This window comes from Alphaproteobacteria bacterium (genome assembly GCA_037146715.1).
GTDB lineage: Bacteria > Pseudomonadota > Alphaproteobacteria > UBA7879 > UBA5542 > JBAWWO01.
Map to the genome: position 1 here is coordinate 1 of JBAWWO010000004.1, position 57,671 is coordinate 57,671.

48 protein-coding genes and 1 pseudogene (1 of these 49 running past the window's edge) are annotated in these 57,671 nt (G+C 43.5%); 18 read left to right on the top strand and 31 right to left on the bottom strand.

Annotated elements, in window-relative coordinates; translation table 11 throughout:
• Both WCG05_02245 and WCG05_02250 read left to right on the top strand, forming a co-directional pair.
• The coding region (locus WCG05_02245) for a hypothetical protein (protein MEI8320817.1) at window positions 1–651 on the top strand (651 nt) is incomplete at its 5' end.
• 210 nt (window positions 652–861) lie between these two features.
• Complete coding sequence (locus tag WCG05_02250) at window positions 862–1,509, top strand: hypothetical protein (protein MEI8320818.1); 648 nt, start codon at window positions 862–864, stop codon at window positions 1,507–1,509.
• 280 nt (window positions 1,510–1,789) lie between these two features.
• Here the strand turns inward: WCG05_02250 and argS are convergent, their stop codons facing one another.
• Entirely contained in the window at window positions 1,790–3,541 is a 1,752-nt protein-coding gene (gene argS, locus WCG05_02255) for an arginine--tRNA ligase (protein MEI8320819.1), read from the bottom strand.
• A gap of 155 nt (window positions 3,542–3,696) precedes the next feature.
• Window positions 3,697–4,311 (bottom strand): 30S ribosomal protein S4, encoded by a 615-nt coding sequence (gene rpsD, locus WCG05_02260; GenBank protein ID MEI8320820.1) that lies wholly within the window; start codon window positions 4,309–4,311, stop codon window positions 3,697–3,699.
• 190 nt (window positions 4,312–4,501) lie between these two features.
• On the opposite strand from rpsD, the gene WCG05_02265 reads away from it, so the two are divergent.
• The 6 genes from WCG05_02265 to dnaE all read left to right on the top strand — a co-directional run bounded on the left by WCG05_02265 (window position 4,502) and on the right by dnaE (window position 12,409).
• Window positions 4,502–5,788 carry an amino acid permease gene (locus WCG05_02265; GenBank protein ID MEI8320821.1) on the top strand — a complete coding sequence of 429 codons (1,287 nt, stop codon included), beginning with the start codon at window positions 4,502–4,504 and terminating at the stop codon, window positions 5,786–5,788.
• A gap of 74 nt (window positions 5,789–5,862) precedes the next feature.
• Entirely contained in the window at window positions 5,863–6,120 is a 258-nt protein-coding gene (locus WCG05_02270; GenBank protein ID MEI8320822.1) for a hypothetical protein, read from the top strand.
• A gap of 125 nt (window positions 6,121–6,245) precedes the next feature.
• On the top strand, window positions 6,246–6,824 hold the full coding sequence (locus WCG05_02275; protein MEI8320823.1) for an F-box-like domain-containing protein: 579 nt from the start codon (window positions 6,246–6,248) through the stop codon (window positions 6,822–6,824).
• A gap of 199 nt (window positions 6,825–7,023) precedes the next feature.
• Complete coding sequence (locus WCG05_02280; GenBank protein MEI8320824.1) at window positions 7,024–8,268, top strand: lipoprotein-releasing ABC transporter permease subunit; 1,245 nt, start codon at window positions 7,024–7,026, stop codon at window positions 8,266–8,268.
• Complete coding sequence (locus tag WCG05_02285; GenBank protein ID MEI8320825.1) at window positions 8,261–8,956, top strand: ABC transporter ATP-binding protein; 696 nt, start codon at window positions 8,261–8,263, stop codon at window positions 8,954–8,956. The genes WCG05_02280 and WCG05_02285 overlap by 8 nt, the downstream gene beginning before the upstream one ends.
• 9 nt (window positions 8,957–8,965) lie before the next feature.
• On the top strand, window positions 8,966–12,409 hold the full coding sequence (dnaE, locus tag WCG05_02290) for a DNA polymerase III subunit alpha (GenBank protein MEI8320826.1): 3,444 nt from the start codon (window positions 8,966–8,968) through the stop codon (window positions 12,407–12,409).
• Between the two features lie 76 nt (window positions 12,410–12,485).
• Here the strand turns inward: dnaE and WCG05_02295 are convergent, their stop codons facing one another.
• Window positions 12,486–15,134, bottom strand: coding sequence for a valine--tRNA ligase (locus tag WCG05_02295; GenBank protein ID MEI8320827.1), 2,649 nt, complete (start codon window positions 15,132–15,134; stop codon window positions 12,486–12,488).
• Between the two features lie 135 nt (window positions 15,135–15,269).
• Between WCG05_02295 and WCG05_02300 the strand changes: the two genes are divergently transcribed.
• Entirely contained in the window at window positions 15,270–15,503 is a 234-nt protein-coding gene (locus WCG05_02300) for a DUF1653 domain-containing protein (protein ID MEI8320828.1), read from the top strand.
• Between the two features lie 33 nt (window positions 15,504–15,536).
• Here WCG05_02300 and WCG05_02305 read toward each other — a convergent pair whose 3' ends face one another.
• From WCG05_02305 to WCG05_02325, 5 genes are all read right to left on the bottom strand, one after another.
• The gene (locus WCG05_02305) at window positions 15,537–16,946 is read right to left on the bottom strand and encodes an efflux transporter outer membrane subunit (protein ID MEI8320829.1); all 1,410 of its coding nucleotides are present in this window, start codon (window positions 16,944–16,946) and stop codon (window positions 15,537–15,539) included.
• Window positions 16,943–17,899: an efflux RND transporter periplasmic adaptor subunit gene (locus WCG05_02310; protein ID MEI8320830.1), complete on the bottom strand. Its 957-nt coding sequence runs from the start codon at window positions 17,897–17,899 to the stop codon at window positions 16,943–16,945. Before WCG05_02310 ends, WCG05_02305 begins: the two co-directional genes overlap by 4 nt.
• Window positions 17,900–18,649: an ABC transporter ATP-binding protein gene (locus WCG05_02315; protein ID MEI8320831.1), complete on the bottom strand. Its 750-nt coding sequence runs from the start codon at window positions 18,647–18,649 to the stop codon at window positions 17,900–17,902. It lies immediately after the preceding gene.
• A gap of 2 nt (window positions 18,650–18,651) precedes the next feature.
• A complete protein-coding gene (locus tag WCG05_02320; protein MEI8320832.1) occupies window positions 18,652–19,815 on the bottom strand; it encodes an ABC transporter permease in 1,164 nt (387 codons plus the stop codon).
• 100 nt (window positions 19,816–19,915) lie between these two features.
• Window positions 19,916–21,070, bottom strand: a complete 1,155-nt coding sequence (locus tag WCG05_02325) for an ATP-binding protein (GenBank protein ID MEI8320833.1) — start codon at window positions 21,068–21,070, stop codon at window positions 19,916–19,918.
• A gap of 120 nt (window positions 21,071–21,190) precedes the next feature.
• Here WCG05_02325 and mutS point away from each other — a divergent pair, with 120 nt between their 5' ends.
• Genes mutS through asnB form a run of 5 tightly spaced genes read left to right on the top strand, consistent with a single transcriptional unit; the run spans window position 21,191 to window position 28,286 of the window.
• Window positions 21,191–23,815, top strand: coding sequence for a DNA mismatch repair protein MutS (mutS, locus tag WCG05_02330; protein ID MEI8320834.1), 2,625 nt, complete (start codon window positions 21,191–21,193; stop codon window positions 23,813–23,815).
• A complete protein-coding gene (locus WCG05_02335) occupies window positions 23,815–24,732 on the top strand; it encodes a DMT family transporter (protein MEI8320835.1) in 918 nt (305 codons plus the stop codon). The genes mutS and WCG05_02335 overlap by 1 nt, the downstream gene beginning before the upstream one ends.
• Complete coding sequence (rsmD, locus tag WCG05_02340) at window positions 24,732–25,292, top strand: 16S rRNA (guanine(966)-N(2))-methyltransferase RsmD (GenBank protein ID MEI8320836.1); 561 nt, start codon at window positions 24,732–24,734, stop codon at window positions 25,290–25,292. Before WCG05_02335 ends, rsmD begins: the two co-directional genes overlap by 1 nt.
• Window positions 25,289–26,392, top strand: a complete 1,104-nt coding sequence (locus tag WCG05_02345) for a glycosyltransferase (protein MEI8320837.1) — start codon at window positions 25,289–25,291, stop codon at window positions 26,390–26,392. The genes rsmD and WCG05_02345 overlap by 4 nt, the downstream gene beginning before the upstream one ends.
• Window position 26,393: 1 nt before the next feature.
• On the top strand, window positions 26,394–28,286 hold the full coding sequence (gene asnB / locus WCG05_02350) for an asparagine synthase (glutamine-hydrolyzing) (GenBank protein ID MEI8320838.1): 1,893 nt from the start codon (window positions 26,394–26,396) through the stop codon (window positions 28,284–28,286).
• 58 nt (window positions 28,287–28,344) lie between these two features.
• On the opposite strand, the gene WCG05_02355 is transcribed toward asnB, so the two are convergent.
• From WCG05_02355 to WCG05_02380, 6 genes are all read right to left on the bottom strand, one after another.
• On the bottom strand, window positions 28,345–29,400 hold the full coding sequence (locus WCG05_02355) for a hypothetical protein (GenBank protein ID MEI8320839.1): 1,056 nt from the start codon (window positions 29,398–29,400) through the stop codon (window positions 28,345–28,347).
• Window positions 29,400–30,620, bottom strand: a complete 1,221-nt coding sequence (locus WCG05_02360) for a type II secretion system F family protein (protein MEI8320840.1) — start codon at window positions 30,618–30,620, stop codon at window positions 29,400–29,402. The genes WCG05_02355 and WCG05_02360 overlap by 1 nt, the downstream gene beginning before the upstream one ends.
• The gene (locus tag WCG05_02365) at window positions 30,604–32,280 is read right to left on the bottom strand and encodes a GspE/PulE family protein (GenBank protein ID MEI8320841.1); all 1,677 of its coding nucleotides are present in this window, start codon (window positions 32,278–32,280) and stop codon (window positions 30,604–30,606) included. Before WCG05_02365 ends, WCG05_02360 begins: the two co-directional genes overlap by 17 nt.
• Window positions 32,270–32,755 (bottom strand): A24 family peptidase, encoded by a 486-nt coding sequence (locus WCG05_02370; protein MEI8320842.1) that lies wholly within the window; start codon window positions 32,753–32,755, stop codon window positions 32,270–32,272. The genes WCG05_02365 and WCG05_02370 overlap by 11 nt, the downstream gene beginning before the upstream one ends.
• A 133-nt stretch (window positions 32,756–32,888) precedes the next feature.
• Window positions 32,889–33,602 (bottom strand): hypothetical protein, encoded by a 714-nt coding sequence (locus WCG05_02375; GenBank protein MEI8320843.1) that lies wholly within the window; start codon window positions 33,600–33,602, stop codon window positions 32,889–32,891.
• Between the two features lie 241 nt (window positions 33,603–33,843).
• On the bottom strand, window positions 33,844–34,614 hold the full coding sequence (locus tag WCG05_02380; GenBank protein MEI8320844.1) for a cell cycle transcriptional regulator TrcR: 771 nt from the start codon (window positions 34,612–34,614) through the stop codon (window positions 33,844–33,846).
• A gap of 173 nt (window positions 34,615–34,787) precedes the next feature.
• On the opposite strand from WCG05_02380, the gene glmU reads away from it, so the two are divergent.
• Complete coding sequence (gene glmU, locus WCG05_02385; protein MEI8320845.1) at window positions 34,788–36,116, top strand: bifunctional UDP-N-acetylglucosamine diphosphorylase/glucosamine-1-phosphate N-acetyltransferase GlmU; 1,329 nt, start codon at window positions 34,788–34,790, stop codon at window positions 36,114–36,116.
• Between the two features lie 9 nt (window positions 36,117–36,125).
• On the top strand, window positions 36,126–37,946 hold the full coding sequence (glmS, locus tag WCG05_02390; protein MEI8320846.1) for a glutamine--fructose-6-phosphate transaminase (isomerizing): 1,821 nt from the start codon (window positions 36,126–36,128) through the stop codon (window positions 37,944–37,946).
• A gap of 3 nt (window positions 37,947–37,949) precedes the next feature.
• On the opposite strand, the gene WCG05_02395 is transcribed toward glmS, so the two are convergent.
• The 10 genes from WCG05_02395 to WCG05_02440 form a co-directional block, all read right to left on the bottom strand.
• Window positions 37,950–38,606 (bottom strand): GNAT family N-acetyltransferase, encoded by a 657-nt coding sequence (locus tag WCG05_02395; GenBank protein ID MEI8320847.1) that lies wholly within the window; start codon window positions 38,604–38,606, stop codon window positions 37,950–37,952.
• A complete protein-coding gene (locus tag WCG05_02400) occupies window positions 38,599–39,510 on the bottom strand; it encodes a glycosyltransferase (GenBank protein ID MEI8320848.1) in 912 nt (303 codons plus the stop codon). Before WCG05_02400 ends, WCG05_02395 begins: the two co-directional genes overlap by 8 nt.
• Window positions 39,497–40,912, bottom strand: coding sequence for a hypothetical protein (locus WCG05_02405; protein MEI8320849.1), 1,416 nt, complete (start codon window positions 40,910–40,912; stop codon window positions 39,497–39,499). The genes WCG05_02400 and WCG05_02405 overlap by 14 nt, the downstream gene beginning before the upstream one ends.
• Complete coding sequence (bamE, locus tag WCG05_02410; GenBank protein MEI8320850.1) at window positions 40,912–41,352, bottom strand: outer membrane protein assembly factor BamE; 441 nt, start codon at window positions 41,350–41,352, stop codon at window positions 40,912–40,914. Before bamE ends, WCG05_02405 begins: the two co-directional genes overlap by 1 nt.
• Window positions 41,353–41,371: 19 nt before the next feature.
• Complete coding sequence (ugpC, locus tag WCG05_02415) at window positions 41,372–42,487, bottom strand: sn-glycerol-3-phosphate ABC transporter ATP-binding protein UgpC (GenBank protein ID MEI8320851.1); 1,116 nt, start codon at window positions 42,485–42,487, stop codon at window positions 41,372–41,374.
• A gap of 12 nt (window positions 42,488–42,499) precedes the next feature.
• On the bottom strand, window positions 42,500–43,327 hold the full coding sequence (locus tag WCG05_02420) for a carbohydrate ABC transporter permease (GenBank protein MEI8320852.1): 828 nt from the start codon (window positions 43,325–43,327) through the stop codon (window positions 42,500–42,502).
• 1 nt (window position 43,328) lies between these two features.
• Complete coding sequence (locus WCG05_02425) at window positions 43,329–44,276, bottom strand: sugar ABC transporter permease (GenBank protein MEI8320853.1); 948 nt, start codon at window positions 44,274–44,276, stop codon at window positions 43,329–43,331.
• Between the two features lie 122 nt (window positions 44,277–44,398).
• Window positions 44,399–45,346 carry an acetyl-CoA carboxylase carboxyltransferase subunit alpha gene (locus tag WCG05_02430; GenBank protein MEI8320854.1) on the bottom strand — a complete coding sequence of 316 codons (948 nt, stop codon included), beginning with the start codon at window positions 45,344–45,346 and terminating at the stop codon, window positions 44,399–44,401.
• Window positions 45,343–46,557, bottom strand: coding sequence for an O-antigen ligase family protein (locus WCG05_02435; GenBank protein MEI8320855.1), 1,215 nt, complete (start codon window positions 46,555–46,557; stop codon window positions 45,343–45,345). The genes WCG05_02430 and WCG05_02435 overlap by 4 nt, the downstream gene beginning before the upstream one ends.
• 123 nt (window positions 46,558–46,680) lie before the next feature.
• Window positions 46,681–47,763, bottom strand: coding sequence for a hypothetical protein (locus tag WCG05_02440; protein ID MEI8320856.1), 1,083 nt, complete (start codon window positions 47,761–47,763; stop codon window positions 46,681–46,683).
• A 150-nt stretch (window positions 47,764–47,913) separates the two neighbouring features.
• On the opposite strand from WCG05_02440, the gene WCG05_02445 reads away from it, so the two are divergent.
• Window positions 47,914–49,236: an ABC transporter substrate-binding protein gene (locus tag WCG05_02445; protein MEI8320857.1), complete on the top strand. Its 1,323-nt coding sequence runs from the start codon at window positions 47,914–47,916 to the stop codon at window positions 49,234–49,236.
• A gap of 121 nt (window positions 49,237–49,357) precedes the next feature.
• Window positions 49,358–49,652: pseudogene (locus WCG05_02450) on the top strand (GIY-YIG nuclease family protein).
• A 273-nt stretch (window positions 49,653–49,925) separates the two neighbouring features.
• On the opposite strand, the gene WCG05_02455 reads toward WCG05_02450, so the two are convergent.
• The 7 genes from WCG05_02455 to ruvB form a co-directional block, all read right to left on the bottom strand.
• Window positions 49,926–53,309 (bottom strand): filamentous hemagglutinin N-terminal domain-containing protein, encoded by a 3,384-nt coding sequence (locus WCG05_02455; protein ID MEI8320858.1) that lies wholly within the window; start codon window positions 53,307–53,309, stop codon window positions 49,926–49,928.
• Between the two features lie 192 nt (window positions 53,310–53,501).
• Window positions 53,502–54,863: a Tol-Pal system beta propeller repeat protein TolB gene (gene tolB / locus WCG05_02460; protein ID MEI8320859.1), complete on the bottom strand. Its 1,362-nt coding sequence runs from the start codon at window positions 54,861–54,863 to the stop codon at window positions 53,502–53,504.
• Window positions 54,863–55,690, bottom strand: a complete 828-nt coding sequence (locus WCG05_02465) for a hypothetical protein (protein ID MEI8320860.1) — start codon at window positions 55,688–55,690, stop codon at window positions 54,863–54,865. The genes tolB and WCG05_02465 overlap by 1 nt, the downstream gene beginning before the upstream one ends.
• Entirely contained in the window at window positions 55,680–56,105 is a 426-nt protein-coding gene (locus WCG05_02470) for a biopolymer transporter ExbD (GenBank protein ID MEI8320861.1), read from the bottom strand. The genes WCG05_02465 and WCG05_02470 overlap by 11 nt, the downstream gene beginning before the upstream one ends.
• 7 nt (window positions 56,106–56,112) lie before the next feature.
• The gene (locus tag WCG05_02475; GenBank protein MEI8320862.1) at window positions 56,113–56,823 is read right to left on the bottom strand and encodes a MotA/TolQ/ExbB proton channel family protein; all 711 of its coding nucleotides are present in this window, start codon (window positions 56,821–56,823) and stop codon (window positions 56,113–56,115) included.
• Window positions 56,816–57,229, bottom strand: a complete 414-nt coding sequence (gene ybgC / locus WCG05_02480; protein ID MEI8320863.1) for a tol-pal system-associated acyl-CoA thioesterase — start codon at window positions 57,227–57,229, stop codon at window positions 56,816–56,818. The genes WCG05_02475 and ybgC overlap by 8 nt, the downstream gene beginning before the upstream one ends.
• Window positions 57,222–57,671, bottom strand: partial view of a Holliday junction branch migration DNA helicase RuvB gene (ruvB, locus tag WCG05_02485; GenBank protein MEI8320864.1) — the final stretch only. The gene runs 582 nt beyond the window's last position; the window shows 450 of its 1,032 coding nt (coding positions 583–1,032); its start codon lies beyond the right edge, outside the window — the gene reads right to left on this strand; its stop codon occupies window positions 57,222–57,224. Before ruvB ends, ybgC begins: the two co-directional genes overlap by 8 nt.

Below are 57,671 nucleotides of genomic sequence, written 5' to 3' on the forward strand. Positions count from 1 at the left end.
CCAACACCTGTTGTAGAGCAACCTGCTGTTGTTGTTGAGACTCCTGCGCCAGTAGGTGCTGATCCAGAGCCTGTTGCAGAAACAGCTATTCCACTGCAAGAGCAAGAAGCACAAAAATTGGCTGAGGCGCTTTCTCAAGCAATGCGTGAGAAAGCATTAGAGAGTGCTAGAGAGGAGCAATTACACCCTGCTGCAAAGCCAGTAACAGCAGAAAGGCCAAAATTTGTCCCACAAGCGACGACGAAGCCAGTCAAGGCACTTAGCCAGCCTGTAAAACCAGGGGTTCCACAACCAATTCCTGCCGCAAAACCCGCTAGCACTATTGCTGTAAAACCAGCGCCAACACAGCCCGTCGCAAAACCTGTTGCAGCACCTATTGCAGCAGAGGCAAAACCTGGGCTTAGGCAAGCCGCCACAGCCCTTCAAAGTATTGACCCTGCATTTGTTCAAGACTTTTTGAGTGTAGCTGACAAAGCGATATCTGAGCCCGCGCAAAAAGCAAAAAATCAAATAGATGCGATTACAGTGGCTAAAGATACTTTCTCTAAAAATCCGAATGCAATCACTTATAATATGCTTCGGGGAGCACTTATAAAAGCTGGGTTTGGTCTTTCTTCAAAATTCCCGCCCACCTTGCCAAAAGCAAAATAAATATTACCGATTATGGTTTCCCCGGCCTTGGGCTGGGGAGCCATTCAAATACATCCCTCTAAAACAGCTAAAAAAGAATGATTCATAGCTAGATTACTTTACGGGTAACAACCGAGTCCTTTTATAAGGAATCGGCTATATACCTACTTGTTTAGATAAAATTATTCGTTTATCATGATGAAATATAATGATACCGGGAGGGTACTAACAATGATTCGATTTTTCTTATTTTTAGCTATTTTTTCTTTTTGTTTTATTCAGATGGCCCTTGCGGCACCTCAACCCAACCCTTCTGCAAGTATGGGTGGTGATGATTTTCCCGGTGGAGACGATGACTCAATGGATATGGATGGTGGCGATAACTTTGATGATGAGGTAGGACCACCCCCCCCAAAGGGAGCACCAGCGCCAGCAAATGCGGGGCCCGCAGGATCAATGATGCCTCCATCACAAGGCGGTGATCCTTATGGGGCTCCATCAGCAGCCGCACCAGGAAATGATCCCTACGCCTATGCGCCCCCTCCTGCTGATAGTTCTATGCAACAACCCCCTATGAACAATGATTTTGGTCCCATGCCACCCCAAGGGCAGATGGATCCTTTAGGGCCTATGCCCCCCATGCCACAAGATGATAGATCTGTCCCAACGCCCCCAAGTTCCTATACGTCACCCGATCAATATGGTCCACCACCACCTCAAGGGGGGCCTAATAATATGCCGCCTATGCCGCAAGATGTGGGTGCGGGAATGTCTCCTGATCAATATGGTGCTCCCCCATCCTATGGACCCAAAAGTACCTTGAATGATGGAAATTTTTCCTGGAGTAATATTGACCTGCATAATCTGATTCCTAGGTAGTCTAGCTCGTTCCTTTGAGCTGAGTACTTCGTCATTCGTCGTTAGTGTAGATCAAGCTACACGTGCGCTTCTCATTCCTCGTATCAGTTAAATTAACTTCGCTATACTGAACGAGCACTTTGCAAACTGTGGGATCTGGGTGTCCCCCAGTGATTTCCTCGGGCTTGACCCGAGGACCCACGCCTTACTTATTGGGGTGCATTTTCGCACCCCATGTATCCTCGCCCCGGGGACCTAAGATTCCAAAGTTTCGCGATGATTACCTCTAAAAGATGCTTTGTTACATATGATCTGGGCAGTCGATGCCCAAAACGCTTAGTACTTTTTCTAAGGTGTTTTGTGTTTGTTGGGCTATTAAAAGCCGAAGGGCTTTCGTTTCGGGATCATTTTTATCTGACAAGATGGGGCAGGCCTGGTAAAAACGACTGAAGCATTGGGCCAGTTCAAAAGCATAATCGCATAACATATTGAGCGCCCGTTTTTCAAAGGCTTTTTCCATAATTTCCTGAAATCTTAGAATCCACAGGATCAGTTCTTTTTCCTGGGGTTCTAGCTCTACTGCTCCTTTAAAAGAAAATGTTCCTGCCTTTAACAAAATCGATTTAATGCGTACCACAGCATAAAGCAAATAGGGGCCTGTTTTACCCTCAAAATTCATAAATTTCGCCACATCAAACTGATAGTTTTGTGACATATTGTGCTGTAAATCCGCAAACTTCAGGGCGGCGATGCCTATTTTTTGTGCGGTATCGTTGGTTATTGTTTCCGAGGCAGTTTCTAAATGAGCCTCTTTAGTTCGGCTTTTTGCTTCCTCTACAAGAGTATGGATCAGTTCTTCCAGGCGCATAGCCCCGCCTGCACGGGTTTTGAAGGGTTTGTTGTCGGGCCCGTTCATGGTTCCAAATCCTAAAAACTCAAACTGAGCCGTGTAGCCAGCTTTACGTGCTGCCCGAAAAACTTGCTCAAAATGCAGGGATTGTCGCCCATCCACCACATACAAAATATCATCCGCCTTGAATGTTTCTACCCGTTCCCGAATGGTGGCTAAATCCGTTGTGGCGTATAAAATACCCCCGTCCGATTTTTCCAGCAAAACAGGGGGTACTTCTTTTTTATCAGTGGGCTCCGACACATTGATTACAAAAGCGCCCTGGCTTTTTTCCAAAATGTTTTTGTGTTTTAAATCTTCCAACAGGCTGGGGATTTGGTCCTGATAGCGGCTTTCCCCAAACCATTGTTCAAAAGAAACCCCAAGCTTTTCAAATTGCGTTTTCATATCTACGACTGAAACATCCACGAAATGTTTCCAAAGGGCCCTATACCCGGGGCGCCCCTGTTGTAGTTCAAATGTGGCTTGGCGTGCTTTTGTGGCTAGCATTTCATCCTCGGCACAGCGGGCAGAAATCTGGGGATAAATGCGCTGTAAATCTTCCAGCGTTACGGGCGATTCTTTAGGGTAAGGCCCCGTGAAACCAGTATCAAAATATACGACCTTGGGGTCCGTCTCTTCAAGGGCAATAATCAGCATCCCCATCTGTGTTCCCCAGTCACCCAGATGGATATCCCCCGTCACATCGTGCCCCATAAAACGGAACAAATTTTTAAGGGATTGCCCAATAATGCTAGATCTTAAATGGCCCACATGCATGGGTTTAGCTACATTAGGTCCCCCATAATCAATGAAGACCTTATGTTTTTTAGCGGGAGAAAGATGCTCAGGAACAGAAAATTCTTGGAAAGATTTTAAAAGGTAGGATGGTTTAATTTTATAATTAATGAAGCCAGGGCCTGCCACAGAAAATTCAATATCCGTGGTCAATTGGGTCAGGTGCCCAATAATTTCTTGGGCTAATTCTTGGGGATTTCGTTGCAGTTTCTTACCCAAAATCAGGGATCCATTGCATTGGTAATCAGCCAGATCTGGCCTGTCCGCCATTTTGACTTCTGCAAAAGCGATATCCAGACCCGCTTTTTGAAAAGCAGCCTGCGTTATATTTCGCAAAAAATCGTTAAGAGTTCTGAAGGGTTTCATGCTGTTTCAATGATAGTACAAAACTAAAAAAAGTAAAACGAATGATCTTCTGAGAAATTAAAGAGTACGAGCGAAACCAGGGTCCAGGGCTCCGACATGTACATTTAGTACATTAGAAGCCCAAGATCCCGCAGTTTTGCGAAGTAATCGTTAATTTATCGTGAATAGAATTCGATAACTAAGTTTGGTTCCATCTGAACAGGGTAAGGAACTTCCATTAATTTAGGAGCTCTTAAAAACTTACCAGTCAGTTTCTTATGGTCTACTTCAAGGTAGGTGGGAACTTCACGCTCTGAAGACTGAATTGCCTCAAGAACAATTGGAATTTCCTTTGAGCGATCGCGTATTTCAATCACATCCCCATCCTTTACAGAATAGGAAGGAATATTAACGCGCTTGCCATTTACCCTAATGTGGCCATGGTTCACAAACTGTCGTGCAGAAAACACCGTAGGCACGAAGCGCAGACGATAGATAACTGAGTCTAGACGGCGCTCTAGGAGTTCAATTAAAGTTTCGCCCGTGTCCCCGCGACGGCGCTCTGCTTCCTGAAACAGATTACGGAATTGGCGTTCACCAATGTTACCATAATACTTTTTCAGTTTTTGCTTTGCGCTAAGCTGAACACCATAGTCGGTTAATTTTTTACGTGCTGCACCATGTTGGCCGGGCGCGTAACTTCTTGTGTTAACCGGACTTTTGGGACGTCCCCAGAGGTTTACCCCCAGGCGACGGTTACATTTATATTTTGCTTGTATACGTTTTGTCATAGGATTATCCTAAAATTATTCATAGATTTCAGTACATTAGTAAAAAATCTAACAACGATTAATACATGCGCCGTTCTCATTTATTCAAATGAATACAGCCTTTTAACCTTATTTCAGATCAAATGTCAAACAATTGTTAAAAATTTCTGGATTTTCTTTTAGGGGCTGCTATAGTGTGGTGGTTATGAAAATGGCTAAAAAACTAGGATTCTGGACTCTTTTATCCCTGGTCATGGGCAACATGATTGGGGGCGGTATTTTTATGCTGCCTGCGTCCCTTGCTGCCTATGGTAGTTTAAGCTTGATTGGCTGGGGGGTTACCACCGTTGGCGCCTTGTTTTTGGCCCTTGTCTTTGCTCGGTTAAGTTATCGGTTTCCCATTGATGGGGGGCCCTATGCCTATTGCCGGGCGGCCCTGGGAAACTTTATGGGCTTTCAAGTGGCCTGGATTTATTGGATTTCCATGTGGGTGGGCAGTGCGGCGACTGTTACCGCAACGGTCAGTTATATTTCTGTCTTTTTTCCCGAGCTCACCACCAACCCTCTGCTATCCTTAGCAGCCAGCACGACTATTATTTGGGGTCTAACCCTTTTGAATATTTTCAGTCTTAAGGCCTCAAGCGTTGTTCAAGTGTTAACAACTATCTTGAAAATTCTGCCCTTAATTCTTTTAGTGGTATTTGGTCTACCCAGAATAAGCATCGCCAACTTTCAGCCCTTTAACCCCAGTGGGGAACCTTTCTTTTCTGCCCTATTAAGCGCCTCTATTATAACCATGTGGACGTTCATTGGTATTGAAAGTGCCACGGTCCCTGCCAAAAAGGTTCATAACCCTGCCCACACCATTCCTCGGGCAACTTTATGGGGCACGGGCCTGGTCGCTGTTTTTTATATTATTCTTTCGATCTTTATGATTGGGGTCATTCCCAATGCTGAACTTAAAGTTAGCACCGCTCCCTTTGCCATGGCGGCCAGTGTTATTTGGGGCCCCTGGGGCAGCAGTCTTATTGCCTTGATCGTTATCATTGCCTCATTAGGGTGTTTGAATGGGTGGGTTTTGATTGAAGCCCAAGTTCCAGCTTCTGCGGCACAGGACGGATTATTCCCCAAAAAATTTGCCCAAACCAATAAAGACGGCTTGCCTGTTTTTTCCATGATTTTTACCGCGTGTTTAACAAACAGTCTTGTTTTGTTGAATTATCATAAAAATTTCGTCGCGGCTTTTAGTTTTATGATTATTTTAGCCACCGTTGCAGTTTTGATTACTTATTTATTTTCCGTTATTTCTGAAGTTGTTTTAATTTTAAAAGAAAAAAAGAAATTATCTAAAATAATTCTTGTGAAGAATTTCCTTGTAGTTGTCTTGGCTTCCAGCTATATAGTTTTGGCTCTGGTAGGTGCTGGAGCAGAGATTTTGCTTTGGGGAATTTTATTATTCTGTTTAAGTATTCCTTTTTACTTTTATAAAAGAAGTTGAAATAATCATGAACTTTCACCTTGAAAACCCATCTTTCGATTCCTACATGTTGTGTAAGGAAAGGAAATTTTTGGATGAGAAGAAAAGATCTCATGAGTGTTATAACCACAGAGGACGCAAGCGTCATCACACCCGAGGAGTATGAACATTTGTCTTTTTTCCTAGAAACAACCACTGAAACAATCAAAAAAATTACTGTCTGCATGCAACAGCTTGATATGGAAGTTCTGCGTTTGAAGTACGAACTAAAGGCTGCCATCAATGAGCATGCCAACTTTCGCCATAAGTTAGACGAATTCGAATCCCACACTAAGAAAACCCCTAAGAATTAAGCTGACTCCACATTACAGTGCTTTCTTCAGGCTTGCCCCGAGGATCTTTCTTTTTCTTTACTCCCTTGCAATATAATTCTACGCATCCTATATGTATTCCAGAGTGATCTTTTTAGGAGATTAAAATGCGTACAAAATTTTTATATACTATTCTTTTTAGCTTGGCTTTAAGTCAGCAGGCTCACTCTGCTACAGGTGATCTGCCGGATGAACCTAGAGCTGCATCCCCTCAATTGGGCGCCCTTGCTGACCCCACGTCAGAACTAATAAAGGTCAAAGGTTCTCGAAAACTTGATGAAACCATCCCTTTCTTTACTCAGCTTCCCTTAGAACTTACTCTAAAAGTTCTAAGTTTTTTGTCCAAAAAAGATTTTGCTCAACTCCGACTGACTTCAAGTGGGTGGGGAGCCTACTTAAAAGCAACTCAATTCTCTAAAATAAAGAGGCTACACTTCTTGAGCAATAAAATTGGCAATGCTGGGGTGATTGCCCTTGCTCCCTATCTTTCCCAAATGACCAACTTGCAGAGTCTAGACTTAAGGGGGAATTATATTGGTGATGATGGGGTGATTGCCCTTGCTCCAAATCTTTCCCGAATGCCCAACTTGCAGAGTCTAATCTTAGAGAGCAATCAAATTGGTGCTGCTTGCAGAGCAGAAATACTTACGCGACTAACACGGCCGGGGCTTCAAATAAAGTTCTAAAAAATATTTTGTAGTCTCCCTCTTCTGCTTTCCTCGGCCTTGAGCCGAGGACCCGCCCCTTTCTTATAGTGTGCCGCACTCCGTGGTCCCTCGGTCGAAGCCCGAGGGAACCAAGGGGGGGGGCAGCTTTGCAATGATGGCACTATTAAGCACCTAAGTTTTTCTTGCATAGAAAGTATTAATTTGCCAATATCTTCCTATGAATTTACCCCTGATAAAATTTGTGGCTGGGCGCTATTTGTGGCCTAAAAAATCGGATGGTTTTTTGAAAATCATCACGCTTTTTTCCTTTATTGGTATTACGTTGGGGGTGGCCACCCTTATTATCGTTATGTCCGTTATGAACGGATTCCGGATTGAACTTTCTAAAAAAATTCTTGATTTTAACAGCCATCTTTCCGTTTATGATTTGCCCTTAAAAGACTCTCCTGATTTTGTCAAAACCATTAACAATTTGCCAGAAGTCACTGCGGCCTTTCCGGTGATTGAGGGGCAGGCCGTGTTGATGGGGAGGGGGCAATCTCTGGGTGTTATGGCCCGCGCGCTGCCTTTTTCTGATCTGAAAGACAAAAGTTTCATTTACAAAAAACTAACCTTTGGTAGTTTTGAGGGCTTTGATTCAGCGGAGCCCTCCCTTGTTATTGGAAAAAAATTAGCCCAACGACTTGGGGTCTATCCGGGGGATAGCATCACTCTGATTTCGCCTAAAGGAAATTCCACCCCCTTTGGGACTATGCCCCGGTTTGAACAATTTAAGATTGTGGGCATTTTCGAAGTGGGTATGCACGAATATGATTCAAACGTGGTATTCATACCCTATGAACAGGCCCGGGATTTTTTCAGGGTTGATGACAAGTGGGGGCACTTAGAAATTTACCTGAAAAATCCCTACAACACAGATTCAGTAACGGAAAAAATTCAGCAACTAGTGCCTGAACCCCTGCGGTTTTTAAGTTGGGCCCAGGCCCACGCCAGTTTCTTTGAAGTCATTCAAATCGAAAGTAACGTTATGTTCATTATTTTAAGTATGATCATTCTGATTGCAGCTTTTAACATTATTTCGGGATTGGTTATTTTGGTGAAAGATAAATCAACAGATATCGCCATCATCAAAACCATGGGGGGGCCTGCGAAGGATGTGATGTATACTTTTTCCCTGGTGGGCAGCTCTATTGGCATCCTAGGGACATTTTTTGGATATTTGTTAGGGCTTTTGGTGTCTCATAATCTAGAATCCATTCGGCAAGGATTACAATCTTTGTTGGGCATTCAACTGTTTAATTCGGAATTTTATTTCCTGACAAAGTTGCCTTCTGTCGTTATGGCGGGGGACGTGGCCATGATTGTTTCTCTGTCCGTTATTTTATCGTTTTTGGCGACCTTGTATCCTGCTTATCGGGCGTCTAAACTAAACCCTATTGAGGTGCTGCGTCAAAATGGGTAAAAATCTTTTAACCATTAACAATCTGAAAAAAACCTACACCCAACCGGGGGGTGACCTGACAGTTTTGGATGATGTTTCTTTTTCCCTGAACAAGGGGGAAATTGTGGCGCTGATGGGACCTTCGGGCTCAGGCAAATCAACCTTGCTCCATTTGGTGGGGTTGCTGGACGCCTCAAGCAGTGGCGCTATTACCTACGATGGGCAGGATTATGAGTCTCTTTCAACCCCCCAAAAAGATGCCTTCCGGTCTCGCAATCTAGGATTCATTTACCAAAAGCATTATTTACTGCCCGAATTCACGGCTGAGGAAAACGTACTGATTCCCCTGCTGATTCAAAAAATGCCTAAAGCACAGGCCCACGCAAAGGCCCAAGTTCTGCTGAAAAAAGTGGGTTTAGAGAACCGCTTAGCCCACAGACCCTGGGAATTATCTGGGGGTGAACAACAGCGGGTTGCCATCGCCCGGGCTTTGGTGCATAGTCCGTCCCTGTTACTGGCAGACGAACCCACGGGTAATCTGGATGAACAGAATGGGAATACATTTTTTTCCCTATTGCTTGAGCTTGTTAAAGAACTAAATCTGACGGCGTTGATTGCAACCCATGATCAGGGGCTGGCCAAACGAATGGATAGAATTCTCTACTTACACGAGGGTGCCCTTAGAAAGTCTCCCTTGAAACAAGGATAAATAGTTTAAATGGACACCAAAATCACCACTCCTTTTGTTCACCTGCGGGTCCATTCAGCCTATTCCCTGGCAGAAGGTGCCATCAAGATCCCCGAAATTATTGAGCTTTGTCAAAAGAATCAAATGAATCGGGTTGCCATCACGGACACCAGCAATATGTTTGGCGCTCTGGAATTCTCCCTGGCCTGTGCCCAAGAAAAAATACAGGCTTTGATGGGGATGGAGGTCAAACTCCATCTATCAAAAGAAGACAACCCTTTCAAATTGCCTCCCATCGTCTTACTGGCCCAAAATGAACAGGGATACAAAAACCTGCTGAAAATAATCAGTCACGCCTATGAAGATCTTCCCAGCCGTCAGGTTCCCTATGTGACCATGGAGGATCTGCGTCACCATCACGAGGGGCTTGTTGTCCTGTCAGGGGGCGCGGAAGGTCCCTTGGGCCAACTTATTTTAGACCGCAAAAAAGATCTGGCGAAAAAGATCATGCTAGATTTGCAGCAGATTTTTCAGAGCCGTTTTTACATGGAAATTGGCCGCCATGGCCAGGAAAACGAATTGAAAACGGAAGATATTTTTATCGACTGGGCCTATGAATTCAACATCCCTTTGGTTGCCACCAACAATGTGTTCTTTTCGGATTCTTCCATGCATGAAGCCCATGACGCGCTCTTGTGCATTGCTGAGGGAACCTATGTTTCAGAGCCTAATCGCCGTCGGGTAACGCCCCATCATTATTTCAAATCTGATGCAGAAATGAAGGCTCTGTTTGCGGACTTGCCTGAAGCCATTGCAAACACCTACCTTATTGCCCAAAGCTGCCAGTTCATGCCCACATCTTGCAAGCCGGTTTTGCCTACTTTTTCCACTGAGTCGGGCCGATCAGAGGAAGAAGAACTGCGCGTACAGGCAAAGGAAGGTCTAGAAAAAAGACTTTCTCTTATGCCTGAACCCCCAAGCCCCGAACTACGGCAGAAGTATTTTGATCGCCTGGCATTAGAGCTGGAAACCATCATCAAGATGGGGTTTCCCGGATATTTTCTGATCGTTGCAGATTTCATTCAGTGGGCAAAAAAGAACAACATTCCTGTGGGGCCTGGTCGTGGATCAGGGGCGGGGTCCGTTGTATCTTGGTCTTTGACCATTACGGATTTAGATCCCATTCGATTCGGTTTGTTTTTTGAGCGCTTCTTGAATCCAGAGCGTGTTTCCATGCCTGACTTTGACGTGGATTTTTGCCAGGATCGCCGCGATGAAGTCATTCAATACGTTCAGAAGCGGTATGGAAAAGAGCGTGTTGCCCATATTATTACCTTTGGAAAATTGCAAGCTCGCGCTGTACTGCGCGATGTGGGCCGTGTCCTTCAAATTCCCTATCCCCAGGTCGATAAAATTTCCAAGCTTGTTCCCCAAAACCCAGCCAACCCCTGTACCCTTGAAGAAGCGATTCATCAAGAACCTTTGTTGCAGGAAATGATAAAAACGGACCCTATGGTCGCAAAACTTGCGAATATGGGACAAAAGCTGGAAGGCCTTTATCGACATGCCTCAACCCATGCGGCGGGGTTAATCATTGGCGACAAACCCCTTGAAGAAACGGTTCCCTTGTATCGGGATGCTAAGTCTGACATTTTGGCCACCCAATTTAGCATGAAATATGTGGAATTGGCAGGCCTTGTAAAGTTTGACTTTTTGGGACTCAAAACTCTAACAGTTTTGAAGAAATCTGTAGACATGGCCATAAGTCAGGGGAAAGAAGTTAACCTTTCCACCATTCCCTTGGATGACAAAAAAACATTTGACCTTTTAAATCGAGTTGAAACTGTGGGTATATTTCAGCTGGAAGGTCAGGGTATGCGCGATGTGGTGCGCCGCCTGCGGATTGATTGCTTTGAAGAAATTATCACTTTGGGTGCTATCTATCGGCCGGGTCCTATGGACGATATTCCCCGCTATATTGCCTGTAAGCATGGAGATCAAGAAGTGCACTATGCTCATCCTTGTATGGAACCTATTCTAAAAGAAACCTATGGGGTCATGGTGTATCAAGAACAAGTCATGCAAATTGCTCAGGTCTTTGCTGGATATACCATAGGAGGCGCTGACCTATTACGACGGGCCATGGGCAAAAAGATCAAGTCTGAAATGGATGCTCAACGGAAAATTTTCATTGAAGGGGCCATTGGTAAGGGCATTAATAAAGGACTTGCTACCCAGGTGTTCGATCAAATTGCTAAGTTTGCCAGCTATGCTTTTCCAAAGGCTCACGCAGCGCCTTATGGCCTGGTCACCTATCAAACGGCCTATATGAAAGCCAATTTCCCCCATGAGTTCATGGCAGCTACTATGACTTATGATAAGCAGAACACCGATAAGCTGGCCATTTACAAGCAAGAACTTTCCCTAATGGGTATTCAGCTGTTGCCCCCGGATGTGAATCAGTCTCAAGAAAATTTTTCTGTTGAGATAAATCTAATAACGGGTGAGAAGAGTGTGCGATACGCTCTTGCTGCCGTTAAGAATGTGGGGGAGGCTTCTATGGCGGCCCTGGTAGCAGAACGGGAAAAAAATGGCACCTTTAAGTCCCTGGAAGATTTCTTGACTCGACTCACAACAAAAGTGCTGAACAAACGCCAACTGGAAAGCCTTATTAATTCAGGGGCGCTGGATAGCTTGCATCCCATTCGTCGCAACCTATTTGAGTCCGTTGAGGTTTTTTTGCGATACGCGGGGGACGTGCTTTCAGCCCAAGAAAATACCCAGGCCCAATTGTTCGGCTCAACCGTCTTTGCAAAGCCTGCTCTGGAGTTGCCCTCAACTCCTGAATGGAGCGTACTGGAAAAATTAAAACAGGAATCAGAAGCGTTAGGTTTCTACTTATCTTCCCATCCCCTAGAATCCTATGGGGAAAAAATCCTGAAAAAACTAAAGGTTATCAAAAGTGATGCTATCGATAAATTTGAAGGTGTCCAGACTATGTTGATCGGCATGCCTTCTTTCTTTAAACAACGGACCTCGAAGACTGGCCGCAAGTTCGCGTTCCTGGGGCTTTCTGACGACAAGGGCCCTTATGAGGTCACCGTATTTGCCGAGCAAATTGCTCGGGCTAGAGATCTAGTTGAAGTTGGAGATCCTTTGCTTATTTCTGTTTCTATTCGAACAGATGATCAGGGACTAAAACGAATGACAGTCACCAATTTAAACTCTCTAGAAGAAGCTGTCAAAAACATAGAAAATAAGATTTCCGTACATTTGAAAAGCCGGGATGCCATCCAAACTCTTAAATCTTTTTTGGACTCTAAAACGGGGGGGCGCACCAAAATTTCCCTGTCTCTGCCTGCCAGCGACTTTCCTGGTGTGGTGATGGAGCTTCCTCATTTTTATAAAATAACCCCAACCGATCTGGCTACCCTGTCCGCTATGGAGCATGTTGAGGTTCGCGAAGAGGGGTGAGCCTCGCTACCGTCATCCCGAGGAGGTCGCAAGACCGACGTGGGGATCCAGCTTCCTTTTTTTGCTTTCCTAGGTTTTAACTCAAGCTTTTGATTTTTTCAAAGGCAGAAAGGGTTTTACTATATAAAGAATCAAGATTTTCGAGACGATTGTTCAGCTCGTCAATAATAGCCTCTGGCGCTTTTTGCCGGAATTCTGGATTAGCCAAACGAACTTTAATCCCATTTTTCTCTTGGTTTATTTTTTCCATTTCCTTTTGTAGCCGCCTAAATTCGGCGGAAACGTCAATGACCCCCTCCATCAACACATCGCAGGTTGTTTTTTGAACAATCAGCTGAATTTTTTTTGTTGTTTCGGCAGGTGTGAAGTGAATCTCTTTCAATCGCCCTAATCGCTCAATCAGATCCTTGTTTTCAAGAATAACCTCCTGTTGGTTTTTAGGACCTTCGGCCCAATAAACCTCTAACAAATAGGCAGGAGAAATCCCCAGTTCAGCCCGCATGCTCCGCAGAGACGAAATGAAATCAATCACGAACAAAACATCCTTTTCAGCGGATCCAAATTTGGCCTTTACAGGGGTCGGCCACGAGGCCTTAATCAGCAATCCTTCGCCCTCTAAGGCCTCCCAAACTTCCTCTGTTATAAAGGGCATCAAAGGGTGCATCAAATGGCCGAACTGACCTAAGACCCACGCGAGGGTATGTTTTGTTTCTTTCTTGGCCTTTGCGTCATCCCCATTCAAAATGGGTTTTGTGAATTCAACATACCAATCACAGAAAGTCCCCCACAAAAAGTGGTAAAGCCCTTGGGCCATTTCATGAAAGGTATAGGTTTCCAGGTGCTCTGTGGTCTCTTCAATCAGCTTATTAACTTCTGTCACAATCCACTGGTTCACCGGGTGCGCACAGGCGCTGGGAACGTAGGGGGCATCTAAGAAGCAATCATTCATTTGGGCATAGCGAACGGCATTCCAAATCTTCGTGACAAAGTTTCGGTTGGCTGCCACTTTTTCTTCAGACATGCGCACATCGCGCCCTGGTACAGCCATAGATCCCAGAGTAAAGCGCAGGGCATCGGCCCCGTATTGGTCAATCAGGTGTAGGGGGTCAATCACATTTCCCTTAGACTTTGACATCTTTTGCCCCTTGGCATCGCGAATTAGGGCATGAATATAGACGGTTTTGAAGGGCACTTTTTCAGTGAAATAAAGACCCATCATCATCATGCGGGCAACCCAAAAGAAGATAATATCAAAGCCTGTAACCAATACGTCGGTCGGGTAATGGCGGTTAAAAACTGGATTGTCTTCAGGCCACCCCAGGGTCACAAAGGGCCACAATCCTGAAGAAAACCATGTATCTAAAACATCTGGATCTTGCACAAGGTCCACTTGTTTCCCGTAATGGGTTTTGGCCAGAGACAAAGCCTCTTCAAAGTTTTCCGCCACAAAAATTTTACCGTCCGGTCCATACCAAGCGGGGATGGGATGCCCCCACCAAAGTTGCCTGGAAATGCACCAGGGCTGAATATTTTCAAGCCAGTCAAAATAAACCTTGGTCCAGTTTTCAGGGAAGAATTTAGTGTGTCCCTTACGTACGGCTTCTAACGCGGGGACCGCCAATTTATGTGCATTCACATACCATTGATCTGTCAGGCGGGGCTCAATCACAACACCAGATCTGTCTCCAAACGGTACCGTATGGATGATGTTTTCTTCCTTTTCCAACAGTTCCAATTCTTTTAAAGCATCAACTAGTTTTTCCCGCGCAGCCTGGCAATTCAGCCCTCGGTATTCTTCAGGTGCATTTTTATTTAGCAACCCATATTCATCCAACAATTCAATGGATTCCAGATGGTGGCGCTTTCCCACTTCAAAGTCATTAAAATCGTGGGCGGGGGTTATTTTAACGGCTCCCGTACCCTTTTCTGGGTCACAATAGGAATCCGCAATAACCTTGATGGGGCGATTGCTAATGGGGATCAAAACCGTTTCCCCAACCCAACTCTTATAGCGCTCATCCTTTGGATTTACGGCAACAGCCGTATCTGCAAAGCAAGTTTCTGGGCGGGTGGTTGCAACAACAATATGGCCTTCTTTTCCCTGGCAGGGATATTTGATGTAATAAAGTTTTCCCTTTAGTTCTTTTTGTTCCACTTCTAAATCTGAAATGGCTGTTTGGTATTTTGTATCCCAGTTAACCAGTTTTTTGTCTTTGTAAATAAGATTGTCCCGATACAAATCAACGAAAGCTTTGGTGACGCAGGCGCTGGCGTGCTTGTCCATGGTAAAGCGTTCCCGTGACCAATCGGCACTGGCGCCTAGACGCTGCAGTTGTTTTACGATGGCCCCACCTGAATGATTTTTCCATTCCCATATTTTTTCTAGAAAGGCTTCTTTTCCAAGATCTTGGCGCTTTATGCCCTTTTCTTCAAGCTGACGCTCTACTACCATCTGGGTCGCAATACCTGCGTGATCCGTACCTGCTTGCCACAATACATCTTTGCCGCGCATACGTTCGAACCGAATCAAAACATCTTGCAGGGTAAAGGTAAGGGCGTGCCCCAAGTGCAGGTTCCCTGTCACATTAGCGGGGGGCATGGTGATGGTAAAAGTATTATCTGCGTCAGAGGTTAGTTGAAAGCACTTATCATCCGTCCAGGCTTTATAGATTTTTTTTTCTATAGCGGCGGGATTATAAACAGTCTCTAAAAGCTTTTTCGTCATGGGGTGAATTTTTACATGACTTTAAGAACTTTTCAAAGCGTAAAATGGTTTTTAAAAGATAATAAGGGGTAGTATTATCATTCGGATTTGTTAGAATCAATTTTTTGAAGTCGTTAAGTTGTAGAAAGGTATTTCATGAAGCTAGGTGTTTATCAGCACTATAAAGGCAATTTATATCAAGTGATAGGCTTAGCACGGCATTCGGAAACCTTAGAGGCAATGGTTGTGTACCAGGCGCTCTATGAGGGCTTTGGCCTTTGGGTGCGTCCAGCAGGCATGTTTTTAGAAATAATTTCCTTTGAAGGAAAAGAGGTTCCCAGATTCAAATTTGTATCTGAGGGCTTAGGGCAGTTGCCTAAGGTGGACTGATAGCATCACAGGGTACTATCAGCCTATCAACACTTACAAAACCTGCCACCCACCCCCAAGGGCCTTGTATAAATTAATAATATCTAAAGCCAAGTTACTTGCGCTTCCAAGAACATCTAGTTTTTTGCTTAGGAAATCTGCTTCGGCCTGTAGGGTTGGCATCACTGGATCAAGTCCTGCATCAAATCGGGATTGATTTAGATTAAGCACCTGTTGCAAAGCCTTCTTTGATTTTTCTAGATCTGCTATTTTCTTCAGTTCGTTGGCATAATTAACAAGGGCATTTTCCACCTCGGCCAGGGCATTCAAAATGGTCTGGCGATAGAGTAACGTCGCATTATTTTTTAAGGCTTCTGTGGCCAAAATCTGATCGCGTACCCGACCAAAATCAAAAATATCCCAGGTAAGACCGGGTCCCACAGAATAAGTTAAGCTATCAGATGAAATCAGGTTTGAGGAATTTAAGGATTGATACCCAATAGATCCGGTTAGATTAAAAGATGGGTAAAGACCACCTTCTGCGACCCCAATACGAGCAGTAGCGCCAGCCAAAGTCATTTCAGCTTGTTGAATATCTGGGCGGCGTTCTAATAAATCTGAGGGCAGTCCCGAAAATACAGCAGCGTCCATTCTAGGTATTTTTCCAATTGGATTTAATAGCTCATAAAGAGCGGTAGGTTCTTGAGATGTTAAAGCGCTTAGAGCATGCATATAGTTTTTGATTGCAGCCTTCAGAGGATACTTCATGGCTTTGTAGGTTTCCCAGACGCTTTTTGAACTTTCCACGTCAATTTGGTTGATTAATCCACTTTTCTTTAGGTCCCGTCTTAGGTCATAAATAGCTTTATATTTTTCACATAGGTGACGGGTTATCTTTAGTTGATTTTGTGCGGTTCTAAGTCTTACATATGTTTGGGCTACATTCGATACAAGACTTAAAAAGACTCCATAGGAAGTTGCAATTTGAGCGTTCAAATCAGCAAGGGCTGCTTCTTTAGCGCGAGCAAGTTTTCCAAATAAATCCAGCTCCCAAGAAACTGAGGGGGCAACTGTATAAAGGTTATATTTTCTTTGATTGCGAACAAGATAGTAATTTTCGCTACCCTCATTGGCAGAGGCATTAGCCCCTAAGGTAAAGAGAGGAAACAAATTAGCCTCAGCCCTTTTAAGGAGTGCTTGGTTTTGAATAATCAGGGCTTGTGCCCCTTTTAAATCAAGGTTTTGCTTAGCCACTTGATCGATCAGCTGGTTTAGAATTGGATCATTAAAATTTTCCCACCATTTGACGGTTTGGGTGGCATCTTTTTGTTCCTCCAAAAGATTCGACCAGGTTTTAGGAACTTCTTGGGTGGGTCTTTTATAATCGGGCCCTATGGTGCAGGTGGTTAAAAGTAAAAAAAGAAGACTTGTGACGGTGTGCTTAATTTGTGGAAGCGGTATCACTTAGGGACCTCGATATAAACATCAAGCTGCTGTCCTATGTAGGATGCAAAATCTTTTGGATCATAGGTATAGACGACCTGTAAAACCCGCACGTCAATTTTTTCTTGGGGGGATCCGGTCAGCTGACTTTTGGGCACAACATAGGGTTCAAAATGGTCATATTCCACAGGAATTTTGCGGGAAGTATTTCCTCTTAAGTAAGCAGTAGCTCGAGCCCCTGGCTTAAATTTCCAAGCATCATTTTCATCGATTTCAATGCGAATCTGATATTTTGATACCCCACCAAACAGAACAGGCGGGGTGGATAGGGTATTTGAATCTGTTACGAACTCGCCTTCATTAATATTAACTTGCAGTACTTCTCCATCTGCGGGCGCCCTCACGGTTAATAGTTCTAAATTAAGCTCTGATGACTTTAAATCAGCTTCAGCGCTTTTGATTGAAGATTCAGCTACCTGAACAGCTGCTTCTGCCAGGAGCATATTATCCCGCCGGGTGATAATGTCCTCTTGACTGACGGCTCCTTTGTTCTGAACTTTTTGAATCAGGTTATAGAGGTGTTTTTTGTTTTTCAAGTCTACCTGGGTCTGGTTCAGACTAGATTTAGCCAGCCTAAGGGCTGCTTTTTTAATTTCTAAATCTGCCTGGGCTTGTCTTTGGTCCAGGATAAATAGGGGGTCTCCTTTTTGTACAAAGTCCCCTTGGTTGACGATAATTTTATTAACCACGCCTGACCCGAAAGTGCCAATATCCGTGTTGCTGCCATAGGCTTCAATAATGCCAGATGCTGCGATGTAATTGTCATAGGGGGCAAAGGCTGGGGCCATGATGGGCTGGGCAACGGGGGGGCGTTCCCGGTCTTTCATGACCATGTAGCCGCCTCCTAAAGCTCCAAAGATAGCCAGAACTATCAAGATTTTTTCAATACTGATATATTTTTTCAATAGGCCCATTTACCGGTTTTTCCCTGTTAATAATTCTTCCTCTTCACTTTTTAGGGCATCCTTATACGAGTTTACCACTTTCTTGACTATACCATCTTCCATCATCGCAATGCGATCTGCAAATGGAAAAATACGAATGTCATGGGTCACCACAATCAAAGTGCGGCCTTTTTGCAATACTATTTTCTTCATAAGGTCTAAAATTTTTTGTCCCGTTTCCCCGTCTAGGGAGCTTGTGGGCTCATCACATACAATCAGCTGAGGATCATGAATCAGGGCCCGGGCAATGGCAACGCGCTGCTGCTGCCCACCCGATAGATCATTGGGAAGCGTATCAACTTTGTCTTCCAGCCCAACATCCTTTAAAAGTTCTTTTGCTTGGTGAACAGCTTCATGGCGACTTATTCCATTAATGATCAGGGGAACGGCTACATTTTCTGCTGAGGTGAGAGAAGGAATTAAATTAAAAGCCTGAAAAACAAACCCAATGTTTTTCGCTCGAAAGCTGTTTTTTTCTGCGTCGGTTAGGTTGCCCATAACATTGCCCAAGACGGCGCAGTTGCCTTCGTTATAATTCAAAATGCCGGCGATAATTGAAATCAATGTTGTCTTGCCACAGCCAGAAGGGCCAACCAACATCAGCAGCTCTCCTTTATACGCCTCTAAGGTAATCCCACGCAGCGCTTGAACTTTTGTAGGCTCATTTTCGGCTCCATAGGTTTTTTTAAGATTTGTGCAACTGACAATACTTTCAGACATATCTATCCTTTAAATACAATGGCAGCTTCAAGTTTAATCACTTTTCGGATGCTCAGCAAAGCACTAAGGGCTGTAATCAACAGAACGCCGCAAAAGCTAAAAACCAACAGTTGCCAAGGGAATCGGAAGGCGATGGCGGCTGTTTTTCCCAAGAAAGACCAAAATAAATAGGTTCCCCCAAGTCCCAATCCATATCCTAAACTGCCCACCAAACCGGCTTGTACCAAAATCATTTTTAATAAAGTTCTGTTTGTGGTTCCCATGGCTTTTAGCACCCCAAAATATTTTAAATTTTCGAGCGTAAAACTATAAAAGGTTTGGGCTGAAATGACAGCGCCCACTAAAAACCCCATCAACACAGAAAACCCAAAGTTGATGGGAATGCCTGTATATTTTAGATAGTAACTTACTGTTAGGTCTTTAAATCCCTGGGCTGTGTGTGCCCCCATTTTTGTTTCTGATTTGATGCGATTTTTGACAGCTTCAACATCAGCGCCTTTTTTAACTTTTACCAAAATGAACGACAGTAAATCCCGTTGGGGTGGCGCAAAGCTTAAAGCCCGGGAATATGTCGTAAACACAATGGGTTGGGATTGAAAAGTTTTGGTTGTCTGGGCAATGCCCACAACCTTGGCGCGAGTATCATTAATTTCGATTACATCCCCCACAGCCAGGGAAATTTTTTTGCCTCCTGGATAGGCAGGTGGGTGCGCAAGTTTATCTTCAGCGCCTTCCTGGTTAACGATGATGGCGTTCTGTTGTCGCAGGTCTGCCAACTTTCCAGAAAGCATCACAGCGGGGCCTCCAATCATGGTTGAATCGTCAATGCCAATCACGTTACAAGACTGAAAGTTGCCGTCGGGTAAGCGGGCTTGGATCAAGCCCTTGTACAAGGGTTTTGCCCATTCAACCCCCGGAATGCTAGCCACCCGATACTGCATGGTGCTAGGCATGCCCTTGCTATCATCCAGAAATTTGACCATAGGATCCATCACCCAAATATCTGCAATACCAATATCAGAAATAAAACTGAACGTGCGGGTCATAATACCAAAGAAAATGCCCGGCTGCTGGGTCATGATAAGAGAGGCAAATGAGATACCCAAAAGAATTCCCAAGAATTTCCCCCGGTCCCCCATCAACATTTTTATGCAAATATAAATCATGATTTTTTTATATTATACCAAGTCAGAAAAATAATCGAGATTTTCTCAAGCCCATTGATCCCTCAATGCAAAATGCACCATGAAATTTCAAATTGGCAATTTAAATTTTCAGGGTGAATTTTGTTAAAGGGCACACTTCGATGCGGTCTTTTAAGAAATAGGATGTGGTGCCTGGATAAATTATTTGCAGGGAATCTAGCTTTAAGTCCTCCATGGCGATATCCATAGAAGGGGTCAATTTCGGGGCGTCGGATAATTTAAATTCAAATCCTTTTCGTTTTCCATCTTTCAAAATAAGCAAATCCAATTCGGCTTTGTTGTGAGATGCCCAAAAATAGCAATTATGGCCATCGTCTTGGTGAAATTTAATGATTTCTTCCATGGCAAAACCCTCCCAGGAGGCACCGCTCTTAGGATGAGTAAATATTTCATTATAATTCTTAATGCCAAAAACATAGTGCAAAAGGCCACTATCTCGATAATAGATTTTAGGACTTTTCACTTGTCGTTTTTTTAGATTCTCAAACCATGGTTTTAACTGACGAATCATAAAGGATCCGCTCAAATAGGATAAATATTTGATAATTGTCGGCTGACTTACGCCCAAGGCATTGGCTAATTCTGAGGCATTTAAAGTCTGCCCATGATAGTGGGCAAGCATAAACCATAATTTTCTAAGGGTTTCTGGCTGGAAAGAAAATCCCAAATTGGCGAGATCCTGTTCTACGTAGGTGCGCATGTAGCCTTCTCGCCAATCGTAACTTTCGTTGCTTTCTAAAAGATAGCTTTTGGGGAATCCTCCTTGGGTCCATAACCTCTGCCAGTTATCAACCTCATTGATGGAAAAAGGGGTGATTTCGATGTATGAAATACGGCCTGCTAAAGTTTCTGAAGATTGTTGAATCAATTCTTTTGCAGCGCTGCCTAATATTAAAAACTTTTGATCAAGCTGTTCATCATACAGGTATCGCAAATAGGTAAAAAGATCGGGCCTACGCTGAATTTCATCTATGACAATCAGTCCCTTAAGACGGGGAAGCACTAAGTCTGGCGTCTGCAGAGCTTCAAGATCCGATGGCTTTTCCAAATCAAAATACCCAGGATCTTGCCGCGTTTTGCCTTCTTTTCCCCATAAATGTCGTGCGAGTGTTGTTTTGCCACATTGGCGGGGGCCAATAAGACAAACGATTCGGTTAACATGAAACGCTTTTTCAATGCGGGCTAATAACTCTGAGCGATTTAATTGTTTCATCATAACTGCATTCTACCATGAAAATTCAAATTGGCAATTTGAATTTTCATGGTAGAATGAAAGGCTTTCTATCCAGCAAATAAATTCTTTTAAGAATGTTATAAATGGAATAGATTAGGATCCATGATGAATTCGACTAACATTTCACCGCTTGTGGCGCCGACAGAAAATACGGCCAGCATGACCCCCATGTTGCAGCAATATCATGAGGTCAAAAAGCAATATCCGGGGGCTCTTTTACTCTTCCGGCTGGGTGATTTTTACGAACTTTTTTTTGAGGATGCAGTAATGGCTGCAAAGGCCTTGACTATTACCCTGACCCGACGGGCGCAAAAGGGGGAAGATGTGCCCATGTGCGGTATTCCTTTTCATGCGTCGGAAGCCTATATCGCCCGCCTGATCAACCAGGGGTTCAAAGTGGCTATTTGCGAACAAATGGAAACGCCTGAAGAGGCCAAAAAGCGTGGCCACAAGGCCATTGTTAGGCGAGACGTTATTCGGGTGATTACGCCCGGAACTTTAACGGAAGATGCTTTGCTGGAAGGACGCCATAACAATTTCTTGCTAGCCATGAAAGAACAGAAAAATGCGATCGGTATTGCCTGTGTTGATATTTCAACGGGGGAATTCATTTTGCAATCTGTTCCCCTGCCCATGCTAGAGTCGGCGCTATATAGGCTGGACCCAAAAGAAATTTTGGTGAGCCAAAATTTGCTGAAACACCCGGATCTTTATGAGGTTTTTAAGGTTTATAAAAATAAAATCACCCCCCAACCCGATGTGCGATTTGATCTGAAAAATGGACAAAAACGGCTTGAAACTTTTTTTGACACAAAGGCTTTGGAAGTTTTTGGTAATTTCACGGACCTGGAGATTATGGCCGGTGGAGCCATTTTAGAATATGTTGAACTGACGCAAAAATCTTCGTTCCCTCGGTTACAAGCCCCCCAAAAAATGCACCAACATTCTTTTTTGCATATTGATGCGGCAACCAGAAGAAATTTGGAATTAGAATGCACCCAAATGGGGGAAAGATCTGGCAGTTTGCTGTCTACGATTGATAAAACTCTAACGGCGGCGGGGGGCAGGCTTTTGGCTAGAAGTCTGGCCTTTCCCTTTATCGATAAGGCAAAAATTGATCATCGATTAAATCAGGTAGAGTGGTTTCTTGAAAGGCCCTTCCTTCGGGATTCTTTAAAAGATTTACTGAAAAAAATGCCAGATGGAGAGCGCATTCTAACCCGTCTTTCTATGGGTCGGTCAGGTCCACGAGATCTGGGGGCCATTCGTACTATGTTGGAAATTGCCAGTAAGATTCGGGAAATTTTACTACCTTTCCAAGATAAAATGGATGGCCGTTTGTCAGAGCACCCAACGCTGCTAGCTAAATTGTCTAACGCCTTGGGAGAAAGCCTGCCTGTTTTGGCCAGAGAAGGAAACTTTGTTGCCCCCGGTTATATGCAGGAACTGGACGCATTACGTGATCTTAAGGATGGAAGTCAGCAGACTATGGCTGCCTTGCAAACTCGGTATATTCAAGAAACGGGGATAGGGTCTTTAAAGATTAAATATAATAATATTTTAGGGTATTACATTGATATCACCAGTATTCATAAGGACCGGGTGCCAGATACGTTTTTCCATCGCCAAACTTTGATTAACAGTATGCGTTTTAGTACGGCAGAACTTTCCGAACTGCAGGAAAAAGTAAACTCAGCCGCTGAAAAAGTACTGGCTTTGGAGTTGACTATTTTTGAAGATTTGGTGCGCGACATTCAGCAACAGCAACAAGATCTGATGCAGATGTGTCAAACCCTGGCGACCGTAGACTTAATTCTTTCCTTTGCAACCTTGGCCCAGGAATATAACTATAAAAAACCCAGGATTTTGGAAAGGGAAATCTTGCTGATTAAAGGGGGGCGCCACCCGGTTGTTGAACAATTTTTGAAAAGGCAAAATGAAGAATTTATCGCCAATGACTGTGATTTGAATTCTGAAAATTATCTGTGGCTTTTAACGGGTCCGAACATGGCAGGCAAAAGCACATACCTTCGACAGAATGCTTTGATTGTGATTTTGGCCCAGATGGGGTGCTATGTGCCAGCGGATGAAGCCCATATTGGCATTGTTGACAAGGTGTTTAGCCGGGTTGGGGCCTCTGACGATTTGGCGCGGGGTCGATCAACCTTTATGGTGGAAATGGTTGAAACGGGCACCATTTTGAATCAAGCAACTTCTAAGTCTTTAGTGATCTTAGATGAAATTGGCCGAGGGACCTCAACCTATGACGGACTCTCTTTAGCTTGGGCTACTATGGAATATCTGCATGAAAAACAAAAATGCAGAACTTTGTTTGCGACCCATTATCATGAGTTAACTGTTCTGGCAGAGTCTTTAAAACATCTTAGCTGCTATACCATTAAAATAAAAGAATGGGAGGATAAAGTTATTTTTATGCATACTATTATCCCAGGGTGTGCTGATAAGTCTTATGGTATTCATGTGGCGGAACTTGCAGGGCTTCCTAAGGCCGTTATCGCTCGGGCGAAAAGTGTTTTGGCGGCACTTGAAGATTCAAAAGACTTTCAAAAAAAATCAGTCAACATACACGCTATGCCTTTATTTGATCACATAGAACCCACACAAAAAGAATCAAAACTAGAAGAAAAACTAAAGACTATTCAAGTGGACGATCTTTCCCCCAAGGACGCCCTGAATTTGATTTATGAGTTGAAGGATTTAATTTAATGCACGAATATTTACGTTCAAAGTCCATGAAAACTCAGGCCATATTTTGGATTCTAATCTGCAAATTTTCTTTTGTGGTTATGATGGTAATCGTGAAGGCTCAGTCTTCTTACCCAACACTACAATTAAATTTTCTGCGGAGTCTTTTGGTGATGGTTGCGGTAGCACCCTTGCTGCTAAGGCATGGGATGAAAGGGTTTCAAACCAAAAAACCTGGCAATCAGCTTTATCGGGTTGTTTTTGGAATGGCCGCCATGATTTGTATGTTTTATGCGTACCGTGTGTTGACTTTGTCAAAGGCTAGTGCTCTTGAGTTTTCTTATGGGTTAGTTCTGCCTGTGATGGCCATGTTTTTCTTGAAAGAAAAAATTCAAACCAATCGCTGGTTTTCGTTAATTTTGGGATACGTTGGGGTTTGGCTGATTATTGACCCGGTTTATGAACGGCTTGAGTTTGGTGAGCTGATTATGCTTATTAGCGTGCTTTTGAAGTCAGCGTCCAGCATTCATTTAAAGAAGCTAACGGATACAGATGCTCCTCTGTTATCAGTTTTTTATTCAGGTCTTGCGACGGTTACGTGTTTGGGAATCTATTTTTTAGCTATTCCCTATTTTCCAGCAGCACAAAACCTTTTCTGGGCAGCGTGGCATCCCGTGAATGTCGAGGGCGCGTGGTGGATTCTGCTGATGGGGGTTTGCTCCTTTATCGCCCAATACAGTTACATCCAAGCCTTTCGTCGTGGACAACTTAACTTCTTGTCTGGGTTCGAATATTTGAAAATTATATTCTCTACCATTTTCGGTATTTTAATATTTGCCCAAACTCCTAGTTGGCAAACCATTATGGGAGGCTTTATTATTTTAGTCAGCAGCTATTTCATTGCCCGCAAGGAAGTTAAAGAATCGGTGGAAATTTGATGCAAATTCTGGGTGGAAAATTCAAAGGGAAAAAATTAGCCTGTCCTTTGGGCAGCCATACCAGACCAACTTTGGGCCATATAAGGCAAGCTATTTTTAATGTGCTGGAAAATAGGTTTAAAATTAACTTTTTTGAAACATCTGTTTTAGATTTATATGCAGGAACGGGAGCCTTGGGGTTTGAGGCTCTTTCCAGAGGATCCCCCAACGCCGTTTTTATTGATCAGGCAAGTGAAGTGGTTGCTGTTTTGAAGCAAAATCTTAAAAATGTTCCTGAGGCGCTTGTTTTACAAAAAGATATTATTTCTTTGAAAAAAAATACCTTCAGTCCTTTTGATCTGGTTTTTATGGATCCTCCTTATGATACAAACCTAATTTCGAAAACAGTTGATGTTTTGCAACAGGGGGGTTGGGTCCACCCCAACAGTTTGGGGGTTGTGGAAATCGGCTTGAAAGAAGATCTTGTTGTGCCTAACAATTGTCAGATAGTGCATCAAAAACAGTATTCATCCTGTCACATTGGTTTTATTAGATTTCTATCTAAGGAAGAATTACTATGAAAAAAATTTGCCATATTATTACAAGTTTGAATCAGGGTGGGGCAGAAGAAATGCTCTATAAGCTATTAGAGCACGGGCACCGGAAAAAGTTTGAAAATATTGTTGTTTCTTTGCAAACGAAAGGGGTTTATGGCGATCAAATAGAAGCTTTGGGAATCCCCGTTTATGCATTGAGTATGACGGGTATTTTGTCTTTTTTTAAAGGGGTTTCCATCTATTCCAAAATCATCAAGAAACACAAACCAGATATCATTCAATGTTGGATGTATCATGCGATTTTTTTTGGCATGCTTTTCAAAATATTTTCCTTAAAAGCCAAGCTGCTTTTTAATATCAGGGCCAGTTTAGATGGTCTTCAATATGAAAACAGTTTGTTAAAAATACTGATCAAGATGGGGTCTTATTTTTCCAACACCTCAGACCGCATTATTTATAATTCTTTCTATGCGGCCAAACAGCATGAACAAATGGGGTGGTGTTCTGATAAGACGGTGGTTATTCCCAACGGATTTAACCTAAAAATTTTCAAAGCATCCAAGAAAATTTATGATCAATTTAGACAAGATAGAAGATTAGATGCTGACACGAAAATTGTGGGTATGATTGCCCGGCATCATCCCATTAAAAACCAAGAAGGTTTTTTAAAGGTGATTGAAATTCTTTCTAAAAATGATTTAAAAGATGTTGTTTTTTTGTTGATAGGGAAAGGCTGTCGTGATCTGGGGCGCACAGATATTAGAACTCATGTTTTATATATGGAAAATAGGCCAACATCAGAAGTCTTACCGGCCTTTGATGTATTTGTTTTGCCATCATGGGGGGAAAGTTTCCCTAATGTTGTGGGGGAAGCAATGGCATGTGGCATTCCTTGTGTTGTGACAGATGTTGGGGATTGCCAAAAAATAGTTGGCTCTTTAGGAGCAGTTGTTAAGCCAGGGGACTACGAAAAAATGGCGGAGCAAATTTTAAAATATTTAAATTTTTCTCATGCGCAAAAAAAAGAATATATTCAAAAAAGTGAAAAACACTTAAAAGAAAATTATGACTTGCCGATGATTGTGGAAAAATATGAAAGTTTGTATCAGGAGACCTTGAAATAATATGTGTGGTATTTTTGGTTTCTACGGTCCCAGAGCTGGGAAAATTTCTGAAGAGGTTCCTCGTCAAATGCAAAAACTTTTGCATCACCGGGGCCCCGACGATGGGGGCTTGTGGACAGAAGAATCTGTTACCTTTGGTCAGACACGTCTTTCCATTCTTGATTTATCTCCTGCGGGGCATCAGCCCATGTTTTCGGCGTCCGGCCGTTTTGCCATCACCTTTAATGGGGAAATTTATAACTTTCTTTCCCTAAAAAAAACCTTAATTGAACGGGGTTTTTCTAGTGCTTTTCGGGGGCACAGTGATACGGAAATTTTGTTGGAGTGCCTAGAACATTTAGGTATTCAAGAAACCCTTTCCAAAAGTGTGGGCATGTTTGCCTTTGCCCTGTGGGACAGGCAAACAAAAACCCTGTATTTGGGACGGGATCGGTTTGGGGAAAAACCCCTCTACTATGGCATTCAAAAAGGAATACTGGCTTTTGCATCGGAATTGAAAGCTTTAAAACCTTTAAAGGATTTATGGGATTTTCAGGTGAATGAAGATATTTTAAAACCCTATGTTCAATATGGGTACATACCAGGCACAGCCTCAGTTTTTAAAAATATTTGGAAAGTTCAACCGGGAACGTATTTGGAAATTCATGAGAATTTAGAGCCCAAATCTCATGTGTATTGGTCAGCAGTTGATCAGGCAGAAAGGTCCCGCAATAACCAGCTTCAGGTTTCTTTTTCTGAAGCCAAAAGCATGCTGGCAGACAAATTAAAGGAAAGCATTTCCTTGCAAAAAGTGGCAGATGTTCCTGTTGGGGCTTTTTTGTCCGGGGGGGTGGATTCCTCTTTGGTGGCGGCTCTTATGCAAAGTGTTTCTAAGCACCCTGTTAAAACTTTTACCATTGGCTTCCATGAAAGCAAATTTGATGAGGCACCCTATGCTAAACAGGTGGCTGAGAACCTAAAAACAGATCATACAGAAGTTTATTTAACGCAAAAAGAAACCCTGGATATTGTGGCGGATATTCCAAAGATTTATTCTGAACCCTTTGCAGATTCATCCCAAATCCCAACCTATCTTGTGAGTCGTATCGCCCGCAAAAATGTGACCGTTTGTATTTCAGGTGATGGGGGGGACGAACTCTTTGGGGGCTACGGGCGGTATTTCCATGGTCAAAAAATTTGGGATCTGGTGAAACACCTGCCGAATCCTTTGCCCAAGGTAATGGGCCATGTTTTAAAAGGGGTGCCTGAGCAGCTTCAAGTGGGGGGATTCCCCCTGGGAGATAAGGCCCATAAATTGTCAGATCTTTTCAAAAAGGCAAACTCAAGAGAAGATGTCTATAATTACCTGATTTCAGCTGAACGGGATCCAGATCAACTGGTTTTGAATCATTCAAAGAATTCTTATAGTCCGCTTAAAGCAGGAGATCTTTCCTATCAAGAATGGATGATGCTGACAGATTCTGTGACTTATTTAACAGATGATATTTTGGTCAAAGTTGATCGGGCAGCTATGGCCAATAGCTTGGAAACGCGGGTGCCTTTGTTGGACCATCGCATTTTTGAATTTGCTTGGCAGTTGCCTCTCTCTTATAAAATTCAGGGCGGGCAGGGCAAAGTGATTCTGAAATCTTTATTGGCAGACTACATCCCTCAAAATTTGATTGATCGACCCAAGATGGGGTTCGGCATTCCCTATGGGGATTGGCTGCGTCACGAACTTAAGCCCTGGGCCAATGATCTTTTGTCACAAAAAAATTTGAAAGAGCAGGGATTTTTTAATCCAGAACGGGTAGAAAATTATTGGCAGGAGCACCTAAGCGAAAAGAGACAGTGGCAACACATTCTATGGAATATCTTGATGTTTCAGGGATGGTTGAGGGAGTGGGACGTTTAAAACTTAGATTGTTATTTTGCTATCACCTTCCTACACTGTCTTGACCTGTGGATCCATACTAGATCGGATGTTGACGCAACCTCTCAACAAACTCTACTTTCTTTTCAATTTGGGGCTGCTGGGCAACAAGAGAATCATAGGCAGAAATTTTATTTTTTAGACTAGCATAGGCTGTCAAAAATTTCTGTGTTTCCAGTTTTAGGGTTTCCTGTTGTTCATTTAAAACATGTTTTATAATAAGTCCCTGGCAAATAAAAACGATGCTTAAAACTAATAACCCGGTGGAAATAAAAGTGGTCGCTTGATGAATCCAGGTCCGAACTAATTGGGCACTAAGCTGGGTATTTTCGAGTGTCAGATAGGAAGAGTCGCAAAAGACAAAAAAGGACCCCAGCACATGATAGGGAGAAAAATCCCCCGACCCAATTAACCCCAAATCTGCCATTAATTTTCCAGTATTTTCTGGCAGAGTGAAATCTAGAATATTTATATTTTCAGGATTTATACCTGTTTGCTTATGAATAAATTCTAGAGTATTTTCCAATTCTTGAAAGACACCTACGGGGCGATCAATATTAAAAAAACGAGCAAAGTAGAACTGACCATGTAAGATTATGCTGTGTCGGCAGCCCTTTTTGGCATCTCCATAAATTACTACTGTCCAAGGAGTTTGAAGCACTTTTTTGGGAAGATCTGCCAACGCAACGGGCATGCTTAGAATTTTATATAGGGGTCTTTTTTGTTCCTTAAAATCATCAAACCATTCTTTAAGGGCAGGTGTTGTTTTAACGCGGGCCCCTAGGTAATAATTTGGCATGATTCGTTTATAGCCAGCAAAATCCTGATCTCTTAGAGCAGTCTTTTTTCGGTTGCGCATCAATAGAAGTTGATCCCATATTTTCAAAGATCCCAAACTATCTATGGAAAATTTTTGAGAGGCGGTGTCTAAAACCAGCACACAGGGAATAGTTGGATTTGTATCAAGATATTTTTTAAATTGAGAGGCTTTAAAGTCTTGAAGGCCATCAAAAAATTGGGGATCTGTCAGATGATTTTGGGTAATAAAATTGGCCCATACGCCGCCATCTGTAAAAATGAAAATAGCTTTGATCATTACAAACCAACCCCTGATAAACTTTCATAAAAAGGATAGAAAAGGGCAAAGACAAACCATAGAAGAATAACGCCCAAAAAAAGCAACAAAAGAGGTTGCAGAATGTCCGTTAGGAAAGACAGTGTGTCATTCACGTGATCGTTAAAATAACCTCGCAAATGGCCGAACGTTTCATCCAAACTATCGGTGCTTTCTCCCACCTGAATCAAGTGGATCATAAAGGGAGGATATAGGGCGGTTTGGGCAAAGCTTTCCCCAAGGGTTTTCCCCTGTCGCAGACTTTGTTGAATAAAGTGGGTGCGTTGTTTTAAAAATCTGTTTGTAGATTGCTTTTCTAAAATTTCCAAGGCCCTTAAAATATCTATTTTGGCTGAAAATAAACTGGATAAAATTTCAGACTGAAAGCTTAGATCTTTCGCTTTTAACAAAGTTCCTAGCAGGGGAATTTTGTAAAGAATCTGATCAAGAGTAAGTCTGTAACGAGTTTGGGTATAAGCCCACCAAGTCACAAAAATCATTCCTCCCATAATAGTAATAATCAATAATCCATAGGATTGAAAGCCGTGAAGAGTTCCTATCAAAAGACGAGTGCTTAGGGGAAGATTTTGGTGGGTTTGCAGAAAAAAATCTTGCAATTGCGGTAGTAAAAAATAGAACAAAGAAACCAGAATGCCCCCCACCATGACAAACAGGAACAGAGGGTATCTTAGAACAGATTTAAACTTATTTTTTAAAGCCTGTACCCACTTAAAATACTGGGCGATTTTATGGAAAGATTCTGCCAATTTCCCCGTAGATTCTGCCAGCTCTAACATTCCTTGCACATAAGGACCTTGAAAGGGCATCAGGTTTGCAAAAACTTGGGAAACCTTTTGGCCCTGGGTCAGCTGTAATAGGGCTTGTTCAAGGGCGGGTTTTATTTTTTTTGGGCAAATTTTCAGATAATCTTCAAGGGCTGTTTTTAATGATACACCCCCCTTAAGCAAATAAAAAAGATACAGGCACAGGGGTTCAAAATCTTTTTCTGTGGGTTTTGGACGCAGCAGAGACAGGGCAAAAAACTGTCGTCGACACCAGATAAGATCAATCCCCTTTTGGGACAAAAAATTCAGGACCTCTTCTTTTGTAAGGGCAGGGAGGGTTCCCTGAAGCACCTGACCTTTTTGGTCTAGTCCCTTATAGGAAAATTTTTTGGTTATCCCTCTAGCCAAAATCCACATTTCTTAACAATTCCTCCATGGAGGTTTCTCCGGCCTTCAGAGCATCAATGCCATGTTCTTTCAAAGATTTAAAACCCTGTTTTTTCGCTTTTTCTTCTAAAGAAAACAAGTCTTTATCCTCTGAAATATGGCGATTGATATCACCAGAACATTCCAAGATTTCCACAAGAGGCAAGCGCCCTCTATATCCTGTTTCAAAACAGTCTGGACATCCGTGAGCCCTATAGATGGGTCCGTTTTCTATGCCCAAAAGATCCTGTTCAGTTGGGGTCAGGATTGTTTCTTGTTTGCAGGTTGGACACAATCGCCGCACCAACCGTTGAGATAAAATTCCAATTATATTATTTCCCAAAATAGTGCGGGATACCCCTAAGTCCATCAGGCGTTCGACAACACCAAATACACTATTCGTGTGCAAGGTTGTGTATACTTGATGCCCTGTCATGGCTGCTCGGCAAGCCATTTGAGCTGTATCTGCATCGCGCACTTCGCCTACAAAAATTACATCAGGATCTTGGCGTAAAATAGATCGAATTCCCTCAGCAAAGGTAAGGCCGCCTGCTTCTTTTATTTCTGTTTGACGCACCAGAGGCATCTTGTATTCGATAGGTTGCTCTAGGGTCATGATATTAACGGAAGGAGAGGAAATTTTGTGCAGCAAAGAATAGAGAGTCGTCGTTTTTCCAACTCCCGTTGGACCCGTCACGATGATCATGCCTTCAGGTCGTTGAACAATACGATTTAATAGGTCTAGGGATTGTTCTGAAAAACCCAAGTTCTCCAAAGGGACCAAGGCTGTGGCTTGGTCTAAAATTCGGATCACAATATTTTCCCCCTGTCGAGTTGGGTGTGTTGCCACACGAAAATCCAGGGGGCGGTCGGCCACATGTATAGAAAATCGACCTGCTTGAGGCAAACGGCTTTCAGCAATATTCATCCCAGAGAAAACTTTTATGTGAACGCATAGGGACTCCCAAAAATTTTTATGAAACTGAAAAGCCGGATGCAATACACCATCAATACGGTATCGAAGGCGTACATAATAATCATCAGGCTCAAAGTGAATGTCGGATGCATTTTTTTGAATGGCCTCCAGAAGAATAGATTGAAAAAGCCGGACAATAGGGCTTTCTGATAGGGTATTTTCTTTGGGGGAAGCCAATTCCTTTAGAATTTCTGTGACCTCTAAATTTTGGTCATAATGCTGTTGGATAGCCTCAAAAATTGCGGATTCTTTGGCAAAATAGGGCTTGATTTCAAGGATGTTCCCCACATGATGCTGCAGTTCATCCAAAGATAAAAGATGGGTAGGATCTGCCATGGCAATACCCATTTCAGTCCCTTTTTGATATAAAGGAATGGCCTTTAATTTTTCAGCCAAAGTTTTGGGAAATGGTCTGATCAGGTTGTGTTCAATCACAAAGTTTTTTAGATCAACTGTTTCAATTTTGTGGGTCTGATGAAAAAAGTCTTTAAGGTGCGTTTCTTCCAAAAAGCCCAAATCTAGCAACACTTGTTTTAGGGGTCTTCGGCTATTCTGGGATTCAATGCGCGCAATAATCAACTGATCTTGAGACAGAAATTTTTTGCTAATCAGTGTGTCACCCTCATCTTGCAGAGGCGATTCCTGAAGCAGAAAATAAGGATTTTTACGATGCATAGAGTCGATCTAAAAGTTGGGTTAGAAAGAAAGCAGCGAATAGAAATGGGGCAAAGGGTGTTTGCACATTTTTACTAAATCCCTCGGGCTTTACCCGCGGGACTAAAACAACGGAATGGCTCCCCGGGGCAAGCCCAGGGAAGACCGCCGAGGTACTGGTTTTCGTCCACACCCCCAACAACCCCATAATCCCACTTAGCACAAAGAACACGGGCAGGTTGTGCAGCCCCAAAGCAAAGGCCAAAAGGGGCATCAGTTTCAAGTCTCCGCCCCCTAGAATCAGAGATTGTTTTCTGTACAGAAAAAACACTACGACGGCGTAAAGAAGGGCAAAAGTAAGGCCAGCAGCTATAAAATGGGGAACTAAAAAGGTATTTGTTACAGTGCCCACTAGAATTAAAATGCCCAAGGAAATCAAAAGTCCATTCGGAACCTGTCGGCGTTTCAAATCAACCCACGAAATCCACAAGCCCATGGATACCATGCCTAAGTGTATAAAACCTTCATATAAATATATGGTACCACCATTTATTTGCTTTTATCTTCGCAAGGGCGCCAAACTTAGCACTAGAGAGTTTCGCCCAAGGGACGGAACTACAGAGATGTGCTTATTGTAGTGCCGTCTCTTCTTCCGAAGTATCCTCTGCTTTTTCCTCTGACGCATCTTCTGATTTCTCTGCTATTGGGGTATTAATAGTGCAACCCTCAAGAGAAAAAATAAGATCATCTGGCGCTGTCTGCAACAACTTTGGATCCACAGGGGCTACAGTTTCGAAAACAATAGTTTTATCTTCTTCCACATCATCATCAGCCTTGTCAGCTGCTTTGAGGAGCATTGCGAGCTCTTCAGGTGGCGTAAGTGTGAATCCACCAGAAATAGCAGTTTCCATATGGTTTTTAAGCTGTAAATTTCCCCCAATTTCAATAATTCCATTTTGATCAATGGTGTCAGCCTTGAAGATCAAACCGTATAGGCCGGAAAGTTCTGTATTTTCCTCTATAATAATAGAGCCTACAGTTCCCTTTGGTGGAATCGTCATATCTTGGATCATAAGTTGAGCACTAAGCCATGTGTCGGGGATCACAAATTCTCCTTCACTGTTCCAATAGGGGATACCATCTTCTTTTCTAATAAAAATAGAGGTGTTCTCTAAGGCCACTTCAGGATGAGGACTGAACCACTCTAAAAGCTCATAGGTCCCACTTCCCTGTGATAGGGCGGGAGAAGGTGTTCGAGCTTCCTCATCAGCTTGTGCTGCCGAATAGGCATTGGTGCTTAAGGTAAGCGCTAAAAGAGTGGTGGAAAGAAATTTAATTTTCATGCTAGTCCCCTTTATTTTTTTTTATTACTGAATTATTTGAAGGATTTGTATCAAAGGGCAGTGGGGCAGTCAAGGGGGTTTGTAAATTTTTATAAACCCCCGTCATTATTGAGGGGGGCGACGGTCGGAGAAGAATCCATCCTGGTGTGAGTAGTAACGGGGGGGCAAGAATAAGAAAACTGGATCTTTCGCCCCTCCCGCACGGGGGGGCTCAAGGATGACGGAAGAGCCTAGTTGTCTCTTACTTTGCTTTTGCCTTAGGTGTTGCTTTCTTCGCTGCCGGCTTCTTAACAGTTGCCTTTTTTGCAACAGCTTTTTTAGGGGCAGCCTTTTTCACAGGTGGTTTCTTGGCAGCTAGCTTCTTCGGTGCAACTTTTTTAACAGCCGCTTTAGCGGGTGCTTTTTTAGGGGCAATTTTCTTAGGTTCTGCCTTTTTCACTGGGGCCTTTTTAACAACCTTTGGCTTGGATTTTTTCTCAGACTTTTCGGCCAAGTGTTCTTGTTTTGCTTTATTTCTGCTCAAAAGATCGTCCAAATCACGCTGGGTGCAAATACCTAAATCAACGGGGCTGCGCGGGCGAATGTTTTGAATATTCCAATGTCCTCGACCACGAATTTTTTCAATGGTTGATTTTGTCGTGCCCACAAGCTTGATGATTTGGTTGTCCGTCAGGTCAGGATGGTTACGAATCACCCATGAAACCGCATCAGGCTTGTCATGTCGCTTGTTCAGGGGGGTATACTTGGGGCCCGATGTGCGCCGTTCTTTTTGGGTCAAATGCCCCTTTAAAGCCAATTTGCGACTTGAATCTGTCATACAAAGTTCAATTTCTTCCAAGGTCAACTGGCCATTGCTTACTGGGTCAAACCCCAGGATTGAGCCTTCTCCATCCGCTAAAGATTCTATTTCTAGAATGTGAATTTCACAGAACTCAGAAATCTGATTGAACGTTAACGTTGTATTCTCTAATAGCCAAACAGCCGTGGCTTTCGGCATTAATGGGGCTGTCATTGCGCCCTCCTTCTATTTAGGTTAAAAATCTTTAGCCATTCTATGGGGAGTTAGGCGTTTGGTAAAGGAAATTTTTTGCAAAGCCATAACTTTCTGCCCCCAGCAATATACTGTAACAATTCTTGAGCATAATTCTTCTGGCATTTTCTGTGTTTTTTGCATACTTTTAAAGTATGAGTAAGCAACCATTTTTTCCAATTATTTTAGCGGCAGGTCAAGGCAGCCGCATGAAGTCTGACACGCCAAAGGTTCTGCACCCTGTGGGGGGGCAACCTATGCTGTATCATATTCTGGCAACCCTTAAAACGATGGGGTGTGGGCAGGTGTGTGTAGTGACGGCGCCCAATATGGGTGATGTGCGAGCGACTTTGGGAAATGCCATCGATCATGCCATTCAAGAAACACCCTTGGGAACGGCCCATGCGGTCTTATCAGCGGAATCTTATATTAAAGAAAATCAGGACCCCATTTTGGTGCTTTATGGGGATACACCCCTGATTGAAGCGGAAACGTTATGGCTGATGCTGGAAGCCCTAGAACACAACCATTTGGTTGTCTTGGGCATGCATCGCACAGATCCTAAATCCTATGGACGCATTTTTGCCGATGAAACAGGCCGCATTAACCGTATTGTGGAAGCAAAAGATGCGACCTTAGAGGAACGAAGTCATACTTTGTGCAACTCAGGGGTTATGCTGATTCGTCATGAAGTGTGCTTACCCTTGCTTAAGAAGGTGTCTAATCACAATGCTAACAAAGAATTCTATCTAACGGATTTGATTGAACTAGGGAATCAGGCCGGGTACCAATCCAAAGTGATTATTCGTCATTATGATGAATTGCGCGGGGTAAATACACGCCAAGATCTTTCAGAGGTTGAACATGTTTTTCAAGACAGGAAGCGGGAAGAGTTTATGAAGCTGGGGGTTACGTTGGTTGATCCCTCAACAGTTTATTTTAGTTTTGATACAAAAATTGGTCCCGATGTCGTGATTGAACCTTTTGTTACTGTGGGGCCTGGCACTGTAATTGAAAAAGGGGTAACCCTGAAAAGTTTTACAGTTATTGAGGGATCTCATATTCAAGAAAATGCCGTGATAGGGCCTTTTGCGCGCTTGCGCCCCGGCACAAAAGTGGGCGAAAAAGCCAAAATCGGAAACTTTGTTGAGATTAAAAAATCAACTCTGGATAAGGGGGCGAAGGTGAGTCACCTTAGTTATATCGGTGACGCTACTATCGGGGAAAACACCAATATTGGGGCAGGTACTATTACCTGCAATTATGATGGGTTTTCCAAGCATGAAACCCGCTTGGGCAAGAATGTTTTTGTGGGCTCTAATACGTCCCTGGTGGCGCCCCTTGTTGTGGAAGATAATGCTATTTTGGGGGCTGGCTCCGTTGTGACAGAAAATGTTTCAAAAGACAGTTTAGTGATTGCCCGTGCGCCTCAACAGAACATTCCTCAAGGGGCAAGCAAGTTTAGAGACAAACGTAAAAAGTAAGGAATTTCCATGTGTGGCATTATTGGGGTTGTAAGCGGCAAGAACGTTGTTCCCGCTATTATCGACGGTTTAAAACGGCTGGAGTATCGAGGGTACGATTCAGCCGGTGTGGCGGTGTTAATGGATGGGCACGTTGAGCGTTGTCGGGCTGTGGGTAAGATTGTGCAACTTGAGGCTGCTCTTAAGGCGAGTCCAGTGGAAGGCACCGTTGGTATAGGACACACCCGTTGGGCAACCCACGGTGTGCCGAATGAGGCCAATGCGCATCCCCATGGCAACGATAAAGTGGCTGTTGTTCATAATGGCATTATTGAAAATTATCTTGAACTGAAAAAAGATTTACAAGGCAAGGGATACAAATTTCAAAGCGATACAGATACGGAAGTGATTGTTCACCTGTTGACGGATTTTTTGAAGGAAGGTTTATTCCCGCAAAAAGCTGCAGCAAAAACATTGGCTAAATTAGAAGGGGCTTTTGCCATTGGCATTATTTTTTCAGGGCACCCGGATTTTCTGATTTGTGCTCGTCGGGGAAGTCCCTTGGCTATTGGTCACGGTGCAGACGAAATGTTCATTGGCTCTGATGCATTGGCTTTGGCCCCGTTTACATCCCAAATTACCTATTTAGAGGAAGGAGATTGGGCCGTTATTCATCAAAAAAATTATCAAATTTTTGACCATGAGAATAATCCGGTTTCTAGGCCTATTAAGCAAACAGCCCTATCTGGCGCTATGATTGGTAAGGGTGAATATCGCCATTTTATGTTGAAAGAAATTTTTGAACAGCCTGGTGTGATTGGGGATATTTTGCAAGCCTATGTCAATCCTTCAGCCCAGGAAATTCATTTAGACATTGCCTTGGACTTCAAAAAAATATCCACGATTTATATTGTGGCGTGCGGCACGGCCTATTATGCGGGGATGGTGGCTAAATATTGGATTGAGGAATATGCCCACATTCCAGTGCAGGTTGATATTGCCTCAGAGTTCAGATATCGCCATACGCCGCTGCCTGAAAACAGTGTAGCTATTTTTATTTCCCAGTCAGGGGAAACGGCAGACACATTGGCTTGTTTGAGGCATGTCAAAGAACAAGGGCACAAAACCATTGGGGTGATCAATGTGCCGGAAAGTTCAATTGCACGAGAAGTTGATTTCTTGGCAGAAACTCACGCGGGTCCAGAAATTGGCGTAGCCTCGACCAAAGCCTTCACAGCCCAATTAACGGTGTTAGCTTGTTTTGCCTTGATGGCTGGCCGCTTGCGGGGAATCCTTTCTAAGACAGCGGAAAAAGAGTGCCTAGAAGGGCTTATGCAGTTGCCCCGCCATATGACGGAATTTTTGAATCATCAAGATGTCATTCAAAAGATTGCCCACTTTCTACAAAATTCTCAGACCTTAATTTATTTAGGCCGAGGATCTCAGTTTCCAATTGCTCTGGAAGGGGCTTTGAAGCTAAAGGAAATTTCCTATATTCATGCGGAAGGATTTGCCACGGGCGAATTAAAACATGGCCCCATTGCCTTAATTGATGAACAAACTCCGGTCATTGTTTTGATTCCGAAAGATCGGTTGCTCGCCAAGAATGTTTCTAACCTGGAAGAAGTCATTGCGCGCCAGGGGAAGATTATTTTGTTTGGGGACAAAGAAGTGATTGAGCAATTCAAAGATAAAACTTCCTTTTCCTTAGCTTTAACAGAATTACATCCCTTCGTTCAGCCAATTCTGTATAGCTTGCCTATGCAACTTTTGGCCTACTACACGGCCGTCTTTATGGGAACGGATGTGGATCAGCCTAGGAACCTAGCTAAATCCGTTACTGTGGAGTAGTCGTTAGGGTGTACACCGATAAACGGCATATTCCGTGTTGTTCCAGTTGGGGAAATTTTTAATAATAGGCTTGCTGTGGGAATCTAGCATGGGCTTAAAACCAAGTTTAGCAAGCAGCTTTTTTGACGGCGTATTAGTGGGGCGAACGATGGCTTCCATCACCCGCTTGCCAAATTGTTGTTCAAAGAATTTCATAATGGCTTTTGCAAAGGCTGTGCCTAGCCCTTTAGCTCGATAGGGGGGCAAAATGGCGAAGTAAATCTCGGGGGGATCTTCCCCCCTTGTAGAGCGTTGAATACCCCCTGAGGCAATAACTTTACCATTCTTATGGACGACAAACGCAAGTCCCATGACGTCGGGCTGGATGCCGATTTTTTTCAAATCCTCAAAGGTTCCCCAAGAAGCTACATAGTAATCAAAGGTGCTTTTAATCATGGAGATGGGCCAGGGCTTTAAATCACGCATGGTGCTGGTAGTGTCAGGGTCTGTTAGAATTTCAATATAGCCATCTAGATCTTCCTTTGTATTTTGAAGGGGTATCATTTGAAAAGTGTCACCGCTTTTCGTGACTAAGGTTTTGGCGTATTTATCTGCATAGGCAAAGGATAGTAGCGGCAGTAAAACGAAAAGAAAAAAGAATTTTTTGAACAGGTTATGCATTGAGATAAAACAACCTTTTGAATTCACGTCGTGCCTGATGAAGGCTTTCTAAAATAAGACCACAAGTGAAACTTAAAAATGAAATAATGACAAGGCTTGCGGATAAAATAGCTGTAGGAAACCTGGGCACTAGGCCGGTTGCAATATAGTTCTTCACGATTGGATATCCTAAGAATAAAGCCATGGCAAAAATGGCCAGACCAATTTGGGCGAAAAACATAAAGGGCCGCATTTCTTTATACAGAATAACCATGCGCCACAGAATTTTGAAACCGTCGGTCCAAGTGTTGAGTTTGCTGTAAGAACCCTCGGGCCGTTTGCGGTAGATTGTGGATACTTCTTTCACAGGGCATTTCATTTCAAGGGCATGGATAGAAAGCTCAGTTTCAATATCAAACCCAGAAGATAGGGCGGGGAAAGACTTAACGAATCTTTTCGAAAAGGCCCGATAGCCGGAAAAAATATCTGTAAAATGGCTTCTGAAAATGATTTTTAGCGCCCAATTGAACAGCTTATTACCCAGGGCGTGGCCGGAAGGATAGGCCTCTTTGTCGTCGGCTGCCCGGATTCCCACAATCATATCATAGGCATGATTTTCTACATCTTGAATCATTTGGGGGGCAATTGCGGCATCATAGGTTTCGTCCCCATCTACCATCAGATAAATGTCAGCTTGGACCTCGCGGAACATGCGACGGACTACATTGCCTTTTCCTTGGTAGGATTCCCTAAAAACAATGGCCCCTGCTTTTTGAGCCAAAGACATGGTTTCATCTGTGGAATTGTTGTCAAAGACGTAAATTTTGGCATGTGGAAGATGCTTCTGAAAGTCCTTTACCACATTAGCAATGGTAATGGCTTCATTATAACAGGGGATCAAAACAGCAACTTCAGGCTTTTTCATAATGTGGATATATCTTTAATACTAACTCTCTGAATCCTAAAACAAGAAGGAAAACGATACAAGGCCAAAATAAGAGGGTGTAGCGCGGGAAAGCCGCTTGAACCAAGCAGATGACTAAAAAGCCGGCATGAATCATGCAAGCACTTGTAAAACCAGTGAGTTCCGCGGTGGAAAGAGACAGTTGTTTGAATCCTCGATAAAAGCCAAGACCAATAAAATAAAGGCTGCTTAAAAAAGCAAGACCAAAGGCAAGGCGCATGAAATAAGCCATAGTGTTGCCATAGTATCTTTTAAAGTGACGGAATCCTTGGAAGTAATCTAAAACACTAGGTTCAATTTGATTTTTATGAGAGTCTAAGAATTCGTAAATATTCCTATTTTGAGCTGTTGTGCGCAGTTCTAGAAAGGTCCAAGCTCCTATGTAGCTCATCAGTACATCTTTTGCGTAACCTAAAGGATTGTTTTTGATAATTTCAAGAGCAATGGTTTTATGATCATGGTCAGTTAACTTTAAGTGATTCTCTTGAGTGATTTTTCCTAAAACAGCATAGCGCATTTCATCATAAAAACGGCAGGCCAGAGAAAATTCTACAGCTAATGAAATTTGTGATGCCTTTTGTAAGACAGATTGTACCTTCAGGGATTCTTTAATAAAGGGTTCCATGAACTGGGGCAGGGTTGATGGAGTATCTTCTTTGGCAATAATGCCCGCTTTGCCAAGCAAATTATGACCCAAAAAATCTTCTGTATTGAAGACGTCGTTTTTAATATATTGACCGGTGCTGCCTAGCAAGAAAAGGACTAAAACAGGCATATAAATTTTTCCAAGGTTTATTAAAGAGAAAGTCTTTCTGAAAAACAGGGCCCACAGGAGGATCGGAACCACAAGCATAAATTTAAAAACAGGTTTGCATAAAATACCAAGACCAATGCAGAAACTTACCCATAATAAATATTTGAGTTTCTGGGTATCGAAAAATCGTAACAGTGTCCCCAATATCAACATCAAAAAGGCTGCTGAAAAAGACTCTGGCAAAATGAAAAATGCCATTTTGATGAAAGGGTAATTTAGCGCAAAGCCAACAAAGAACATGGCAATATAGAGGGGTTTTTCCGTTATTTTAAAGCATCCTAACGTTAAATAGGTAAGCGCTGTCCAGTAAACGGCCAGCTGAATATAGGGGAGCAAAGCAAAGGAGCGAAACAAAGTTTGTAGACCCCGTAAAAACCAGGGGTATCCTAAGGGGCGTTGAATGCCAAATCCAATATACCCATCTGAGTCAGCACTCATTATGGGATCTGAATTGAAGAGCATCAGGGAAATAACAAATCCAACAAGACCTAACAAAGAAAAGGCTGTGACTTTTCGGTCAGAAAAACAAGATTTTGAACAACTTATCATTATTGAGATTGTTTTTTCTTCGAGTCGTTATAACGTCCCATATTCCCAAAAATTTCAGAGAGAGCTGAGGGATCTTTTCCGTAGGTAGGGGTTTTATCTGAACTTACAGAAACATCATATCCTTGTTGATCAAGTTGCTTAATGGAGGTCACCATGTTGGCTTTATCAAATTCAATGAACACGATGTGGCGTTCAAGCAGTTTGGGGGCCAAGAAAGATCGGGTGGTGTTTTGTTCTCCAATATAATACCAGCCTTTACCAGTGAAAAGTTCCTGGCTTGAGGGCGGACCCAGTATTTCATGAACCTCTCCTCGAGATGTTTCTCCAACTTTTATTTTCTTTAGGTTTTCTAAATCAATAAAATTGCCCCGGGTGTTTAAGGTGGGGGAACAAGCTGTTAAGGATAAGAGGGCTAAAAAAAATAAAGAAAATTTTATCATGATTGGTATATACCTATTGCTAACTGTCTTGAGAGGGGCGTTCAAAAGATAGCCCTGTATCTGCGTGAAACAGATGACAATCTTTCGGCTTTACATCCACGTGAACTTTTTCGCCCACTTTAAGCTTTTGGTCTCCAGAAGTTCTGACCAGTAAGGTTTGCCCTTTGTCAATTTCTACATAAAGATAAATTTCGCCACCCAAGTGTTCAATCATATGAATGTGCCCTTCAAAAAGAGCGTCTTTTGAGGATGTTAAAAATAGATGTTCGGGGCGAATACCCAGTTCAGCAGTGCTGCCGGGGCCTAAATCTCTGATTTGAACAGGTAAAGCCACGGGAAGTTGCATGGTTTGGTCGTGAGGCAACCGGAGGGTTACTACATCATCTTTCAGAGCTTCAATTGCGACATTCAAGAAATTCATCTTGGGGGATCCAATAAAGCCCGCCACGAACTTATTGATGGGATGGTGATATAATTGCAGAGGAGATCCTATTTGCTCAATGCGCCCTGCATTCATCACAACGATTTTATCAGCCAAGGTCATGGCTTCAACCTGATCATGGGTCACGTAAATCATGGTGGTGTGCAGTTTTTCTTTCAATGTGGCAATATGCATGCGCATTTGTACCCGCAAAGTAGCGTCTAGATTTGAGAGAGGCTCATCAAACAAAAAGACTTTGGGGTCGCGAATAATGGCCCGACCAATGGCCACTCGTTGCCGTTGGCCCCCGGAAAGCTGTTTGGGCTTACGGTCAAGGAGATGTGTTACTTTTAAGGTTTCTGCGGCAGCTACGACCCGGCTGTGAATTTCAGCTTTAGGATATTTACTGCGGCGCAGGGCAAAAGACATATTTTCATAAACAGTCATGTGTGGATACAAGGCATAGGACTGGAAAACCATAGCAACGCCACGCTTAGCAGGTTCCATATAGGTTACATCTAAGTCAGCGATGTGGATGGATCCATCGGTTACATCTTCAAGACCGGCAATAAGGCGCAACAAGGTTGATTTTCCGCAACCGGATGGCCCCACAAACACAGTGAAATGATTGCTTTCAATTTCCAGGTTGATGTGATGCAGCACATCAACTTTTCCGAAAGATTTATGAACGTTTTTTAAAACAACTTTAGTCATCTTTAAATCCTGCTATCCTTTGATGGCCCCGGCTGTTAAGCCAGAGACGATCCGTCGTTGAAATATAAGAACTAACACAATAAGGGGGAGTGTGACAATGACAGAAGCAGCCATAATTTTTCCCCAGGGTAATTCGTACTCAGACGCCCCTGTCATCAAGGCAATCGCAACAGGTACAGTTCTTGCCTGGCTTTCGACTGTGAAGGTAAGGGCAAACAAAAATTCATTCCAGGCTGCAATAAAGGTCAGTAGGCCTGTTGTGACCAAAGCAGGCCATAAAAGGGGTAAGAAAATCTTGAAGCAAATGGTTACAGGGCCTGCACCGTCTAAAATAGCAGCTTCCTCAATTTCCTTAGGCAGCTGCTTCATAAAAGTTGTCAGAATCCATACGGTAAAGGGCAGGGAAAAAATCATATAAGAGAGGACCAGGCCCAAAAGGTTATTATATAGACCCAAAGTGCGAATCAATTCAAACATGCCCGAAAGAACGGCGACTTGGGGAAACATGGAAACACACAAGACGGAAAGCAACAGGAGGGAGCGCCCTCTGAAACGTACGCGACCCAGCGCATAAGAAGCACTAATAGCCAAAAGCAAGCAAATAGAAACGGTGGTGATCGCCACAAAAATTGAGTTTAAAATGTTGGTGCCAAAAGGCTGCTCTTTAAAAATCTCTACATAGTTTGACCAGGCAAAATTAGGGGGCCAAAAATCAACCCTAAAAAGATCGGGTCCTGTTTTAAAGGAAGACACCAGTGCCCAATAAAAAGGAAAAATAGAGAGCAATATAATAAAAAATGAGCTGATATATAGAATGTATTTTTGAGTTTTTGAGCGCATATTAGCGGTCCTCTTTCATATCAGATTTCATGCGCCCAGCTGTCAGGAAGGCAATGCTGATAATCGCCATAATTAAAAACAAGAAGGTTGCAGCGGCTGAACCCAGTCCCACGTTCTGGAAATCAAACAGCTGTTGGCGGGCATAAACGGACATAGACATGGTATCTCGACTGCCGCTAGTTAGAATGTAGATCAGGTCAAAAACACGTAAAGCATCGATGGTTCTAAAAACCATGGCTACAATGATGGCGGGTTTTAATAGAGGCAAGGTGACACGCCAGAAAACCCGCAGGGGATGGATGCCGTCAATACGGGCTGCCTCAAAACATTCCTGGGGCAGCATCTGAAGACCTGCTAACAGCAGTAAGGCCATGAAAGGGGTGGTTTTCCAAACGTCAACTAGAATGATGGTGGCCATGGCCAGGTCTGGGTCGGCCATCCAGGCCACAGGCTTGGCAAGAATCCCAACCTTTACAAGGATGTGGTTAACGACCCCATAAACGTCATTGAACATCCAGCGCCACATTTTAGCGGAAACGATTGTGGGAATAGCCCAGGGGATCAACATGGCTGTTCTGACCCAGGCGCGGCCTTTGAAATGGGCGTTTAGAATCAAGGCAATGCCTAATCCCAGGGTCAATTCTAAAGCGACAGAAATAGTTGCAAAGGTAAGAGTATTGCGGACAGCCCGCCACCAGCCAGAATCTTGGATCAGCATGGAGAAATTTTCAAATCCCACAAAGCGATAGATTTCCATACTGTTTAAGGAGGCATCCGTCATGGAAAACCAAATGGTTCTGACCAACGGCCATCCAGCAACCAGCAACAGGGTAACCAAGGTGGGGGCAATGAATAGCCAAGCGTACTGAACCCGCGTTTTCGTTAGTTGAGATTTTAGTCCTTTATTCAACCGTTGTGCCTCATAAAATACCTTTTCCAAAAAAGGCATACGTTAATACTGTGTTCTGTTCTCTTACAGAGCTCTGCCATCATAATAATAAACCCCCCTGGGATCAATAGACTTCTTTAGGAACTATTGCCCTCCTCGGGCTTTGACCCGTGGATGCATTCCTAAATATTCCGGCCCATTTCCAAGAACTTTTGGCGACGTTGGGCGCCAAGTTGGCGAGGTGTCAAATTCATCAGGTCCTTCAGATTACGTTGAAGGGCTTTTGATAAATTCTTAATGGATTCTTCGTGATGACGGTGGGCGCCACCTAAAGGCTCTTCCACAATTTCGTCAATGACTTTTAGCTTCAGCAAATCTTCTGCCGTTAGTTTTTGGGTAGCAGCTGCTTCCTTCTTTTTGTCAGCGCTATGCCACAGAATTGAAGCACATCCCTCAGGCGTGATCACGGAGTAAATGGCGTGTTCCATCATAAGGACTCGGTTGGCCGTACCCAGGGCAATGGCACCACCAGAACCGCCTTCTCCAATCACCGCAGCCACAAAAGGCACACTGACGGAAAGACCCACGTCAATAGATCGGGCAATGGCTTCTGCTTGGCCGCGTTCTTCAGCATCAATGCCGGGGTAAGCACCTGCCGTATCAATCAAGGTTACAATGGGAATTTGATAGTGGTCCGCTAATTTCATCAGGCGTTGTACCTTGCGATAACCCTCAGGTTTTGGCATCCCAAAATTATGCTTCATGCGGGATTCCATGTCATGGCCCTTTTCATGTCCAATAATCATAATGGTTTGACCGTTGAGTCTGCCCATGCCGGCAACGATGGCGGCGTCTTCTGCAAAGTTGCGATCACCCGCAAGCTCAGTAAAGTCATCAATCATGCCTCTGATATAATCTAGGCAGTGGGGGCGTTCCGGATGGCGGGCTACCTGTACCTTGTCCCAGGGGGTCAAGTTTTTATAGGTTTCCCGCAAAAGTTTATCGACTTTCTTTTGTAAAGCCGCAATTTCCTCAATAACATCTACCCCGCTGTCTTTCGATGCGTGGCTGAGTTCTTCCATCTTTGCTTCTAAAGCATTAATTTGGTTTTCAAAATCTAATGTATTCATTTGCAATTATTTCTCGGTACTAACTTCTTTATACAGATGATCAGACAAATCGTCAAAAATAATAAACTAACCATCCACCCCTGCCAAATGCCAAAGCTGACGGTCCAAATAACCATATAGCTTGCAAAGACAGCATTGCCAAGGGATCTTAAGAAATTATCTTCCAGAGTTGCCCAAGATTTCATGACAAACCATATGAAAAAAGATAAGCATAAAACCCCAATAAGACCAAACTCAAACCATATTTGAATGAAACCATTGTGGGGGTGGGTTCCAAAAACGGGGGAATTATGGCAGACCCAGTTTCCCCAATCATAGGGTGTGACATTAAGAATTTCCCCATGACCAGTTGTCACAGGCCCAGGTTTGTAAGCAATACAAAGAGATAATCTGTCCTGAATTTTGTGTGTGGCATTGAATCCATGCCCTATGAGGGGATGTTCTGTAATAAATTTTCCAAACCCATGCCACATTTGCAATCGATGTTGATAGCTTTGCTTTAAAAGATATAGATGATTAAAAAGCGATTCAGGGGTTAGAATTTTCCAAAAAAGAAAAGGCGTAACCCACAGCAGTAGAATGCTGAATCCTGCTAAAAGGGTGCTGATTATCTTTAGGCGATAGCTCAGCAGAAAAACTAATCCACTGGCCAGAAAAGCAAGCAGAGCAGCATCAGGCCGAGACTTTTTAAGAATAAAAATAAGGATAAGGGCCAGAAATCCTGCGCCCCATTTGAAATGACAAGGTTTCAAGAATTTCTTTAGGGCAAAAAAGGCAGGCCAGAACAGAAAGATCAAGATAACGGTGCCTTTTAGGTACCTCTCTGCATAGAAATTGCGTTCATTAAAGCAGTGCTTTGAAACCCAATTTCCCCCATAAATTTCTACAAAATAAAAGAGGGTATAGAATAAAAATCCCCACAGAAAAATTTTGCTGATAAAAAGTTTGGTTTCAGAAGTTGCTTGGCGAGACGCCCACAGACAAGCCCCACCCAGAGACAATACCCCTATCAGTCGAGCATAATGGCCAAAATCGGTCCAAGCGCCCTCATTCCAAATCAAGGAAATAACTCCCCAGCTTAAGAAACCAGTGACGGCTATCAAAAAAGGATTTTGCCGATTTCTTGTCAAAAACTGTTTTAGTTGTTGTGCCTGTAAAAAGGTGAAGTTTTCCGCAACTACTGGTAAAAAAAGAGCCAATAAAATAACCATCCCCTTTCCTTTAAAAGTGGCGACTATTGGCAAACTAAAGAAGATTGCCCAGGTCAAGATTTTCTGTACCATGGTCATGATGGGGGGATCATAGCTGATTTTGCAAAAAAGTTTAAGAAATTTTCATCCCACCCACTGATTATAGGTTTTCAGCAGGGGGCTGCAGCTCGAGCTATCTCGTGCCAGGAAAAGTCTGAAAAGCCGTTCCTGGTCTTTTTCTGAGGATGATAGGATGGCCGGAATTCGTTGCTTTAAATATTCAAAGAATTCTCTGTCTATGATAAGGCGTTTGCCTCCATATTCAGCGGGAGGTGGCACGCCTAGACTTAGTTGACTCCATTTAACGCCGCCCGTTGAAGAGCGTCTTTTTTTCTGTTTTGCAAAACCAGATAGGAAATTGTGGCTGCATCCAAAAATGTTAGAACATCCTGGTGCGCAGCCTTCTAATCCTATCAACAGAACATCTGTGTTTTGATCGGGGAATTGCTTCCAAAAAATTAAAAGATGCCCTAGCTGTCGTTTCGGGAGCGGTGATTTTGTCTGGGCACAGAACTCTCCTCCATCCACATAAACATAATTCCCATTGGGAAGGGGGCTGCCAACCCAGCCCAGAGCAAAGTTTAAAGACAGATTGCCCTCTCTACTAGAAAAACCCCGGAAGGAAGATTTGATTTTTATCTCTTGAAATTGACCATTAGAAAAGATAACTCCATGGGAAGAGAAAGAGCGTTTCTCATAAAGTCCTTGATTTCCGCTAGACAAAAATTCAAGGAATTCCGTCATAGGAACCCCTTTCAAAATAATCATGATCCGTTGTCCTTGGGTTAAGGCAGTTGCGACAGGGAAAGGCCAGGAACAGGTATTAATGTTGTTGTCTTGGTCTGTGTATTGCAAATTACCCAGGCCCAGAGCTAAATAGAGTCGCCTTAGAAAAACTGCTTTTGCTTGAGTTATTTTCCAAGCTAATTCTGCGGTTGGCCCAAAAAAAGAAATTTCTCGAAATCTATCAGGATCTTGAAACAGAGTTGCATACATAAGATCAACGCTGTTAGAAATTTGTTCTTCAGGTGGATTATCAACCTGATTCCAAGACTCGGCGGTGACCGTCCACTTATTTGGAATGGATTGAATATAGCTAGGGCATTCTCCAAGGGAAATCTGAAGACATAAAACAAAAATAAAACCGAATAGAATTTTTTTATACATTGTGCCCTGCCGCTATTTTTACAGTAGAAGAGCTGAGCAATATTATCAACTAAGGATTGCATAAGAGTTGAAAATCCTTTATATCTTCTGGTAAAATCAGCTGGTGCTGAAGCGGTTAAAACGCTGAAAAAGATATTAAAAGGGATACTGATGAATAATTCATTTTTAACAGGTTTAAGTAAGTTTTTAGCGCTGGGTTTAGGAGTAGTTTTGCTGCTTTCTGGGTGTGGCAAAAAGGAAGAATCTTCTGCCCAAGATGATGCAATTGTCATTACCTGTGGCATGGTTGCCCAAGAACATGAAGCCTGCAAAAAAGGGGTTGAACTGTGGCAAGCCAAAACCGGCAAAAAAGTAAAAGTCCTTCCTGCCCCCAATGGATCTAACGAACGGCTAACCCTTTTCCAACAACATTTAGCGGCGGGTTCTTCCGACATTGATATCTATCAAGTGGATGTGGTGTGGCCGGGTGTTTTGGTCAATCACTTGGAAGATTTGTCCCCCTATTTAACGGCAGAACGTCGGGCAAAATATATCCCATCTTTACTCAATAACAACAAGGTTGAAGGTAAATTGGTGGCTTTGCCCTGGTTTGCTAATGTGGGTATTCTTTATTACCGAAAAGATTTGCTCGAGAAATATCATTTGCCGGTTCCCCAAACTTGGGATGATATTGAACAGATGTCAAAGAAGATTATAGAAGGTGAGAAAAAAGCTGGTGACGATAAGCTATGGGGATATGTTTTCCAAGGAAAGGCCTATGAAGGGCTAACGTGCAACGCTATTGAATGGATTAGTTCTTTTAAAAATGGCGGGACTATTGTTGAAAAGAATGGCCATGTTTCCGTCAACAATCCTGACGCTATTAAAATTTTGGATCAGATTGCGGCGTGGGTGGGCACTATTTCTCCCCAGGGTGTTTTGAATTATGAACAAGAAGATTGCCGTGGGGTCTTTCAATTGGGGCAAGCGATTTTCATGAGAAATTGGCCTTATGCCTGGCATCCCCTTAACTCATCAGATAGTGCTGTTTCTGGAAAAGTAGGCATCACTTTGCTGCCTAAGGGTGGCAAAGATGGGAAATCTTCGGGTACGATTGGGGGCTGGAATTTAGCAGTCTCTAAATATTCAAAGAAAAAAGCCGATGCCATTGATTTGGTATTGTTTTTGACAGATGAACCTGAATTGAAGCGCCGGGCTATTGAATCAGGGTACTTCCCACCCATGCATACTTTGTTTAAAGATCCCCAGGTTTTGGCTATCAATCCTCTTATGAAAATTATGTTGCCTGTGATGACAACGGCAACACCCAGACCCTCAGCTCAAACGGGTAGCAAATATAGCCAAGTCAGTTCTGTCTTTTGGAATGGAGTGTACTCAACCCTTTCTAAACAGGGTTCAGCCGAAGAAAACCTGAAAGAGGTTCAAGAAAAATTGAATCTGATCAGTCAGAACGGGACTAAGTGGTACAGGTAAAAACCTAGCTTTTTGGCCGATTACTTCGTGAAAACACCCCATTCCCGTCATCACGAGGAGGACGTAGTCCGACGTCGTGATCCAGCTTTTTTTGTTAAATTTTTTATGCTAAAAATCTTCCATGAGAAAACAACCTGTTGTCTACATGATGACCAACCGATACAAAGGAACGCTTTATATTGGCGTAACATCTAGTCTGGCCCATCGAGTATTAGCATCGCAGTGAGTTTACGAAAGGCTGTTTTACGCAGCGATATGGGTGCAAGATTCTGGTTTATTATGAGTTTTTTGAAAGCATGCCTGAGGCTATTGCGAAAGAAAAGCAATTAAAGAATAGATCTCGCCAAAAGAAAATAGAGATTATAGAAAACTTCAATCCAGAATGGAATGATTTGTATGAATCTATCTGTTTTTAAAAGCTGGATCACGACGTCGACCTTAGGTCTCCTCGTGATGACGGGAACGGAGGAATTTTACGCGAATAGCCCGCAAAAATCTAAGTTTTTATACTACCGTCCTTGCGAAGAAATTCGAAGAATTTCTGTGGCAATCCAGCTGTTTTTTACTATATCTGTCATGCTGAACTCGTTTCAGCATCTTATTTCAGATCCTGAAATAAATTCAGGATGACAGTTTAAGCTGGATCCTCGAGGTAAGCCCGGGGGGATATACTCTTTTACCCGAGTTTCCTATAAGCCCTGTCGTTTAAAATTGGTCTGACAGACCTGGGCTCCACCTTGCATCATACAGGTTCGGGTAGCTGGAACGATGGGCGCAGAAGACACAGTTTGAACGTTGGCTGGATTAATGTTGGGGGCAATGATGGGGTTAGGGATGACTCGGGCTCCAACAACTGTGGCGCCCAAAGCCAGGGTTTTCGGTTCCACCACAATGTTCATGGTTCGCCCTAGATCAGTGGTTCCTGTAATGCCAGCATCCAGTGCGGGATTATAGGCGGGTAGAGATGGCGCTGTGATGGGGGCTGGCTGGTTGAAGGCGTATAGGGCGGGAGAGTTGGTTGTTATAGTAGCGATAGAACCAGAAATAGGATTTGTGGTGATGACCGCGTTAGCAGTTCCCATATACCAGTCTTTAGAACCCGCGTTGCTAGGATTGAATGATGAGTCTACTATAAATCCAAAATTTCCAACGTTTGAAATTAATAATCCGCGTCCTGGCGGGGATAAACGATAAGTATTATCTGGATTAGAACCTCCGGGGTAGTTAAGACCATTAGGCGGCGTAAGAGTGGAGCCTGGTGGAGTAAAAAGCATTCCAGCACTGTAAGCATTTGTTGGCGTAAGAGTTCCAGAGGGTATGCTTGCCACAAGACCATAGGGGTGTGTTGCCTCAACAGTTTGTGCGCTATAAGAATTTTGAATAGTCGAGTTAGAAGAACTTTGTCCAATTATTCCTCCTGCATAAGTACCATTAATATTCCAGGCGCCACTTGGAACAACAGCACAATTTTTTACTAAGACGGGCATAGTATTTGTTTCCCCCAAAATACCGCCTGAGTACACAGGTGAGGAAGGGCTCGCAGACATAGTGATTTCCAGATCAACCCGTGAGTTCTTAATAACAATTTGATCGCCGGTAGGAACTGAGCCTCCGTAGGTAAAATTATCTCCCGTACCAATAAGCCCCCCTACAACCATTGTTGTAGTAGTTGTTCCTGCTCCGTCGATGCCTGTGTGGGGGCCACTTGTGGGGACGATATTAATATTAGAAAGGAAAGAGGCGGGATAAGTCCGTCCCGCGATAAATCCTACAAGACTAGGGCTTTTAAAAACAAGAATTCGTGACGAGTCAATTATTAGATTATCGATAACAGCTCCCCCAATATTTCCAAAGATGCCTAAATTGTGTCCTGTCCCCCTAATTATTGAATTTCCGCTATTGTCATCGTTGCTTTGGACAAAGTTAACCAAGGAGTATTGTCCCCCCTGTAAATTGTCTCCTGAAAAATTGGCATTGTAGACGGCATCATCTCCCGTCGCACTTTTCCAAGGGTTAGTAATAGCGTCACTTGCATCTCCATAGGGTCCACCTAGTCCTCTCCCATTCCCATAGTGCCCTTCAATTGCTGAAAGAGAGTTTCCAAAGTCAATATCAGCCCCCAGGGCAACGGATTGGGTGAATAAGCCTGTGACATCAACATTTCCACGGGTGTTAAGGGCGTTGTAAAGCTGCGTGGAGTTGTAAACTAATAAATAAGACGCAAAATTGCTGCGGGTAATATGTGAGCTGGCATGTTGACCTCCTCCAAGGGGAATAGAGAAAGTTTCTGGTGTCTGATACCAATAATAATTCATGGTGGCGCCTGAAGAGACATTTGGGGGCACTCCATCGTTACTGAAAACGCGGATCAGGGCATAAGGGTTGGCGGTAGTGTTGTTTGAGGCGCCAGGTGTGCCGGCCCAGGTGCCTCCAAAGTTGACGGTAGACCCCGCTGCAAACAGCATGCTGGCAGCAGAAGGCAACTGAAACGTTAGATGCCCATTGCCCGAAGTGTGGGTAATGGTGCCATAATGACTGATAGCACTTTGGGACACAAGAGCTAGACTAGCATTAGTTGTCCAATTAATATGAGCACTGGGTAAAATAATAATGTTATTATTGAGACCAGGGGTTGAGGGTTCGCTGGTGCTATTAGTAGCTATATAAACATTGCTATTGGTCAACTGAGTATTGATCCAGCTATCTAGAATAGTGTTACTCGCTCGAATGTAAGTACCTGTATTGGTGTCAAAATTCCCAATATCGGCTGCAGTGCCAATAATCAAAGTTCCTGGGTCGATATAGGCATTGCCGCCACCTTGAGGAGCGGCCACATCAAAGGGCATTGTTTGGTCAAATTCCAGGGTGGTTTTGCCGGAAACTTCAATGGTGCCCCCGGTGCCGGTTTCGCCCAAAGCTTTGGCCTGTAAAGTGGTGGGGGTGGCGCCCGTTTGGCCCACTTGGGTGTGTCCTTCAGAGAACAACACAACGCTTCCGCCGGCCCCAGATTCCGTGGTGTTGGTCTTGATCATGGCCCCGGGGCTGACTGTTAAGTTACTGGCATTTTTGGCGCTGCCTTTGCCAAAGAAATTTGTTGCCCCAACCCGAATTTGTCCCCCGCCTTTGGTCCCTGAGGCATCTAAATTGACCGTGTCTGTTAGCTTCAAATCTGCCCGACTGAGCACCTGAATATCGCCGCCTTTAGATCCCGTAGCTTCCAGAGTAGCGGATACGGTGATATTGGTCTTGTCTCCCTCCAATGTAATCTTTCCACCTTTTTCTGTAATACCATTCGCCTGAATTTTACCCCCCACATTAATAGTGGATTCGATGACTTTTTCTGCAGTCTGCACCTGCATCACCACACGACCGTCCCCCACATCAATGATGCCTGTATTTCCTTGTTCCAGCTTACTTTTTTCCAGACCTCCCTCTAGATGGAACTTGGTGAGGCCGTCCCCATAAAAATCTAAAGAAACCTCAGGGGCCCCCAAGATCAACACTTCCCCCGTTTTAGCCACCACGTGCCCTGAGTTGTGGAAATAGGGGGAAATAAAACAAGCGAGTCCTCGGTCAGCTACGGTAATATGGGAGCCCTCGCGCAAGATAATCCCTGCGTCAGTAAGAGCATTTTGCTTAAACACAAACTTCCCCTCCATAAAGCTTTTAGTGTCAATATCTTGAACAGTGGCCATGAGCCCATTCACGTCAATAACAGAACCATCTTGAAACACAATGCCGTTAGGATTCACCAGAATGATCTTACCGTTGGCAGTGATTTTTCCTGCAATGTCAGATAATTTATGGCCCACCACTTTGTTCAGGGTTGTGGAACTGGGACCCGGTTGTTTAAACTGAACATGAGTGCCTTTACCCACACTAAAATCTTCCCAGTGGATGGCGCCTTTGTCGCTGGTTTGATGGATGAGCATATGGGTGGGCGTTTCGTTATGAATTCGAATGTCGCCGGCCTTGATATCAGCCCCAGAAGGCAGGGTAGGAACCACATCTTTAACAGATGCTGAGGGCACAGGTGTGGGCGCAGGAGACACCACTACCGGGTCATTCGCCATGGAATTTTGGGTCAGGAGGAGGAATGTCCCGAAAAGGGTTTTAAGAAAATGGGATTTTAATGTCCTTTTAGTCACTGTCACAAACGCTCCCTGTTTGTTTTTTCTTTTAGTATAACGCACCCTGTGGATAGAATGCAAACATTAAAGGAAGCCGGATCACCACGCCCCTGCGGGGCTCGCGAAGACGGGTTTTTACAAAACCTCATCCTCAAAGTCAGTGTTTTCTACCTGAGGGAGATGTTCAAAAGGAAGTGGGGGGCTCCAAGAAGGGTCGGTAGCATCCATAGGTGTTTTGACCTCTTGTTGGTTGGCGCCGCTGATATCTATCGAGTAAATTTTCGCTTTACCGCCTAGGGTTCCCGTATCATTCCATCGTTCTTGTCGGTAAAAACACAGGGTGCGGCTGTTGGGTGCCCAAGAAGGTCCCTCAACTAAATAACCTGTGGCAATCAACTTTTCGTGGGTGCCATCTGGTTTCATAATGCCAATGTAAAAGGTGCCTTTTTGTATTTTGGTAAAGGCAACCCACTTGCCATCGGGGGACCAATTGGGGGTAGCATAAACACCGCCACCGAAGCTGATGCGCTCAGTCTTCAGGGTTTTCAAATCCAATATATAAAGTTGTTTTTTATGCCCCCGGTCTGAGTTGAAGACAAGTTTTTTACCATCAGGGGAAAAACTGGGGGAGGTATCAATGGCCTGCTCATTGGTTAAACGTAAGATTTTTTTTGTCTTAAGATCTAGCAAATACAGGGAAGATTTTCCATGTTCCGCATAACTAAAGGCCAGCTGAGTCCCATCGGGAGAAAACCGAGGGGCATAAGTGATCCCGGGCAACTGTTGAATAAATTCATGCTTCCCTGTTTCCAAATCTAGAATGCGAATCTTTCCCAGCTTGCTTTTCTTTTCATACTGCATATAGGCAACTTTTTGTTCAGTTGGGGAAAAGCGCGGGGTAATCACAGAAACATCTTCGTCCGTCAGATACTGGTGATTGGCGCCGTCTTGGTCCATGAGCGCCAGGCGCCGCATTCTTTTTAGCTGGGGGCCTGTTTCAGCAATATATACGATGCGGCTATCAAAGTAGCCTTCTGTTCCCGTAACACGTTTGTACACAATGTCAGAAATGATGTGAGCCAAGCGTCGCCAATATTTTTTTTTGGCTTTTATGGTGCCCCGTACCATTTGTTTTTGAGAGTACACATCCCACAACTGGAATTGAATGATCAGAACATTGTCGTTTGTTAGTGCAACATGGCCATTGAGGAGTAGGCGCGTTTTAATGAGTTTCCAGCTTTCAAATTGGGGGGGTTGAGCTAAAGGTAAACTGGTCTCTGTGAAAGATTCCGATGGGATGGGCTCAAAAAAACCAGATCTTTTCAGGTCATTTTCAGTCACTTCTTTTAAATCTTCAGCTAAATCTTGGTCCCCTTGAAATTTCAGCAAAGCAATGGGGGTTGGTTTTAGTTTGCCTTGGGAAAATGTTGCGTCTAAGTCAGCTTGAGCCGTGAATCCGAACATCAAACAACATCCTAATATTACTTTTTTTAACATCAAATAACTCCTTTAGGGCTAAAGACAAATTTGGCCCGTTTCCATTGATCATGTTTGCCCTCAGGCAAGGCTAACGGCGTACATTCGGGGGCGGCTAGAGCCTGCTTCACACTATCCACAGCGGCTTGGAAAGCGGCCCGGTTAGTTCCAAATTTAGGACGTTTGATAGAAATATTTGTGACCTTCCGGTCAGGGCCAATATCAACGGTAGCTTCAACGACCATCTGCGGATCTTCCCATACGCTTTGCTGAATATGCCAGCATTGCTGAATTTGTTGACGTAGGGCGTCAAGCTCTGACAGGGTCAGCTTATCTGAAATGTTTTCTGCTTCAAAGGCCTTTGGGTCAGAGTTTTGGACCGCAGGTTTACTTTCAACATTTCTTTCTAAAGATTTCATCAACGAATCAAAGGTTTCTTGATGTTTTTTGTCCAGAGGTTTTGCTTGGGGTTCCGGCTTTTTAACCGCTTGAGGTTTGGGTGGGGCAGATACAGTTTCCACGGGCTTTTTAATGTCTTTCTTCTGCTCTTTTTTGACGGGCGCTACCTTAGTTTCTTTCTTTTCAATCTCAGTTTTTTTAGGGGGTGTTTTTTCCTTCACAGGGGCAGACTTTGCGGTTTCCTGGGTTGTAATTTCTTTGAATTTATTGAAGTTTTCCTCAGTCTTAGGGGGTGGCGATTGGGTCAATTCGTCAATGGGGGCAATACGTACGGGAATGGGTTTTGCCATTTCCCAATCTTTTTGTGGCATCGACCAAGGGGCAAATAAAATCAAAATGATCAGAAGATGAAAAAAGATAGAAAATAAAAGGGAATTTTTATTTGTCATGACTCGTGTGGCCTGTGGTGCTGACAAGGGAAACTTTGTTAAAGCCATAGGCACTAAGCTCCCCAATAACCTTCATAACCATACCATAGGAAATTTTTCGGTCAGCCCGAATGTAAAGGGCCGTTTCTTTGTTGCGCTGGGTGATGGCCATAAGTCTGGCACCCAGTTTAGGCAAGGAGGTTTGGGCCTTTTGAATATAAATAAGGCCATTTTCTGCAATACTAATCACAATAGGTTCAGTTTTGTCAGGCAAAGCTTGGGCATTGCTGTCAGGCAAATCAATCGGAACACCCACGTTTAAAAGGGGCGCTGTTACCATAAAAACAATAAGCAAAACTAAGACAACGTCGACAAAGGGCGTTACGTTAATATCGCTGATTTGTTTATGAGGTGTGTTACGATTGCGTCCGCGCATGGGAACCCTAGTAGATTTCTTTTGAATACAGGATGCATACTTTGTCGACGAAATGCTCGAGCAACTGAGTATATTCGCTCAAAAACGTATTAATTCTGTTGTAAGCCACAACGGCTGGAATAGCTGTTAAAAGACCCAAAGCTGTTGCCGCCAAGGCTTCTGCAATGCCAGGGGCTACTACGGCCAAGTTGGTATTTTGAGACATGGCGATGGACTGAAAGCTATGCATGATTCCCCAGACGGTTCCTAAAAGACCTATAAAGGGGGCCGTGGACCCAACAGTTGCCAAAAAGGTTGTGCTGCGTTGCAGACAATGTATTTGCCAGCGAAGAGCGCTTTCTAAGCTTTGAGACACCAGAGAAATTGAATTTTTTTTAGATTCTTCTGAATGGGAAACTTCAGAAATTTCAGAAAGACCTGCCCACAAAATATGATGCATAACGTGGTGAGGGTGCTCATTAAAAAAGTCTTTTAATTTAGACAAAGAATGAATCTTTGAGAGGTCACCCAGAATAGCGTTTGTAGATCTTTTTAGGCTTTTAAATTGCCATATTTTTTGAAGAATCAGATTCCAGCTCCAAATGGAGGCTATAACCAAAAGAAGCATAATGAATTGGACGAAAATATCTGCTTCCCAAAACAAAGACCACGCACTTGTGCCCTTTGCCGCAATAACTTCCGTTTGTGCTAAAATTTTTCCAGAACTTGTATCAGTCATGTATGTACCTTTTTGCCTTTTCTTGTAAGTATTCAGGGAATTTTATAGGTTTATAGGTGCCTAAGTCAACACAAACTATTTCAATTGTGATGGCAACGCATAGGCGGGTTTCCACATAAATTTTTTGATCAAATGTCATGCGAAATTTTGTCATGGTTTTGATTGAGGTTGCTATGGTCAACAGGTCATCTAGACGGGCGGGACTTTTGAATTTGATGTCCGCATGGGTGACGACAAAAAGAACTTTTTCCTTTTCGGCCCACTCTTGTTCCGTTCCGCCCCAATGTCTTAAAAGTTCTGTGCGACCTCGGGCCGCGAACTTCAGATAATCTGAATGGTAAACAACACCCCCTGCATCGGTATTTTCGTAGTAAACACGGGCTTTGATGGTGTGGGAACTAGTCATTTTCTTCCACAGTAGCAAGATCTTGGGGGAAAGGAAGATTCAGGTAATCATAAGCCGTTTTGGTCAGCATGCGGCCCCTGGGGGTTCGTTGCATAAAGCCTTTTTGCATCAGGTAGGGTTCAATCACATCTTCCAGCACATCTTTTTGTTCGGATAAAATAGCGGCTATGGTTTCAATACCTACAGGCCCGCCGTTATAGTGCTGAATGATTGTTGTAAGATACCGTCGATCCATTTGGTCAAAACCTTCCGAGTCTACCTCTAACTGTGCAAGGGCTTTGTCAACCAGCTGTTCGGTGACAGGAAATTGATCCCACAGGCAGGTAATATCCCGGACACGGCGCAAAAGGCGCAGGGCGATTCTAGGCGTTCCGCGGGATCTTTTTGCAATTTCCATGGTACCATCTTCGGTCATATCTAATTTCATTTGCAAAGCAGCCCG

What these genes read in the sequence shown, in the direction of transcription:
- rpsD (MEI8320820.1), bottom strand. Translation starts at nt 4,311, where the DNA reads ATGACAAAACGTATACAAGCAAAATATAAATGTAACCGTCGCCTGGGG.
- WCG05_02345 (MEI8320837.1), top strand. Translation starts at nt 25,289, where the DNA reads ATGAAAAAAATTTGCCATATTATTACAAGTTTGAATCAGGGTGGGGCA.
- WCG05_02405 (MEI8320849.1), bottom strand. Translation starts at nt 40,912, where the DNA reads ATGATAAGTTGTTCAAAATCTTGTTTTTCTGACCGAAAAGTCACAGCC.
- WCG05_02295 (MEI8320827.1), bottom strand. Translation starts at nt 15,134, where the DNA reads ATGACGAAAAAGCTTTTAGAGACTGTTTATAATCCCGCCGCTATAGAA.
- WCG05_02465 (MEI8320860.1), bottom strand. Translation starts at nt 55,690, where the DNA reads ATGACAAATAAAAATTCCCTTTTATTTTCTATCTTTTTTCATCTTCTG.
- WCG05_02335 (MEI8320835.1), top strand. Translation starts at nt 23,815, where the DNA reads ATGCACGAATATTTACGTTCAAAGTCCATGAAAACTCAGGCCATATTT.
- WCG05_02270 (MEI8320822.1), top strand. Translation starts at nt 5,863, where the DNA reads ATGAGAAGAAAAGATCTCATGAGTGTTATAACCACAGAGGACGCAAGC.
- WCG05_02370 (MEI8320842.1), bottom strand. Translation starts at nt 32,755, where the DNA reads ATGGGCTTGTGGATTTCGTGGGTTGATTTGAAACGCCGACAGGTTCCG.
- WCG05_02315 (MEI8320831.1), bottom strand. Translation starts at nt 18,649, where the DNA reads ATGTCTGAAAGTATTGTCAGTTGCACAAATCTTAAAAAAACCTATGGA.
- tolB (MEI8320859.1), bottom strand. Translation starts at nt 54,863, where the DNA reads ATGTTAAAAAAAGTAATATTAGGATGTTGTTTGATGTTCGGATTCACG.
- WCG05_02280 (MEI8320824.1), top strand. Translation starts at nt 7,024, where the DNA reads ATGAATTTACCCCTGATAAAATTTGTGGCTGGGCGCTATTTGTGGCCT.
- WCG05_02470 (MEI8320861.1), bottom strand. Translation starts at nt 56,105, where the DNA reads ATGCGCGGACGCAATCGTAACACACCTCATAAACAAATCAGCGATATT.
- WCG05_02375 (MEI8320843.1), bottom strand. Translation starts at nt 33,602, where the DNA reads ATGAAAATTAAATTTCTTTCCACCACTCTTTTAGCGCTTACCTTAAGC.
- rsmD (MEI8320836.1), top strand. Translation starts at nt 24,732, where the DNA reads ATGCAAATTCTGGGTGGAAAATTCAAAGGGAAAAAATTAGCCTGTCCT.
- WCG05_02425 (MEI8320853.1), bottom strand. Translation starts at nt 44,276, where the DNA reads ATGCCTTTTTTGGAAAAGGTATTTTATGAGGCACAACGGTTGAATAAA.
- WCG05_02395 (MEI8320847.1), bottom strand. Translation starts at nt 38,606, where the DNA reads ATGCATAACCTGTTCAAAAAATTCTTTTTTCTTTTCGTTTTACTGCCG.
- dnaE (MEI8320826.1), top strand. Translation starts at nt 8,966, where the DNA reads ATGGACACCAAAATCACCACTCCTTTTGTTCACCTGCGGGTCCATTCA.
- WCG05_02250 (MEI8320818.1), top strand. Translation starts at nt 862, where the DNA reads ATGATTCGATTTTTCTTATTTTTAGCTATTTTTTCTTTTTGTTTTATT.
- WCG05_02355 (MEI8320839.1), bottom strand. Translation starts at nt 29,400, where the DNA reads ATGATCAAAGCTATTTTCATTTTTACAGATGGCGGCGTATGGGCCAAT.
- glmU (MEI8320845.1), top strand. Translation starts at nt 34,788, where the DNA reads ATGAGTAAGCAACCATTTTTTCCAATTATTTTAGCGGCAGGTCAAGGC.
- WCG05_02325 (MEI8320833.1), bottom strand. Translation starts at nt 21,070, where the DNA reads ATGATGAAACAATTAAATCGCTCAGAGTTATTAGCCCGCATTGAAAAA.
- WCG05_02265 (MEI8320821.1), top strand. Translation starts at nt 4,502, where the DNA reads ATGGCTAAAAAACTAGGATTCTGGACTCTTTTATCCCTGGTCATGGGC.
- mutS (MEI8320834.1), top strand. Translation starts at nt 21,191, where the DNA reads ATGATGAATTCGACTAACATTTCACCGCTTGTGGCGCCGACAGAAAAT.
- WCG05_02475 (MEI8320862.1), bottom strand. Translation starts at nt 56,823, where the DNA reads ATGACTGATACAAGTTCTGGAAAAATTTTAGCACAAACGGAAGTTATT.
- WCG05_02285 (MEI8320825.1), top strand. Translation starts at nt 8,261, where the DNA reads ATGGGTAAAAATCTTTTAACCATTAACAATCTGAAAAAAACCTACACC.
- WCG05_02360 (MEI8320840.1), bottom strand. Translation starts at nt 30,620, where the DNA reads ATGTGGATTTTGGCTAGAGGGATAACCAAAAAATTTTCCTATAAGGGA.
- asnB (MEI8320838.1), top strand. Translation starts at nt 26,394, where the DNA reads ATGTGTGGTATTTTTGGTTTCTACGGTCCCAGAGCTGGGAAAATTTCT.
- WCG05_02440 (MEI8320856.1), bottom strand. Translation starts at nt 47,763, where the DNA reads ATGTATAAAAAAATTCTATTCGGTTTTATTTTTGTTTTATGTCTTCAG.
- glmS (MEI8320846.1), top strand. Translation starts at nt 36,126, where the DNA reads ATGTGTGGCATTATTGGGGTTGTAAGCGGCAAGAACGTTGTTCCCGCT.
- WCG05_02365 (MEI8320841.1), bottom strand. Translation starts at nt 32,280, where the DNA reads ATGCATCGTAAAAATCCTTATTTTCTGCTTCAGGAATCGCCTCTGCAA.
- ugpC (MEI8320851.1), bottom strand. Translation starts at nt 42,487, where the DNA reads ATGACTAAAGTTGTTTTAAAAAACGTTCATAAATCTTTCGGAAAAGTT.
- WCG05_02300 (MEI8320828.1), top strand. Translation starts at nt 15,270, where the DNA reads ATGAAGCTAGGTGTTTATCAGCACTATAAAGGCAATTTATATCAAGTG.
- WCG05_02310 (MEI8320830.1), bottom strand. Translation starts at nt 17,899, where the DNA reads ATGGGCCTATTGAAAAAATATATCAGTATTGAAAAAATCTTGATAGTT.
- bamE (MEI8320850.1), bottom strand. Translation starts at nt 41,352, where the DNA reads ATGATAAAATTTTCTTTATTTTTTTTAGCCCTCTTATCCTTAACAGCT.
- WCG05_02420 (MEI8320852.1), bottom strand. Translation starts at nt 43,327, where the DNA reads ATGCGCTCAAAAACTCAAAAATACATTCTATATATCAGCTCATTTTTT.
- WCG05_02380 (MEI8320844.1), bottom strand. Translation starts at nt 34,614, where the DNA reads ATGACAGCCCCATTAATGCCGAAAGCCACGGCTGTTTGGCTATTAGAG.
- ybgC (MEI8320863.1), bottom strand. Translation starts at nt 57,229, where the DNA reads ATGACTAGTTCCCACACCATCAAAGCCCGTGTTTACTACGAAAATACC.
- WCG05_02455 (MEI8320858.1), bottom strand. Translation starts at nt 53,309, where the DNA reads ATGGCGAATGACCCGGTAGTGGTGTCTCCTGCGCCCACACCTGTGCCC.
- WCG05_02430 (MEI8320854.1), bottom strand. Translation starts at nt 45,346, where the DNA reads ATGAATACATTAGATTTTGAAAACCAAATTAATGCTTTAGAAGCAAAG.
- argS (MEI8320819.1), bottom strand. Translation starts at nt 3,541, where the DNA reads ATGAAACCCTTCAGAACTCTTAACGATTTTTTGCGAAATATAACGCAG.
- WCG05_02400 (MEI8320848.1), bottom strand. Translation starts at nt 39,510, where the DNA reads ATGAAAAAGCCTGAAGTTGCTGTTTTGATCCCCTGTTATAATGAAGCC.
- WCG05_02320 (MEI8320832.1), bottom strand. Translation starts at nt 19,815, where the DNA reads ATGATTTATATTTGCATAAAAATGTTGATGGGGGACCGGGGGAAATTC.
- WCG05_02275 (MEI8320823.1), top strand. Translation starts at nt 6,246, where the DNA reads ATGCGTACAAAATTTTTATATACTATTCTTTTTAGCTTGGCTTTAAGT.
- WCG05_02435 (MEI8320855.1), bottom strand. Translation starts at nt 46,557, where the DNA reads ATGGTTATTTTATTGGCTCTTTTTTTACCAGTAGTTGCGGAAAACTTC.
- WCG05_02445 (MEI8320857.1), top strand. Translation starts at nt 47,914, where the DNA reads ATGAATAATTCATTTTTAACAGGTTTAAGTAAGTTTTTAGCGCTGGGT.